A 56,769-nucleotide genomic window follows, 5' to 3' on the forward strand; every position below is an offset into this window, starting at 1 on the left:
ATGCTGGCCTCCGTCTCCAGCCAGCATGTTGAATCAGATTGGCGCCTCCGATGGAATCCTCTTCCGATTCTGCCGAACTTCATCCCGCTCTAGAGCCGGGACCGGCATTGCTGGTCGCCGGCTTTTCGCGTTGCTGCCTCATACTTCCAAACCGACGAAGCGACCTGTCAGTCGCTCCCGGTCCAACAGAAGACTCAAGCGCCGCTCGGGCTGTCCGCCCAAGCGCAAAGTATCGCCCCTACGTTCGCCTGCCTCAGCCGCGATTGCGCGTCGTTAGGAAGTGGATCGCCGGATAGGTCTTCTGCGCGTAGGACAGCTCCCAGCTGTTCCTGGCGAGGAAGACGGGGCGTTCGGATCGATCCAGCGCCATTGCACCCCGGTTCGATTCGATGAAACGCGTCAGGTCCGCCGGATCGTCCGCCGCCACCCAGCGCGCCGTCTCGAAGCCGGCGCTCTCCAGCGCGACGGGAACGTTGTATTCAACGTCGAGGCGCGAGGTGAGAACATCGAGCTGCAAGGCGCCAACGACGCCCACCAGCCAGGCCGAGCCGATCATCGGGCGGAAGACCTGCGTCACGCCCTCCTCGGCAAGGTCGGACAGGGCGCGGGCGAGCTGCTTGGTCTTCATCGTGTCGGGCAGGCGCACGCGGCGGATGAGTTCCGGCGCAAAGCTCGGAATGCCCGTCACCGAGATGTCGGAGCCTTCGGTCAGCGTGTCGCCGACGCTGAGCGTCCCGTGATTGGGAATGCCGACAATGTCTCCGGCCACCGCCTCCTCGATCACCTCGCGTTCGCGGGCAAAGAAGAACATGGGCGCGGCGATCTTCATGTCCTTGCCGGTGCGCACGTTCTTCAGCTTCATGCCCCGCTTGAAGACGCCCGACGTCAGCCGCACGAAGGCGACGCGGTCGCGGTGGTTGGGGTCCATGTTCGCCTGGATCTTCAGGACGAAGCCGGAAACCTCGGAAGCGGCGGGCTCGATCGGCTTGGGCTCCGCCGGCTGGGGCAGGGGAGGCGGCGCGAAGGCGCAGATTGCGTCAAGCAGATCGCGCACGCCCACCTCGCGCATGGCCGAGCCGAAGACCACTGGCGTCATATGGCCTTCGCGGTAGGACTTGAGATCGAAGCTCGGCAGCGAGGAGCGCGCGATCTCCAATGCCTCGATCGCCGGGCCGAGGACTCGGTCCTCGAGGTGGCCCGACCCCATCATGAAGTCATCGAGAGAATCGAACTCCTTGCGCGACCTGGCATTGGTCGTCATCGCCACGGGGCCGTCGCCGCTCACAGAGACGATCCCCTTGAAGTCCGTGCCCATGCCGAGCGGCCAGGTCAGGGGGGCGACGTCGAGGGCCAGCGCCTCGATGATCTCGTCGAGGATCTCCAGCGGGTCGCGGCCCTCGCGATCGATCTTGTTGACGAAGGTGATGATGGGAATGTCGCGCAGGCGGCAGACCTCGAACAGCTTGCGCGTCTGAGCCTCGATGCCCTTGGCCGCGTCGATGACCATGATGGCCGAATCGACTGCGGTCAGCGTCCGATAGGTATCCTCGGAAAAGTCGGCGTGGCCCGGCGTGTCCAGCAGGTTCAGGATGAGCCCGTTGTATTCGAAGGTCATCACCGAGGAGGAGATGGAGATGCCGCGCTTCTGCTCGATCTCCATCCAGTCCGAACGGGTGCGCCGCCGCTCGCCGCGTTCCTTGACCTGACCGGCGAGCCGGATCGCGCCGCTTTCGAGAAGCAGCTTTTCCGTCAGCGTCGTCTTGCCGGCGTCGGGGTGGGAGATGATGGCGAAGGTGCGCCGGCGGCTATGCCCGGTGGCGGCGTCGAACAGCGCGTCCTTCGCGGAGCCGTCCGGGCTGCTGGCGAGGGAGGTGTCGGAAGTGTCCAATGGTCAACCTATGGCAAGTGACAGGCCGTGGTGGCGGCGGAAATGTCTGAAATGGCGTTGCCGGATGCTCTAAGCGTCTTTGCCCGCTCTTTCCAGCATCGCGGGTCTCACGCGAACAGATTGAAGGTGGCGACTGGAGTTTGGCGGAGCGTAATCGAAAACGCCTTATTCTTGCAGCCGTTTGCACCAAAACGTTCCAACAATCAAAGGGAATGGAGAGACAGGGCTACGCAGGCGGGATGATGAGCGCCACCTCGGTGGCGCCAAGGACCCGCAGTTCGCCTGGAGCCAGGCTTTCCGGCAGGACGAGCTGCCCAATCCTGTCGCGATGGAGCGCCTCGACATGATTGCCCACGGCGGCGAACATGCGACGGACCTGATGATACCGGCCTTCGGTGACGGTCACATAAGCTTCCGTTGCCGAGAGCGGCTCCAGGATTGCCGGCAGGAGCGGTTTGTCCTCTCCCTCCAGAAGCAGCTCGCCCGCGGCGAAGATGATGGCCTCGTCACCCCTGAGGGGGCGCGCAAGCGTCGCGCGATAGCGTTTGGCGACATGATGCTTGGGCGAGATGATGCGATGGAGAAGACCGCCGTCGTCGGTCAGCAGAAGCAGACCGGACGTGTCCTTGTCCAGCCGCCCGACCGTCGAGAGCGCGGGTTCGCGCCGTCGCCAACGCGGCGGAAGAAGATCGTAGACGAGCGGCCCGGCCTCTTTGCGCGAGCAGGTGCAGCCGACCGGTTTATGGAGCATGATGGTCATGCCTGGGGGCGGGTCCAGCGGCTCGCCGTCCACCACCATGCGCCCTGCGAGATCGTCGCTGATTGCGATGCGCTCGTCCGCCTTGCTCAACGGTGCGCCGTCGAGGGTGATCAACCCGACGCGGGCAAGATGCTCGATCTCCTTGCGCGAGCCGTAGCCCATGTTCGAGAGCAGCCGGTCCAGCCGCAGACGCTTGGCGGGCGACGTCATTTCACGGCCTCGAAGATTTTGTAGCCGTTCTCCTCGGCCACCGAGCGAACATTGCGGAAGGCCTCTTTCAGAACCGCCTCGTAGGGGAGGTGGCGGTTCGCCGTAAGCCACAGAACGCCTCCTTTCCGCAAGGATCTCGAAGCCTTGCGAATGAAGTTCTGACCCAGGTTGCGGTCCTCCGTGCCCGCGTCGTGGAACGGCGGGTTCATGACCACGAAATCGAGGTCGGTCATGTCCGCGTCAGGCTTCAGGATATCGGCCCAGAAGAAACGAGCGCGATCGTCCTCGATGTTGCGCCGGGCGCAAGCCACCGCTCGCCTGTCGATATCGATCAGGTCGTGGCCCGTGACGGCCGGAGAGGCCAGCACGGCGCGAGAGAGAATGCCGACGCCGCAACCGAAGTCCGCGCCGCTCCCCTTTAGGGGCGGCAGGTGCTCCATAAGCAGGGCGCTCGCGGGGTCTATGCGGTCCCAGGCGAAGATGCCGGGCTGACTGACCAGCCCAAGAGGCTCGACCACACGCGGGCTGCCTTCCGCGATTGCCTCATCGACGCCGTGAAGCAAGTCGGGCCGGCGGCAGGAGGCGATGCGATGGTGACGGCGGGATTCTTCGGCGACCGAACAGCCGAAGCCTTCGAGCTCCTTGCGCAGGCGCGTGCCGCCGCGGTCCTTGGGCGCGGCAACCGTGAAAGCCGCGCCCTCCTTCAGTGCCTTGAGAGCGAGCGCCATCTCGTAGCGCCGCTCCACCGTGCCGCGCGGCGCCAGCATCGTCAGCTCGTCAAGGCTTTGGGGTGCCTCCTGCTCCAGTGCTGCTGCGCCGGGAACAAGCGGGGAAAATTGGTGCGCGCCCATTGTGGTGGAGGCAAGCTCCGGCGGCAGGTCGCCATAGACGCCGGCCATTAGCGCCACGTCACTCATCTGCTGATCAACTTCGCTCATGGCCCTCTATAGCGGGCGCGCCGCGATCACGCGAGAGAGAGCCGGTAAAGTGGAGCCTTCTCTTCGTCCGCTGCGGGCGCCATTGCGTCGCGCCTTGAGCCGGAACCGTCTTTTTCAAGATGATTCATGACCACGGTGGCGAGCTCGACGAGAAGACGGCGATGCATCTCGCTGATCTCCGGCCTAGCCACCTCGTCGACGACGGCGATGGTGCCGATGGCGTGCCCGTCGCTGGATACGATGAGCGGAGCCCCGGCGTAGAACCGGATATGCGGCGCTCCGGCAACGACGGGATTGTTCGAAAACCGGACGTCCTGGCTCGCATCGCCGACCACCATCACCGCGCGGCCCTGGATGGCATAACGGCAGAACGAGATGGCGCGCGGGATGCGATCCGCTGTCACGCCCAGAGCATCAAGGCCGGACGAGCCGATGAAGGTTTGCTCCTGATCGTCCAGCAGCGAAACCATCGCCGACGAGGTCCCGAGAATTCGAGCGGCGATCTCGGCGATCGCGTCGAAAATTGCCGTATCGTTGACCGCGTTGCGGGCCTGTTCGACAGAGGCGAGGCGCTTCTTCTCGTCGAGAAGGTTCACCTCGTCCGGATCGGCGCAAAGGCGCCGTGTCACCACGCTGTTGCGGCCCGCGCGCTTGGCATCGTAAAGCGCGGCATCGGTCGTTGCGACGAGCTCCTCGCTTCGTGCTTCGTCCGGGTTTTCCGAAGGATCGTAGGTGGCGTGGCCGATGCTGACGGTGACGACGCCATAGCCGATATTGGCCTGATGCTCGATCCTGAGCGTCTCTATGGCGGTGCGGATGCGCTCGGCTGCGGTCCTGCCGCCGGTCCGATCCGTGTCGGGAAGCAGGACGACGATTTCCTCGCCGCCATACCTCGCCACGAGATCGCTGCCACGTCCGAGCGTGCCCGCCGTCACCGCCGCGACCCGCCTCAGGCATTCGTCCCCGGCAAGATGGCCATAGAGGTCGTTGAAGCCCTTGAAGCGGTCGAGGTCCATGATGAGCAGCGACAGCGGCTTGCGTGTGCGCCGGGCGCGGCGCCATTCCTGCGTCAGGGCCTCGTCGAAGCGGCGCCGGTTGGAGAGTCCGGTCAGGCCGTCGATGTTTGAGAGTTGCCGGTATCGCTCCTCGCTTTCGCGGCGTAGTGCGAGTTCGCGGATCAATCGGAAACCGACGAAACCCAGAACGGCGTTCAGAACCAGAAACAGCCCGCCGAGCAGAAACGTCGTCTTGTACCAGTCGGCATAGATGTCCTCGAGCGACATACCGACCGCCAGGATCAACGGCAGGTTCTGGAAACGCATGAAGTTGTAGGCGCGCGGATTGCCGTCGATGATGCCGCGTCCGATGAAAAGCCCTGGCTCGGCCGTCGCGAAATGGCGGAAGACGCCGCTGTTGGCGATGGTTTCCCGGCCGGCTCGTTCGGTCTGCGGGAAGCGCGCCAGCACCGCGCCGTCCGAGCGAAGCAGCGCGATCGCCTGGTTCGGGCCGAGGCGCACCGTCTCCATCTCGTCCACCAGATAGGTGACGTAGAGGAGGCCGACGGCAACGCCAACGAATCTCCCATCGGCCTTGTTCAGCCGCCGTGCCACCGCAATGACCGTATTCTGGGTGGCGGGATCGACGAACGGCTCGCTGATGTACGTCACCAGCGCGCGGCTTCGCGACAGCCGGATGAAAAAGTCTTGATCGCTATAAGAGGTTCGGCTGCTCGGTCCGGAGCTTGACTGGTCGACGACGGCGCCGGACGAATCGAGGATGAGCATCCTGCCCGCGATGGACGGCAGGTTCTCAAGAAGCACCGCATGACTTTGCGATAAGGCGCTGAAATCAGAGGTCTGGAGAAGATCCAGCACCCTGTCGATCATGTCGATCTGCCGCTGAAAGTCGCGCCCCAGAGCCGCCATCACGTTGTCGCTCGCCACGGCGGCCTCTTCCCAGGCGTCGCGCCGCAACTCGATCAGCATATATCCAAAAATGGACATCATACCGGCGACGACGAGCAGGATGAGGCCGTTGCGCGCCCGGAGACTTAACCATGCGCGGTTTGAGCTCGTTCTCGCCGTGTGCACCGTCTCTTCCCGCCTCGCCGGACCCTCGTCGCGTCAAGCGCGGAATGGTCCTTTCCTCCTTTCTCATAGTCGATCAGATTTAACGAAGCGTGATCTTGTGGAGGGTACTTAAGCGTTTATCTCTAAGCGTAGCTGACTAGATTTGCAATTTCCGGTACATATCGCTTTCGTCCGTGAGGCGCTGATAGAATATATTTGAGATGTATTATGGTGACGGAGAGGGGCGCGGATGCTCTCCTGAGCACCGACTGGTAATCAGATCGCCTCGACGAAGCTTTCAAGGACCCGCTTCTGTCCGGCCTTGTCGAAATCCACAGTGAGTTTGTTTCCTTCGACAGCGGCGACCGTGCCATTGCCGAACTTGAGGTGGAACACGCGGTCTCCCACCGAGAAAAGGCTTTGCTCGGTCGATACCGATTTGGCGACGAGCTCGCCCGCGATCTCGCGCGGGCCTCCAGCTCTCGCTGACGAGTAGAGGCCGGCCCCCCGGCGCGGCGGCTGGTTGTGTCCCCGGCGGGCGCCCGCGCCATCACCCATGCGGCCGGCAAAGCCGGGTGCCTCGGACTGCCGGCCTGAGCCCAGGCCCGCCCCCCGCGCGTATCGATCCGCCTTCGCCTTTACTCCGTCATCGGTGTAGTCGATGTCTCGCACCCGGCCTCCCGACCAGCCGTCTCCATGGCGCGCGCCGGTTCCCATGCCGCCCGTCGCCGCCTGCGCTCGTCTCCAGCCTGGCGTGTGATAGGCGCCTTCGCTGAAGCCGGCCGAACCATCCCAGCGGCTCGCGCCGTACCCGCCGAAGCCGCTGGCGCCATAGCCGCCATAGGAGGTTGACGGCTCCATCACCTCGACATGGTTCTCGGGCAGCTCGTCGAGAAAGCGCGAGGGGATGGTGGATTGCCAAAGCCCGTGGATGCGCCGGTTCGAGACGAACCAGATCTTGACGCGCTTCTTTCCGCGCGTGATGCCGACATAGGCCAGTCGCCGCTCTTCCTCGAGACCCGAACGCCCGCCCTCGTCCAGCGCGCGTTGGTGCGGGAAGAGCCCTTCCTCCCAGCCGGGGAGGAAGACGACCTCGAACTCCAGACCCTTGGCCGAGTGGAGCGTCATAATCGTGACCGCGTCCAGATCCTCGTTCTGGTCGGTCTCCATGACCAGGGCAACGTGTTCGAGGAAGGCGGGAAGGGATTCGTATTCCTCCATGGAGCGGATCAGCTCCTTGAGGTTCTCGAGACGACCCGGAGCCTCCGCCGAGCGATCGTTCTGCCACATCTCGGTGTAGCCCGATTCCTCGAGGATCTGCTCTGCAAGCTCGGTGTGCTTGACGCGGCCGAGCGCTTCCGACCAGCGGCGCATTCCCGTCACCAGTTCCTTCAGGGCAAGACGCGGCTTGGGCTTCAGCTCCTCCGTCTCCACCACTTCGCCGGCGGCGGCGATGAGCGGTATGGAACGTGATCGGGCATAATCGTGGAGCAGGCGCAACGTCACGTCGCCCAGGCCGCGCTTCGGCGTGTTGACGATGCGCTCGAAGGCGAGATCGTCGGCAGGTTGGCAGACGCAGCGGAAATAGGCGAGGGCATCCCTGATTTCCATGCGCTCGTAGAAGCGCGGGCCGCCGATGACGCGATAGTTGAGGCCGAGCGTGACGAAGCGGTCCTCGAACTCGCGCATCTGGAACGATGCACGCACGAGGATCGCCATGTCATTGAGCGCATGACCCTGGCGCTGGAGCTGCTCGATTTCCTCGCCAATGGCGCGCGCTTCCTCCTCCGAGTCCCAGGCGGCGTGAACCTCGACCCTTGCATCCTCGGGATCCGCGCGCTCGGTGAACAGCGTCTTTCCGAGCCGGTCTTCGTTATGGGCGATGAGGTGGGAGGCGGCGCCGAGAATATGCGCCGTCGATCGATAATTGCGCTCCAGTCGGATGACCGCCGCGCCGGGAAAGTCCTTCTCGAAACGCAGGATGTTGTCCACCTCGGCGCCGCGCCAGCCATAGATCGACTGGTCGTCGTCGCCGACGCAGCAGAGATTGATGAGGGGCGCGGCCTCGCGGGAGTTGGCCACGATCGGAGAATAACCGAGATCGTCCCTTGCCGGCGAGGCCGGGGCGGGCTGGCTCGGCGCCGCATCGCGGCGCTGAGGGCGCTGGGCCAGAAGCCGCAGCCAGAGATACTGCGCGACGTTGGTGTCCTGGTATTCGTCCACCAGCATGTAGCGGAATTTCTTGTGGTATTCGGCGAGGACGTCGGGATGGCCGCGGAAGATCGCGATCGGATGGAGCAGCAGATCGCCGAAATCACAGGCGTTGAGCGCCTTCAGCCGTGCCTGATAATCCTCGTAGAGCTTGCGGCCCTTGCCGTTGCCGAAGGCGCGCGCGTCGCCTTCCGGGATTTCGCGCGGGGTCAGCCCCTTGTTCTTCCAGCCGTCCAGGATGTTGGCGAAGGTGCGCGCTGGCCAGCGCTTGTCGTCCAGGTTCTCGGCCTGGATGAGCTGCTTGATCAGGCGGATCTGGTCGTCGGGATCAAGAACGGTGAAATTCGACTTGAGGCCCACCAATTCGGCATGGCGGCGAAGGATCTTGACGCCGATCGAGTGGAAGGTGCCGAGCCACGGCATGCCCTCCACCTGCTCGCCGACGAGAAGGCCGATTCGCGTCTTCATCTCGCGCGCCGCCTTGTTGGTGAAGGTGACGGCAAGGATCTGCGAGGGATAGGCGCGGCCCGAGGCGAGGATATGAGCGATCCTCGTCGTCAGCACGCGCGTCTTGCCCGTTCCAGCGCCGGCGAGCACCAGCACAGGCCCCTCGGTCGTCTCGACGGCCGCTCGTTGCTCCGGGTTGAGCCCGTCGAGATAACCCGGCGCTGCGGGCGCTCCCCGCGCGGCCAAGGCGCGAGCGGCGATCGAGCCCGGTCGTGGGGCGGGTGCGGACGGCTTTTCGGAATCGGTCATGCCCCACTATCTAATGGATTTCGGGAGGAACACTAGGGGAACAGCTTCCTCATCTTGCGGCGCGACCATTGCCGCGGCGTGGCTCCGCTCCATTGAATCTCTGTGCGTTCTGCCTGGTCAACGGCTGGCGCGCGAGTGCCCGTGGCGTATCGGCGGGGGAGAGGATGACGGACACAGCGCGGGATCTTGCCGCGAGGCGGAGCGAGCTTCGCTCCAAGTTTCTGGTCGGGCTGGCCCGCGCCGCCGGCGGCGCTCTAATTTTCAGTTTGCCGACCATGATGACCCAGGAGATGTGGGACCTGGGCTTCACCATCAATCGGTGGCGTCTGGCGCTTCTCGTGATGATCCATATTCCCCTTCTGGCGCTGCTCGCCGCCCATATCGGCTTTGAGAGGACGTCGGGCTGGATCGCCTGTTTGCGGGACGCTGTCGTCGCTTACGCCCTTGGAATGGCGGTGAGCGCGGCGATACTGGGTGTCTTTGGCATTATCGGCCCCGGCATGCCCGCGCGGGAGATCATCGATAAGATCGCGCTCCAGGCGGTGGGGGCTTCGCTCGGCGCGTTGCTCGCCCGCAGCCAGCTCGGTGGCGACGAGCCCGAGCCGGAGGGGCACGGCTCGATGACCTATGCGAGCGAACTGTTTCTGATGGCGATCGGCGCGCTTTTCCTGGGGCTCAACGTTGCGCCGACGGAGGAGGTGCGGCTCATCTCCTATAGGATGACCGAGTGGCACGCGCTTGCGCTGATCGGGCTGTCGATCCTCGTCATGCACGCCTTCGTCTTTACCGTCGGCTTCCATGGCGAAGAGACCCGCACGCCTCATGCCCCCTGGTGGAGCGACTTTCTCCGCTTCACCATCGCCGGTTACGCGTTGGCCTGTCTCGTCAGCCTCTATGTGCTGTGGACCTTCGGGCAGGTCGATGGCGCTGCCTTTCCCCGTGTCCTCATGAGCACGGTCGTCCTCGGCTTCCCAACCTCGGTGGGCGCGGCAGCCGCGCGGCTGATCCTCTAGGAGCCATTAATGTCCGGCAATGACGACGAACCGCAGGACGATCGCGAGACGGAAGCCGAGCGTCAGGAAGAGCAAGCGCGGCCGAGGAAACTCGAATGGATCGTCGGCGGTCTTTCCGCAGTCTTGGTAGCGGCGATGGTTGGCGCGATTCTGTTCCAGGCGATCATGGTGGCGGACGACAGGCCCGAGCTTGCCGCTGAGATCCTCGCGATGCGCCGCACGGAGGCCGGGCTTCTCGTCGATTTCAAGGTGGTGAACCGGGGAGACGGTACTGCCGCCGAGGTCGACGTGCGAGGCCGCGTGTCAGGCGGCGGGGAAGATTCGCACCTGATGCTCGACTATGTGCCGGCAAGAGGTGAGGCGAAGGCGAGTTTCCTGTTTCCCAAAGCGGGTGAGGACGCAAGGATCACAATCACCCCGACGGGATACTCCATCCCATAGCAGGGCTCAAAACCCTGCGAGCTTGATGGCGCAAAGGCCGAAGCTGGCGATGAAGAGCGAGGCGAGCAGGCCGAGCAGGGCAGGGCGAAGGCCTTGCCTCTTCAGCTTGCCGAGATGGGTCTCCAGCCCCATCGCGGCCAGCGCCATGGAAAGAAGGAACGAGGCGAGAAAGGCTACTCCCTGGTGGATCTCCTCCGAAATGGGTACGAGCGAGTTGACCACGACGAGGGCGAGGAAGCCGAACACGAACCAGGGCATCGGCGCACCGCGCCTCGCGCGGCCTTCCCGTGGACCCTCCGCGCTGCGATCCCAGGCGGCAAAGCCGAGAGCGAGGATCAGCGGGGCCAGCATGAGAACGCGGCTGAGCTTGACGATGGTTCCGAAGTGGCCGGCCGCGTCGCCCCCCTGAAAGGCGGCCGCCACGACCTGTGCCACCTCGTGGATCGTTGCGCCGGTGAAGAGGCCGTAGGCGACAGGGTCGAGGGAGAGCAGGCGGCCGATAAAGGGCGCTGCGATCATCGCGATGGAGCCGAAGACCGTGACGCAGGCGACCGCATAGGCGACGTCCTCGTCCGAGCCCTCTGTCACCGTGTTGGTGGCGATCACCGCCGAGGCGCCGCATACGGACGTTCCCGCCGCGATGAGCTCCGCAAGCTTCCGCTCGACGCCGAGAAGTCGCCCCGCCGCCTTGGTGAAGAGAAAGGTCGCTGCCAGCGTCGCCACAACGACGGCGAGACCTCGCGCGCCGACTTCGCCGATCTGCGACAGGGTGAGCTGAAGGCCCAGAAGGATGATGGCAAAGCGCAGGATTCGCCGCAGCGAGAACGTGATGCCCGGCTTGGCCCATGCGGGGGCGCCGACGGTGTTGGCGATCACCATGCCGAGAACGATCGACAGGATCAGCGGACTGAGGGCCGCGATGCCGATGAGATTGCGCAGAGCGATGGCAATCGCGGCGATGGCGGCCGCCGTCGCCAGCCCCGGCAAGAGAGGCAGAAGAGCGCCGAGCGGCCCGGTGGGTGCGGTGTCGTCGGAGAGGCGGGAATAGGCGGTCGGGACGTCTTCTTCATGGGCCGACATGGCATGGAATCTCTTCATGATGGCGTTCGAGGCTCACATGGCACGGGCAAAACGTTCGATCTATCGAGTAATTTTTGTCAGATCGTTCTATAAAATCGATCGATTATAGATCTCTGTCCTCTAGGGGCCGCCGATGACGCTGGAACAGCTCCGCATCTTTCTGGCTGTCGCCGAAGCCGAACACGTGACGCGGGCGGCCGGCGCGCTGGGCCTGACGCAATCGGCCGTGAGCGCGGCCGTCGCGGCGCTCGAGGCTCGTCACGACGTCAAGCTGTTTCACCGCGTGGGGCGCGGCATTGAGCTAACCGAAGCCGGGCGCGCCTTCGTACCCCAGGCGCGCGCCGTCCTGGCGCGTGTCGATACGGCGACGGAGGTCCTTGCTGAGCTGGGCGGACGGGTGGTCGGACAATTGCGCCTCGCCGCAAGTCAGACCGTTGCGAGCTATTGGCTGCCGCAGCGCCTGGTGCGGCTTCATGAAATCTATCCGGAGCTGGATATCAGGTTGATCGTGACCAACACCGCCCATGCGGCCGAGATGCTGGTGGAGGGGACCGTCGATCTGGCGGTGGTGGAAGGAAACGTGGATGCGCCGGCGCTTGAGGCCCAGGTGGTGGATCGCGACCGGCTGATGCTGGTGGTCGGCCCCGGCCATCCCTGGGCGACGCGCGGGGATATCGTCATCGATGAACTGGGCCGCACCGGTTGGATTTTGCGGGAAGAGGGGTCAGGAACGCGGGCGGCCTTCGAGCACTGGCTTGGGGCATGCGGTCTTCCGCTCGCCGGTTTGAACGTGGTGCTCGAATTGCCGTCGAATGAGGCCGTTCTTGCGGCGGTGGAGGCCTGCGCGGCCGCCACGGTTCTCTCCGAGCGGGCCGCGCGTCTGGCGGTCCGCTCGGGCCTTGTCGTTCCGCTGCGAATGGACCTGCCAGAGCGTCTCTTCTCCGTGATCAGCCATCGCGAGCGCTATCGCACCCGCGCGGCCTCGGCCCTCATCGAACTGCTTCACTCTGGAGGGTGAGGGGCTGAAGGGTGAGGAAGTGTCAGGCTTCGCCCTTGGCGCCGCCGAACTGCTCCCAGGCGTCCAGCGCCTGCGCGGCATACATCAGCGACGGACCGCCGCCCATATAGATCGCCATGCCGAGCATTTCCTCGAATTCCGCGCGCGTCGCGCCCATCTTCACCAACGCCTCGGTGTGGAAGCCGATGCAGCCGTCACAGCGCAGGGCGATGGCGATGCCCATCGCGATCAGCTCCTTGGTCTTCTTGTCCAGCGCGCCCTCGGCGCTGGCAGCGCCGGCCATGGCGGAGAAGCCCTTCATTGTTTCCGGGATATCCTTGCGCAGGTTGCGCACCTGAGCGGAAATCGCCCTCGTGACTTCGGGATAAGGAGTGGTACCCATCGATCTGTCCCAGTTTGATAATATTAGAAACATCTAATCTACAGGGCGGTGAACCGCAAGATGCCTCATGCCGCGTTCGCAAGGTCCCGGGCAAGAGAGGAAACAGTGATGGCGTGGAACGAGCCGGACTTGGAGGAGCCGTTGCGGCTATTGTGGGACTATATGTGCCTGATCCATCGGCCAAAACCGTGCGATGCCATTCTCGTGCTCGGCAGCTTCGACGAAACGGCGGCGGTTTACGCCGCACGGCTTTGGCGAGAAGGATGGGCACCCCGCGTCATTATGTCCGGCGGCCTGGCGCACCGGGGCGGCCTGCTCGACACAGGCTGGGATCGTGCGGAAGCCGAGGTCTTCGCAGAGGTCGCGCGAGAACACGGCGTTCCCGAAAGTGCAATTCTGAAAGAAGGGTACGCCCAAAACACAGGCGAGAATTTTGTTTTGTCGCGAAGGCTGGCTAAGGAGGAGGGGCTTTCCATCTCGGCTCTGATGGTCGTCGCCAAGCCCTACATGACGCGTCGAGGTTATGCCGTGGGGTTGAAGATCTGGCCCGAGGCAGAGCTTGTCATGCAGGCCGAGGCCGTCACGGTTGAAGATTATCTCGCGCGCGATCCGAACCCCGAACGGGTGATTCAGGCGATGGTCGGCGATTTTCACCGCATCCTGGTTTACCCGGCGCTTGGCTTTCAGGCGCCACTGCCGGTTTCACGTGCTGTGGTGGAGGCGGCCCATTCCCTCATCGCCGCGGGCTACGGCGAGCGGCTGCTTTCCGGCTGGCCGCTCCTGCCGGAGGGCGTTCGCCCTACGCTTTGAGGCGACGATCGGTGAAGTTGCGTCTGTCGCCGGCGATGGTTCGCATGAGAGCGGCGAGGTTGTCGTCCCCTCCGGCTATTTCATCGAGTCGATCGACCTGGTTGATGGCGACGAGGCGCAGCAGGTCGTCGCGGACCTGTCCGTTCTCACCGCGCGGCAGGCGCTCGACACATTGCGCGATGTCGGGCCGCGCTTCGCCCGAGCTGAGGATGCGTGCTTCGATGGCCGCCTTGTCTGCCCCCGCCGCCGGCTCGATGAAGGCATAGATGCCGACGCCCTGCTTCTTGGGGTAGGGGAACAGCGACAGCGCGAAGGCGGATATTTCGGCGTCCGTTGACAGCCGCTCGGCGATCTTCCTGCCGTCGCTGTCGATCCGGTCATGGGTGCCCTCGCCATCCGACCAGCGGAAGAGGCCGCGTGTCACCGCGTTGTAGACGGGCTTGCCGGTCTTCAGCCATAGGCGCGCCGGAACGCTCTTTTCCGCCAGGATGCGCTTCTCGCGGGTTGTCAATGCGGCGGAGCAGAAGCTTCTCTTCTGCTTCAGGAGGTGGCGCAGATCCTCCCGCGCCATCAGGCGAAAGAGCGCCGTGCGCTTCTTGAAGATCGTGGCGAGCTGCATGTCGATCAACGCCGCACGCCCGTCCGGCGTAATCAGCCAGTTCTGGGGCTTGGCAAGGTCGTTGTGCGTGACGCCTCGACGATGGAGCGTGCGCAGCAGTCGCTTGGCGTCGCGGAAATAGGCTTCATTGCCCATGGGCTTGGCGACGTGGAGCGGCGTGCCTGCAATCCACGACCGATAGAGCCCGTCACGGTCGACCCCCAGAAGCTCCGGCGTGTTCGGCACCCCGGCCAGCGCCTTGAGCGCCGCGATCTCGCGCCGAGCAAGATGCCAGGCAAGCGGCTTCGTCCAGGTCGCGGCGGCGGAAACGCGCCGAAAGATCACCGTTTCCTCGGGATGATCCGCGAAGGCACCAACGGCGATCTCGCTGAAGAGATCGCGTTTCAGAACGACGCGAACGGAGAAGGGGCCTCTCTGCGTCGGGCTTGGTGGAGTGGCTGCGGTCATTTCATCCGAAAGCGCTTGAATCGGCGCGTCTTCTAGCATGGTCGAGGGGCTCTTGCGAACTATGGAACGGCCGATGCCAAGCCATGATAGCGAGTGGCAAGGCTTGGCATCGGTCGTTCTTCCTTAATCACTTGATACCGACAGCCTCCCCGGCCGACCACAAAAATCGACGACCCGGCAATGGCTTGAGAAAAAGTGATCTGGTGATGGCAACTTTTCGTTAACCATATTCCTTAAGTTTTTGCGCCGCACCATCGCAGCCGCTTCAGGATATCGCCCCTCATGAAGATCACACGGACCCGCCTCTCGCTCGCCGCGACGCTGCTGTTCTTGTTGGGGGGCGCAGGCTGCACCGTCACCAACAAGTACAGCTCGGTGACGATGGCGCGGTCCATGCTGCTCGGCTTCACCAAGGACGACGTCATCATGTGCGCTGGTTTCCCAACGCGCACGCGCGTCAACGGCGACACGGAGATTTGGAGCTACGAATATAAGGATCAGGCGGGCGGCGCGACGCTGACGGCACCATTGGTGCTTGGCATGGCGACGCCGACGCTCAACTATTCGGCCGGCGGCGGCTGCAAGATGCAGGTGCTTTTCGTTGACGACCGGGTGCGTCGTCTAGCCTATGCCGGCGATAACGATTCGGCGGCGGGGCGCGACATGCTGTGTACGCCTATCGTCGATGACTGCATCAACTACGCCAATGAGAACACGCGGATTCTGGCGCATCGACGGGCGCAGATGTCGGCGATCGACCGGCAGACCATGGTCGGGGCCATTGCCAAGCCTGAGAACGCGACAGATGAGGAGGGGGCGCAATCGTCCGAGGGAGCCGCGGCCGCGCGGACGAACGATCGGGAGCCGGCGGACGAAAATCACCAAGACGGCGAGGACCATCCGGGCGCCGACCGTTGATCCGCCGCCGCAATGCCTATCCTACCCGAAGGAGACGAAGCCGAACCGGGGAGATCTGTGGATGCGGATAGAACGTCACCAGCTTTCGCCTGAGAACGACATTCCGAATTCGCCGCTGCCGCTGATCCTGGCGCGCGGCGCGGTCGCGATGCCGACGAGGCCTGAGGCGGTCGAGGAGATGGTTCGCGGCAACGGCTGGACGGGAACCTGGGTCTATACGGTCTACGACTACTGGCACTATCACGTGACCGGACATGAGCTGCTGATCTGCGTGGCGGGAACCGCCGAACTCGGCTTCGGGGGACCGCATGGCATCCGCGTCGAGGTCGCGCCGGGAGACATGGCTGTTTTGCCCGCCGGCACGGGCCATCGCCGGTTTTCGGCCTCGGCGGATTTCGCCATGGTCGGCGCCTACCCGCCTGGACAGGACGGCAGCATCACTCGTGTCGGTGCGATGGATACGGCGGAAGCGGCCGCGCGGATTGCCCGCCTCGCCCTGCCGCAAAACGATCCTCTGACCGGCGAGCGCCCCGGCATATTCGATGCCTGGCGGGGCCGAGGGGAGGCACTTTCCTGACGCCCCGAAAGCGTTTCACCCGAAGCCGCGACCAGAATGCATGGCAGTTTTTCAGGTTGGACGTCTTCCAATTTGATCCGAGAGTGCCATAGAAGGGGCCCCTTCCAACTCGAGAACGAATAGCCGCTTCCGATGTCACAGAGCTCCACCGCCGTTTCCGCTGCGCAGCCCGCACCGGAGGCGGGTGCGCCGCCCCTGCGCGAGGTGAAGCTGCCGATGATGCTGGTGTTGTCGCTGATCGTCGGCATTATCGCCGGGCTTGGAGCAATCGTCTTCAAGTATCTGATCGCGCTGATCTACAATTTCTCGTTCTATGGCGTCGTCAGTCCGTTTCTCGATACCAATTCCTTTGGTCCGCCCAGCCCGTGGGGTGCTGCCATCATCCTCGTGCCGGTGCTCGGCGGATTGATCGTTGTATATCTGGTGGAAACCTATGCGCCCGAGGCGCGGGGGCACGGCGTGCCGGAGGTGATGTACGCCATCTACCACAAGGGCGGAAACGTTCGTGGCGTTGTCGCCGTCATCAAGTCGGTCGCCTCTGCCATCTCGATCGGCACGGGCGCGTCGGTCGGTCGTGAGGGACCGTTCATTCAGATCGGCTCGTCCTTTGGTTCGACATTCGGACGGCTTCTCGGTCTCGTCCAGCACCAGAAGATCACGCTGCTTTCTGCCGGCGCTGGCGCCGGCATGGCCGCAACATTCAACACGCCGCTCGGCGGTATGCTCTTCGCTTCGGAAATCCTTCTGCCGGAAGTCTCGACGCGAACCTTTCTACCCGTCGTCGTGGCCACGGCGACCTCCACCTACACCTACCGCTACGCCATGGGAGCGGCTTCGGCCTTCGTCGTGCCGCTCCAGGACATGGGACTGGAACCGGTTAATTTGGCCGAACTAGTCGTAGCCGGGATTCTTGGCGCCATCATGGGTGTCGCCGCATGGATCTTTATTAGAGCGCTGGCGAAGGCCGAGACGGTTTTCGAGGATTCCAAGCTCAATCCCTATCTCCAGAACGTCATCGGCATGACGATCGTGGGCATCACCGGCTATGTCTTTCTGCTCGCCTCCGGCCAGTATCACGTTCTAAGCGCCGGTTACGCGACGATTCAGGCGGTCCTCAACGGCGAGCACATGGGTGTCGCGCTGCTGCTGTTGCTCTTCGTGGGCAAGCTGGTGGCAACCTGCTTTAGTCTCGGTTCGGGAGCGTCTGGCGGAATTTTCTCGCCTTGCCTGTTCATGGGGGCGACGCTTGGCGGCGCCATCGGCCTTATCGGCAATCAGCTTCTGCCCGGCTTTAACCTCTCGCCGGAGATCTTTGCGATCATCGGCATGGGCGCCATGGTCGGCAGTGCCACCAGCGCGGGCATGACGGCCATCGTCATGATCTTCGAGATGACCCGCGACTATCAGATTATCTTGCCGCTGGTTCTCGCCGTCGCCGTCGCCCTGGGAGTGCGACGTGCGCTGATCGTTGCCGATATCTACACCATCAAGCTTCGTAATCGCGGTAAGCCGATCCCCGTGGACCGCACCACCAACATGTTTCTGGTGCAGCCGGTGACGGATGTCATGGCCCGCGATTTCAAGGTGCTGCCCGCTTCGATGACTGTGGTGGAGGCGCTCAAGGAAGTGGATCCGGAACATACGCGCGTTGTTCTTTCCGATGGCAACCGCATCATCGGTTTCGTCCGCTTCCTGACCATCCCCTATCATGCTGACAGATATGCCGGTCAGACACTGGGCGAGATCGGCGAAACCGAATTCATCATTGCCGGCCAGAACTCGATCCTGAACACCGTGATGACGCGCATGAGCCGGCGACAGCGCTCCTACGCCATCGTCGTCAAGGACGTGCGCGGCGTCCCGCGTCCCGAGGATATCGTCGGCGTCATCGGCCGCGAGGAGATCGCGCGGGCCGTGGTTCGCAACCACTACGGTTGAGCTTGGCCAGCCGTATCGCGCGTCAACGGGAGCAGGGACAACATGGCGCTCGCCGAGATCTTGAATGAAAGGCGGGAACGCCGGCCGGGAATTCCCGCCGCCATCGCCGAGCTGAAATCGTTTTTCGGGGAACGGGTCGTCACCGGCGAGGACGTTCGCCGCGCTCATGCCCACTCGACGACCTATCTGCCGGCCCAGCTTTCGGATGCGGTCGTCTTCGCCGAGACCGAGGCCGAGGTTCAGACGATCGTCGGCATTTGCGGGCGACACGGCTGCCCCATCGTTCCCTTTGGCGCGGGCTCGTCGCTGGAGGGGCATGTGAACGCACCCTTCGGCGGCATCGCTCTGAACCTCTCCCGGATGAACCGCGTGCTGGCGGTTCATGCCGAGGACCTCGATTGCGTGGTGGAAGCCGGCATCACGCGCGAAACGCTCAACAGCCACCTGCGCGACACGGGCCTGTTCTTCCCCATTGATCCCGGCGCCGACGCGACGCTTGGCGGCATGGCCGCAACCCGCGCCTCGGGCACCAACGCGGTGCGCTACGGCACCATGCGCGACAACGTCATCGCGCTCAACGCCGTCATGCCTGACGGAAGCCTCGTGCGAACAGCGCGGCGCGCCAAGAAGACGAGCGCGGGCTATGACCTGACGCGACTGCTTGTCGGCTCCGAGGGAACGCTCGGCATCATCACCAGCCTCAATTTGCGGCTCGCCGGCATTCCGGAGACGATCCTCTCCGGCGTCTGCCCATTCCCGACCGTCAAGGACGCCTGCGACGCCGTCATAATGACGATCCAGAGCGGCATTCCCGTCGCCCGCATCGAGCTTATGGACGAGGCAGCGGTCGGCGCTGCCAACAGCGCGTCGAAGCTCGGCCTCGACCCGTCGCCTTGCCTGTTCCTGGAGTTTCATGGGTCGGCTGCTTCCGTCGACGAGCAGTCGCAGGCGTTTTCCGCCATCGCCGCCGAATTCGGCGGAGGCGAGGTCCAGCGGGCGACGCGGCCGGAGGATCGTGCCCGCCTTTGGAAGGCGCGTCACCACCATTATTGGGATGTTCTGACCCTTCGCCCCGGCTGCAAGGGCATTCCGACAGATGTCTGCGTTCCCGTCTCGGCACTATCCGAGTGCATCGCGGAGACGCAGAAGGACCTTGCCGCGTCGGACCTGATAGGACCGATCATCGGCCATGTCGGCGACGGAAACTTCCACGTTCTGCTCTTGATTGATACGGAACAGCCCGCCGAGATCGCCGCCGCCGAGGGGTTCATGGCGCGTCTCGCGGCCCGTGCGCTGGCTTTCGACGGCACGTGCACCGGCGAACACGGCATCGGCCAGGGCAAGCGGGGATATCTCGACGCCGAGCTCGGACCGGCAGTCGATGTGATGCGGGCGGTCAAGCAGGCGCTCGACCCCCGCGACATCATGAACCCAGGCAAGATATTCTCCTTGTCTTGAGGCGTCTTGCACTCGACAAAGCGTTGGGGTTCTGACCTATCTCGAAATGAGTCCAGCGCTTGCCCGCCGGGCCGGACCGTGAGGGATAGCGGCCGCTTGATCGATCAAGCGGATACGGGGAGAACGGATCGCTGAAGCCGCGCCGGCAAAAAGGCCGAAGAGGTTTCAGCCAAGGAGGGAGATCCTGCTCAGGGCCTTTGTCGCCATCGGCACTCTTTTGGTACTGGCGTTGGTCGCGGCGCTGGTAGCGCCTTTCTTTATCGATTGGTCCGTCTACCGAGCCGATTTCGAGCGCGAGGCCAGCCGCATTCTTGGCCGCCATGTCGTCGTCGAGGGCGAGGCGTCGGCGCGTCTGTTGCCGTTCCCCTCTGTCACGTTCTCCGACGTCGAGGTCAGGAATGACGCTGGAGAGATCGTGATGACGGTCAAGCGCTTCCGCATGGATGCCGAGCTGGCCCCCTATCTTTCCGGCGAAATCCGCATCTTCTCCATGAACCTGGAGGAGCCGAACCTCGTTCTCGGCCTGCCGCGCGAGGGCGCGATGGAGTGGGTCTTCGCCGCCCCCGACATTCCGACATCGGCGACGGTGGTTCTCGAGAACATCACGATCGAGGATGGCACCATCGTCGTGCGCAACGATCGCACGACCCGCATCCATTACCTTCGGAACGTCGAAGCCCATTTGTCCGCCCGCTCACTTCAGGGGCCACTTTCAGGCGAGGGAACGCTGACCGCAGACGGCCATCAGCTGGGTTTCTCCATCAGCACCGGCTCATCGGGGGAAGAGGGGGGATTGCCGCTGAAAGTGCGTCTTGACGCGCCCGAGGTTGATGCTGGCTTTGTCGTCGACGGCCGCGCGACGATGGAGGAGGGTCTTCCCCAAATCAGTGGATCTTTGCGCGTGTCGAGCCCGCTCGCCGCCCCCGCGCCCGCCACCGAAGGCAACGTCTTCGGCGCTGCAGAGCCGGATGAGGCGGCGACGGACCGCAGCGATCGCGTGCGGCCCGGTGGCGCCGTCCTGCCGCCGGTACAGGCCACGAGCACCATCGAAGCGTCGGCCGATGCGGTCGACCTCACCGACCTCCGCGTTTCGGCCGGGCCGCCCAAGGCACCCTATGTTCTGACCGGCGCGGGGCGATTGAACATTGCGCCCAACCCGTCCTTCGTGCTCGACCTTGAAGGCGAGCAGGTGGATGTCGACACGCTTGCGTCCGGTGAGACCGAGAGCACTGCCGGCGCCGTGGGGCTGGACGAGCGGCTGGAGGCGGTGCGCCGCGTCCTGGCGATGGTGCCGCGCCCCGAGATACCGGGAACCATACAGCTGTCGCTGCCGGTGGTCGTCGTTGGCGATACGACGGTGCGCGAGGTGTCCGTTGCCGCTTCGCCGACCGATGCGGGCTGGTCGCTCGCTCGGCTTTCCGCAGAACTTCCGGGCCGCACGCAGCTATCGGCCGACGGGACGCTCGATCTCGGGCCGCGTCTGCGCTTCAAGGGCGATCTCCTTCTGGCCTCGCGCCAGCCGGCGGGCTTCTCATCCTGGCTGTCGGGGGCTGTCGATCCTGCGGTTCGGGGGCTGAACCGTGCAGGCTTTTCAGCCAAGGTCGATCTTTCGGAAGACGCGCAGATCTTCAACGACCTGGAGGTGGACGTCGGCGGAAACACCTTGAAGGGCAGCCTGAAGCGCAGCGGAGCCAGTGGCCAGAGGGCGCTCAACGCGCGCCTTTACGGCGGAGCTGCAAACCTCGACGCCATTCAAGCGTTCTCGAAACTCTTCACCGGGCAGACCGACTCGCTGGCTGAGGCGAGCCGCTACAACGTTGCCTTCTCCGCCGGCCCCGTTTCATACAAGGGAGCCTCCGCGCGCGCCGTCGCGGCGGAATTCTCCTATGACGGCAATCGGCTTTCGGTTTCCAGGCTGTCGGTGGACGATCTTGCCGGAAGCGACCTTTCCGCCTCGGGCGAGCTTTCCGGCCTCAGGGCCAACCCGCAGGGCGATCTCTCCATCTCCGTCGAGAGCGAACGGCCGGAGGCGATCATCGACTTCCTGAGCCAGCGTCTGCCGGAAAGCCCGGTTCTTCCGGTCCTGGCGCGGCGGGCGCCGTCCTTCGGTCCACTGCGCCTCAAGGCTCGGCTGCGAACCGATGAGCATACCTCGAACGGTGTGCCGGCGCTGCGCATCACCGTGGCCGGCTCGGCGGGCGGCACCAGGATCGACAGTTCCATCGCGTTGGAAAATGGCTTTGCCATTGCCACCGAAAGCGGCCGCTACGGCGTCAATCTTGGCCTGACCAACGACGATCCGCCGCAACTGTTGACCCAGCTGGGGTTCGATGCCCTCCCTGTGGACGTGCCCGCGCCGCTCTCGCTCCAGCTTTCCCTCTCCGGCGAAAAGACGGGTCCGGCGATGTTGAGCGCGGCCCTGAGGGCGCCGGGTTCCGAACTCGCGGCCAACGGAACGGTGGAGATTTCAGCGGAGGGCATAGACAGTCTCGAAGCCTCGCTGATCGCCCGAAGCGAGGACTTCGCGTCTTGGCTTCTCGCAGGTGGCGGCTTCTTGGGCCAAACCGCGGACCTGTCGATGCCGGTCGACATGACCGCCGACATCTCCTGGTACAAGGGCGACTGGACGCTTGACGGTTGGCAGGGCTCGCTCGCCGGTGTCACGGTCGCCGGCGCGTTGCGAAAGACCGAGGAAGGTCCTGTCACCGGCGATCTCCGCCTGTCCGAATTGTCGCTGCCGTGGCTCGCCGAACTGGTCTATGGCCGGCCGCCGCTGGATCCGGACGGCGGCTGGTCATCGGCGGGATTCGGCTCGCCCTTTCCGCTTCCCGATGCGGACCTTGATCTTTCCGTGCAGCGTTTCGACCTGGGCGGGGCATCTGCCGTCGCAGGCCTCTCCGCGCATTTGTCCAACGACGCATCACAACTGCTCCTTTCCGATGCCAAAGGAGGAATCGGCACAGCCGAGATCGCGGGAAGCCTCGCGCTGAAGAACGTCAATGGCGTTGGCGGTTTCTCCATGACGGCGAAGGGCTCGGGCATCGCGCTGGACCGCCTGTTCCTGGGGCAGGACGACGGATCGATACCCGGCACGTTCGGCGGAGAAATCGCGCTTGACGCCACCGGCCAATCCTACCGGGCAATGCTCTCGGCCATGACGGGGGCGGGAGAGGTGGAGGTGCGCGATGCAGCGCTGCCGGGCATTGCCCCGACCATGTTCGGCCCCATCGTTGCGGCCGCCGACAAGGAGGGATTCGAGATCAGCCAGCGGACCGTTTCCGCTGTCGTTTCCGGCCTCGATCAGGGGGCTACGGTTCCGGTCCCCTCGGCCAGCTCCCGATTCTCCGTCGCCGGCGGCATCGCGCGCTTCGCGCCCGTGACGCTCCAGACCGACGGCGGTACGCTCACTCTCAGCGGCGAGGTCGACCTCGCCGATGCCGCCTTGCAGGGGCAGGCGCAACTGGCCCTCGACGCGGGCGACGAAAAGGTCGAGGGCGCCGACCCGCTGGTCGATTACACGATTTCTGGCAGCCTGGCGGCGCCCCGGCTTGAGGCGGACGTCAGCTCTCTGGCCAACTATCTTTCCGTTCGAAGGCTCGAGAAGGAGCAGGAGCGGGTGGAGGCGATGCAGGAGGCGCTTCAGGAAAAGCTGCGGCTGCGTCGCGAGGTCCGCTTCTACCGCTGGCGCGCCGGCGAGCGGGACAGGCTGCGCACCGAGGCTGAAGCCGTCGCCGAGCGCGAGCGCCAGGCGCTTGAGCGCCAGAAGGCAGAGGAGGCCGCAAAAGCGGCAGCAGAGGAAGAAGACGTGATCCGCAAGGCGATCGAGGATGCCGAGCGTCGGTCGAGGGAGGCTCCGAGCCAGCCGGACGGCAAAGCCTCCACGCCGAACCCCGACCTCAACTTCGATGTCTCGCCGCCATCCCCCGTCGCGCCGCGGCCGGCACCGCCAGCGCCGGTCGATCCCGCGCTTCCAGGCGTCACCAACCCGCTTCAGTTCTGATCCGTATCAGGCCGCCGTCTTCCATGTGCGGCCAAGGACGCCCAGCCAGTTCTTGTGGGCGATCTTCTCGATCAGGTCGCTGCCATAGCCACGGCTTTCCATCGCCGAGAACAGGGCCGGCAACCCGGCCGCATCCTTAATAGCCCGTGGAATCATGGCGCCGTCGAAGTCGGAGCCGAGGGCTACGCCGTCCTCGCCGAGCCGACCCAGGAGATGGTCGAGATGGCGTAGCATCGTCTCCAGCGGCGTGTTGTCGTCCATCGACCCGTCCTCGCGCAGGAAGGCGGTGGCGAAGTTGAGCCCCACGACGCCCTTCGATGCGGCGATGGCGTCGAGCTGGCTGTCGGTCAGGTTGCGGCTGACGGGACAGAGCGCGTGGGCGTTGGAATGGGTGGCGACGAGCGGCGCGTTCGAAAGCTCGGCGACGTCCCAGAAGCCCTTTTCGTTCAGATGGGAGAGGTCGAGAAGGATGCCGAGCTCGTTGCAGCGCTCTACCAGCCTCTTGCCCGGCTCCTTCAGCCCGCCGCCGACGTCGGGGGAGGAGGGAAAGGCCATGGGCACGCCGTCGGCGAAGATGTTGTTGCGGCTCCACACCATGCCGATGGAGCGAAGGCCCGCCGCATGGAGAACGTCGAGCAGCTTAAGGTCCTCGTCGAGCGCCTCCGCTCCCTCGATGTGCAGCACGGCCGCCATGGCCCCGACGGCCCACGCCGCCTCGATATCAGCCACCGAACGGCAGACCTTGAGTCGCCCCTTCGACATGCGCTCCAGACGGAACAAGATGGAGGCCATATGAACGGTCGACACCTCCGCCACCGCCTTTTCCAATGGCACGGGAAGGGGTAGCGCGTAGCCGCCCTTGGGCATCCGCGAAGTCACGTCCGCCTCGTGCGGCGAGGGCGGAAAGATCGCGAACATGCCGCCGCGCAAACCGCCCGTCTCGGCGCGCTTGAGGTCGATATGGCCGCCGGCGCCGCCGTTGAGGAAGGTCTCGAACGCGCGCGGCGTTCCTTCTTCCATGATGCGCAGGAGAACGTCGTTGTGGCCGTCGAAGACGATGGGCGAGGGCATTTTAGGCAATCCTGGGAGGCGTTAGGGAATCAAGAAATGATCGGGCGAGGATAGACCCTGGCGGCCGGGCCAGGGGAGCCGCGGCACACCGTTTCCGGTGGATCAGCGGACATAGCCCTCGCTCGCCGTCAGAAGCCGCCTCGTATAATCGGAGGCGACGGCGTGGTCCTTCAGTCCCGCCCGGTCCAGCTCCTCCACCGCCTCGCCGCCCTGCATGACCAGCAGGCGATCGCACATGTGGTCGATCACTGCGAGATCGTGGCTGACGAGGAGATAGGTCAGCTTCTTCTCGGCCCTCAGGCGCTGGAGGAGATTGAGCACCTCCGCCTGGATCGACGCGTCGAGCGCCGAGGTCGGCTCATCGAGGAGGAGAACGTCTGGCTCCACGATGAGCGCGCGGGCGATGGCGATCCGCTGGCGCTGACCGCCGGAGAGCTGATGCGGCAGGCGAAACCGAAAGCGCGCGTCGAGACCCACGTCCTTCAGCGCAGCCACCACCCGCTCCTCGCGATCCGCGAAGCGGTGGATGGCGAGCGGCTCCGACAGCACCCGGTCGACCGTGTGGCGCGGATGAAGCGAGCCGTAAGGGTCCTGAAACACCATCTGAACGCGGCGCGCGAAGGTCTTGCTTCTTCTGCCTTCTATCGCTGTGCCGTCCATCGATACGGAGCCGCCGGAAATGGGCGCGAGGCCGCAGATGGCGCGCAGCACCGTCGATTTCCCGGAACCCGACTCGCCGACCAACCCGAAGGACTCCTCGGGGCGAACGTTGAAGGAGATGCCGCGCACCGCGCGCACCTCCTGACGGCCGTGCCCGAACACCACCTGAAGGTTGCTGGCCGAGAGCTTGGGCGTGGGCGCGGCGGGCGCCTCAGCGGGAACGGCGCTCATGCCCATGCCTCGTCGCGTTCGAGAACCGGCAGCGGCTCGCGCGAGCCGCCGATTTCCGGCAGGCAGTTGAGCAGCCCACGCGTATAGGGATGCCTGGCCTCGTGGAGACGGTCGGCTGCGATCTCCTCGACAATGCGGCCGAGATACATCACCAGCACACGGTCGCAGAATGTCGACACCAGCTTCAGGTCATGGCTGATGAAGATCAGCCCCATGCCGCGCTCGCGCACCAGGGCATCGAGAATCTTCAGGACTTCGAGCTGAACCGTGACGTCCAGGGCCGATGTCGGCTCGTCAGCGATCAGAAGGTCGGGGCGCGGGATCAGCATCATCGCGATCATCACCCGTTGGCCCATTCCGCCAGAGAGCTCATGCGGATAGGCCGAGAAAACCCGCTTGGGATCGCGGATCTGCACCTCCTCCAACATGGTCAGCGCCCGCCGCGTCGCCTCGCGCGAAGAGATGCGCTCATGCACCTTCAGCGCCTCGACGAGCTGCCGCCCGACGCGCATCACCGGGTTCAGCGAGTATTTCGGGTCCTGCATGATCATGGCGATGCGTTGACCCCGCACGGCGCGCATCCGGCGCTCCGAGAGGGTCTGCAGCTCCATGCCTTCCAGTGCGAGGCGCTCGGCGGTCGCGCTGCCCGGCGAGCGGACGAGGCGCAGGATCGCCCGGCCCGTCATGGATTTGCCCGAGCCCGATTCGCCGACGATGCCGACGCGCTCTCGGCCCACGGAGAAGGAGATGCCGCGCACCGCCTCGATGGCGCCTCTTCGTGTGGCGAAGCGCACCTTGAGGTCGCGCACGTCGAGAAGCGGCGTTGATGGGGAAGCACTCATTGCCGGTTGCCTCGCGGATCGAGCACGTCGCGCAGTCCGTCACCCAGGAGGTTGAAGCCGAGGCTGACCGTCAGGATGGCGAGGCCGGGGATCGTGGCGACCCACCAGTGGCTGAGGAGATACTGCCGGCCGGTGGAGATCATCGCGCCCCATTCGGCCAGCGGCGGCTGAGCGCCGAGCCCGAGAAAGCCGAGACCGGCAGCCGTCAGGATGATACCCGCCATGTCGAGTGTCACACGGATGATGAGCGATGAGACGCACATCGGCATGATATGCCCGATGATGATGCGCAGCGTGCTCGCCCCTTGCAGCCGCGCCGCGGCGATGTAGTCAGAGCGCCGCACCGTCAGCGTTTCCGCTCGGGCGACGCGCGCATAGGGCGGCCAGGCGGTGAGTGCGATCGCCAACACCGCGTTGACGATGCCGGGGCCGAGAGCCGCGACGAAGGCAAGCGCCAGGATGAGGCGCGGAAACGCCAGGAAGATATCGGTGAGACGCATCAGCAGCCGGTCTGTCCAGCCGCCGATGGTGCCCGCAACGGCGCCGATGATCAGACCGAAGACCGGCGCCGTGACCGCCACCAGCCCGACGATGTAGAGCGTTACCCGCGCGCCAAAGACGATGCGGCTCCAGATATCGCGGCCGAGCTCGTCGGTGCCGAGAAGGTGGCCCTGCCAGCCCGGTGGCTGGAGACGATCGCCGAGGTGCTGGATGTTGGGATTAGCGGTCGCTAGCCACGGCGCGAAGATCGCCATCAGGATCAGGGCGATGATGATGGCGAGACCGACCATGGCGAGGAAGTTGCCGGAAAGGTCCGCCCAGGCGTTCCAGATGCTGATGCAGCGGGCGTGGAAGCGCGAGGTGGGTGTGTCTGTCTTGAGCCACGCCCCGAGGCCACCCTTTGACGTGTTTTCGACGGTCGTCATCGCGCCCTCGGATCGACTGCGACATAAAGAAGGTCGGACAGGAGGTTGAGACAGACGAACACGACGCCGATGACCACCGTGCCGCCAAGGACGGCGTTGAGGTCGGCGGCGAACAGCGCCTTCGTGATGTAGAGGCCAAGCCCCGGCCAGGCGAAGACGGTCTCCGTCAGGACGGAGCCTTCGAGAAGCGCGGCATAGGAAAGGACGATGACGGTGATCAGCGGCACCGCAGCGTTGCCAAGGGCATGCACCCAGACGACGCGCCACTCCGGCACGCCCTTCACCCGCGCCGTCGTCACATATTCCTGTCCCAGCTGCTCCAGCATGAAGGAGCGCGTCATGCGCGAGATGTAGGCGAGGGAGAAATAGCCGAGCACGACGACCGGAAGGACGATGTGGGTGAGAGCGTTGAACAGCACGTCCCAGGCGCCGGAGAGGGCGGAATCGATGAGGATCGAGCCGGTATGGCGCGTCACGTCAAACTCGTAGGACAGCTCGTAGGAGGTATCGAGCCGGCCAGGGCCGCCCACCCATTCCAGCTGGCCATAGAACACGAGAAGCGCGATGAGGCCGAGCCAGAAGACCGGCATCGAATAGCCGAGCAGGCCGACGAAGCGCAGCACCTGATCGGGCCAGCGCCCCTGGTTGACGGCGGAAACGACACCGGCCGGCACTCCGAAAAGGACGCCGAGGATCGTCGCCAGGGTGGCGAGCTCGAGGGTTGCCGGAAAAGCGTCGGCAAGGTCCTCGACGACAGGGCGGGCAGTCAGATTGGAGTGGCCGAAATCGCCATGGGCGACGCTGTTCACGTAGATCGCGAACTGCTCGGGGATCGGCTTGTCGAGGCCCATGGCCCGCGCGGCGGTCTCGTACTGCTCCTGCGTCGCGCGCTCGCCAACCACCGAAAGCACCGGATCGACCGGCACCAGCCGCCCGATGACGAAGGTCACCAGAAGGAGGCCGAAAAGCGTGATGACGAGGCTGAGGCCGGTGTTGCCGATATGCCGGAAGACGCGCGGCAACATGAGCCCGCCGCCGGCGCCAGCCTCCGTCAGATCGCCATGGACGGGCGCGCTCTCGCGTTGCTCACTCATGCGCGAAGCTCCTCGGTGCGCGCGTTATGCAAGCCAAACCCGTATCGTCGGACGCCTGGACCGAAGCCAGGCGCGCGGCGCCGAAGACAAGTTATCACAATCATGAACCGTGCCGCGGGTGGCGCGGCCGGCGGAAAACGCCGGCCGCATTCCTCTCGTTACTGGGCGCTCTTTGTCACCGGCCAATAGAAGGCCGAACTGACCGCGCCGCCCATGCTGAAGTTTTCCACGCCCTTGGCCGCGCCGTCCTGCTCCTGAATCTGGAACATGTAGGCGAAGGGCGACTTCTCCATGTTGATCTTCTGGATGTCGGCGTACATCTGCTTGCGCTTGTCGGTGTCCTTCTCGACCACCGCCGCCTCGACCATCGGCGTGGTCTCCGTCGCCGGATAGGCGATGCGCCAGGAGAGATTGCCCGTCAGCTGCGCCTCTTCCGAGTTGTCGGGGTTGGCGGCGAAGACGGAAGCATTGGTGTTCGGATCCGGATAGTCCGGACCCCAGACCTCCAAGGTCAGCTGCGTCTTCCGGGCGCGGTAGGCGGAAAGGACTTCCGAACCTGTGGCAGTGCGGATGTTCGCCTTGATTCCCGCCTGACCCAGTGTCGCCTGAAGTGCCTGGGCGATATCGGTACGGATCTTCTCGTTGCGCACCAGCAGCTCGACCTCGAAGCCGTCAGGGTAGCCGGCTTCCTTCAGAAGCTCCTTCGCCTTCTCAACGTCGAGCTTGTAGGGTTCGGCATCGATGGCGCCGAGAAAGCCCTTGGGCAGCAGGGTCTGATGGACCGCGACCTGTCCCTTGACGATGGTGTCGGCCATGCCCTGGTAATCGATCAGGTACTTGATGGCCTCAACCACCTTTTCGTTCTTCAGCGGCTCATAGACCTGGGTGGCGGCGAGGTAATAGATGCGGCCGCGCTGCTCGGTCAGGACCTTGAGCTGATCGTTGCTCTCGATCGCGGAGACATCCTCCGGCGTCAGGTTGCGGGCGATGTCGATATCGCCCTTTTCCAGGAGCAGACGCTGGGTCGCGGGTTCGGCGACATGGCGCACGTAGACCCGCTTCATGGCGAGGTCGCCCTTCCAGTTCGGATTGGCGTCCAGCAAGACCGACTCGTTAGGCTTCCAGCCCTTCAGCATGTAGGGGCCGGAGCCGGCGGAATGGGTGGCGAGCCAGCCATTGGCCATATCGCCATTTTCCTCATGCTCCATCGCGGCCTTTTCATCGACGATGGAGCCGACCTCGGCCGTCAGCGCATTGTAGAAGAAAGACGGCGCATAGGGCTTGTCGGTGACGATCTTCACCGCGTCGTCGCCCGCTACCGTGACGGCGGTGTCGATGTTGTCCTTGGTCAGGCCGAACTGGGTGATGATGAAGGAGGGCGTCTTGTCGAGCTTCACCACGCGGCGCAGCGACCAGACGACGTCTTCCGGCCGCACCGGGTTTCCGGACGCGAATTTCAGGCTGGTGTCGATCTTGAAGGTGTAGGTCACGCCGTCGTCGGCGACGCTCCACTCCTTGGCAACGCCCGGCGCGAGCTCCAGCGTCTTCGGGTCCAGGCCGATCAGCTTCTGGTACATGTTGTTGATGCCGTCCTGGCCGGCCCATTCGAAGCTCTGCGCAGGATCGAAGGTCTTGATGTCGTCGATGGAGTTGGCGATGACCAGCGTGTCCGCCGGCGTCTCGGCAAGGGCCGGAGCGGCAAGGCCGGCAAAGGCCACGAGGGCGGCGCCGGCAAGAAGTCCTCGGGAGTGGGCGGCGAGACGTGAAAGCGGTGAACTCACGGATGCGGGCCTTTCCAGCAAGAGCGGACGATGTTTGAGGCGGCGTGGGGCGCGCATGGCGCGCCAACGCCGAACGTTGCGAATGGACAGGCTATTGGACGCGCCAACGCATGGCAAGGAAATCTGCCCTTAAAATCGGCGTGCCCGAACATTTTGCAGTGCAAAAGACGCCTGGAAAATAAGGCTCAGCCGATCAGGAAAACGACGAGCTCTCGCGGGCCATGGGCGCCGATGAGCAAGGTCTGCTCAATGTCGGCCGATCGCGACGGACCGGTGATGAGGTTGACGCTGCGCGGCATCGCGCCCTCGCCGTAGTGCATTCTCAGTCGCTGCCAGAATGGCTCCATCGCCCCTTCCACGTCGTCGGCGGACAGGGCCACCAGATGGTTGTCGGGCAGATAGTTGAGGCTGTTGGGATTGTCCGGGCCGGAGAGGACGACCAGCGTTCCGCTTTCGGCGATGGCGCCCTCCGCATGGGAGAGCCCGGTGAGGTCACTACCGTCGCTCGCGCCATTACGGATGGAGAGCGCGGTTGTCTCGAAAGGGGCAGCGGCGAGACGAGGATCGCCGGACATGATGACTTCCGCCGGCAGGTTCGCCGCGCGCAGCCAGTCGGCGACGGCGCCCGGCAGCGCGTCATAGGTCGCGATGCGCTGAACCCGCGCGCCGGCACGGCCGGCCATCTCCGTGAACAGCGCGACGCGCCCCTCCCGGTCGATCTGGCCGCGCGCCGGCACGATGCCTTTCGGATGTTCCGCCAGCCGCGCCGCGACGGCCTTGCGACGCTCGGCCTGGCTGACGCCGCCGGCAGCGGCTTGGCGGATGCGGGCGAGCATCGTCTCGCGTGGGGAGGTCGCCATGGATTATGCCTTCGCCTTGCCTGCGGCGCTTCGGCGCTCGGCCCATTGCTGCATGAAGGTTTTGCCCTCCGGCGCGGGCAGGTCGCGTCCCTTCGTCCAGCCGCCCGCGAGGGGCAGGGACGAGAACCGCTGTTTCTTCCCGGCCATGCGGGAGAGCAGGGGAGCAACCAGCGACGTTCCCCAGCGGTAGAGCGCGGGCCGGCGCGCCGCGAAGGCCCACAAGCCGAGCCCCCAGCGCATCGGCGCCGGCTGGAGATGGCGCTCGAACTCGCGTTCGCGCCAATGCCGCATCAGCTTTGGCAGCGGGATGCGCACCGGGCACACCTCCTCGCACCGCCCGCAGAAGGTGGAGGCGTTGGGAAGATGCGCGGCATCCTCGACGCCGATGAGCGAGGGCGTCAGAACCGCCCCGATCGGACCGGGATAAACCCATCCATAGGCGTGGCCGCCGATCGTCTGATAGACGGGGCAGTGGTTCATGCATGCGCCGCAGCGGATGCAGCGCAGCGCCTCCTCGAATTCGGTGCCGAGCATGGCCGAGCGCCCGTTGTCGAGAAGGACGACGTGGAATTCCTCCGGCCCGTCGAGATCCTCGGCGCGTTTCGGCCCGGTGACGACGGTGGTGTAGACCGACATGTCCTGGCCGGTCGCCGAGCGCGCGAGAACGCGTAGGAGCTGCGAGGCGTCCTCCAGCGTCGGCACGATCTTCTCGATCGAGGCGATGACGACGTGGCACTTGCCGAGAAGCTGGGTGAGGTCGGCGTTGCCCTCGTTCGTGACGATCACCGCCGAGCCGGTTTCTGCGACCAGGAAGTTCGCCCCCGTTATCCCCATGTCCGCTTCGCCATAGCGCCGGCGCAGAACCTGCCGTGCCTCGGCCAGGAGCGAGCGGGGATCGCTCAAATCGCGTTGCGGATCGAGATCGGCATGGGCGCGGCGGAAATCCGCCTCGACCTGATCGCGGTTGACGTGGATCGCCGGGGCGATGATGTGGCTCGGATGCTCATGCCGGAGCTGGATGATGTATTCGCCAAGGTCGGTCTCGACCGGCTGGATGCCGTTCTGTTCAAGGAAATCGTTGAGCTCGATCTCCTCCGAGATCATCGACTTGGACTTGGTGACGGACTTGGCGCCACGCTTCCGCGCCAAGTCGAGGACGATCGCGCGGGCCGCCTCGGCGTCGGCCGCCCAGTGAACGGTGCCTCCGGCCGCCTCGACCTTTTCGGCGAAGGCTTCGAGATAAAGGTCGAGATGCTTCAGCGCGTGGTTCTTGATCTCCACCGCCTTGTCGCGCAGCGCCTCGAATTCCGGCAGGGCGTCGGCCGCCGCGCGGCGCTTGTCGATGAAGCCGAGCGGCACCTTGGCGAGCGCGCGCTGAAGCGGCGCGTCGGCCAGCGCCCGCGCCGAGTTTTCCTTGAAGGACGGTGAGGTCAGGTGCATGGCGGATCAGAGGCGATGCTTATCGAGGCTGAGGGCGGACTTCATCGTTCGGCGGCCCGCGTCAGGGCCTCGCCGTAGATGGCCGCGTCGCTCTCGGAAAAGCAGCACAGGATGATCCTGGAAAAGTCGCCGCTCTCCGCCGCCGCGAGTGCCGCCGCAGCGGCGATGGCCGCGGCCCGGTCCTTCGGAAAGCGATAGACGCCGGTGGAGATAGCGGGAAAGGCGATGGAGTGAACGTCGTTCTCCCGCGCCCTGGCGAAGGAATTGCGGTAGGCGCTTTCCAGCAGCGCCTCTTCTCCGTGCTTGCCGCCGTGCCAGACCGGCCCCACCGCATGGATCACATGGGCTGCAGGCAGGTCGTAACCCTGGGTAATCTTGGCGTCGCCCGTCGGGCAGCCGTGGAGCGTCTGGCATTCGGCCCGAAGGCCCGGTCCCGCGGCGCGGTGGATGGCGCCATCGACGCCGCCTCCGCCAAGAAGGCTCTCATTGGCGGCGTTGACGATGGCGTCCACCGCCAGCGTCGTGATGTCGCCCGTCATCACCTCGATCGTCGTGTCGTGCCAGGAGAGCGTCGTCATGACTTTCCTCCGATGGGGGGTGTGTCGACCATGCCGGCCAGTACCTCAGCAACATGGCGCACTTCGATGTCGACGCCATCCCGTTTGAGCTTGCCGTCGATGTTCATCAGGCAGCCGAGATCGCCCGAAAGAAGCATGCGCGCGCCCGTTGCCTTCGCATTTGCCGCCTTCTTGGCCACCATTGCGTTGGAGATATCCGGATATTTGACGCAGAACGTTCCGCCAAAGCCGCAGCACACTTCGGTCTCCGGCATCTCGGTGAGCGTCACGCCCTCGACGGAGGAGAGCAGCCTGCGCGGAGCCGCCCTGATGCCGAGGCCTCGCAGGCTGGAACAGGAATCGTGATAGGTCACGTTCGCCTCGACCCGCGCCTCCAGATGGGTGACGCGGCAGATGTCGGCGAGAAAGCTCGTCAGCTCGAAGACCTTGGCCGAGAACGTTACAGCGCGCGCTGCGTAGGCCGGATCGTCCTCGAGCAGGGAGGGGTAATCGTTGCGCATGGTCGCGGCGCAGGAGCCGGAAGGCGCAACGACGTAATCGTAATTTTCAAAGACGTCGATGACCTGGCGCGCAAGCGCGGCGGCGTCAGATCGGTCGCCGGAGTTGAGGGCCGGCTGGCCGCAGCAGGTCTGCGCCTCGGGCACCTCGACGACGCAGCCCGCATCCTCCAGCAGCTTCACCGTGGCAAAACCGACGCTGGGGCGGAAGAGATCGACGAGGCAGGTAACGAAGAGGCCGACGCGAAGTCGCGCCGTCATCCGCTCTCGATCCCCTGCCTCAGGTCCATCGATCGCCATCGTGCCATTCCCTGTCGTATTGCCTGTTCGCCCCGTCGTGTCAGAGAATCGCCAGGGCGTCCAGGCAAAACATGGGTGACGCCGAGGTCAACGCGCGTTCGCCCGTCTATTCGGCCGGCGAGGGATGGGCGTCCGAGCTTTCCGTCCTTGCCTTGTCACGGCGAGTGATGCGGGAAATGACGAGGAAGAGAAGCGGCACGAAGAAGACGCCGAGCAGGGTCGCCGCGATCATGCCGCCCGCGACGCCGATGCCGATGGCGTTCTGCGCGGCCGAGCCGGCGCCGCGCGCCACCGCCAGCGGCAAGACGCCGAGAATGAAGGCGAGGGAGGTCATGACGATCGGGCGAAGGCGCAGGCGGGCTGCCTGAAGAACGGCCTCCACGGCGCTCTTGCCTTCCTCCTGAATCGCCTTGGCGAACTCGACGATGAGGATCGCGTTCTTCGCGGTGAGGCCGATGGTCGTCAGCAATCCGACCTTGAAGTAGACGTCGTTGGACTGACCGAAGAGATAGGCGCCGAGAAGGGCGCCGAACACGCCCACCGGAACGGCAAGGATCACCGAGAACGGGATCGACCAGCTCTCGTAGAGCGCCGCAAGGCAGAGGAAGACCACGAGCAGGGAGATGGCGTAAAGCATGGTCGCCTGCGATCCCGCCAGCTTCTCCTGATAGGAAAGCCCGACCCAGGAAACCGAGTAGCCGCCGTCCATCTGCGAGACGAGCTCGGCCATCCTGTCCATCGCCTCGCCCGAGCTGGTGCCGGGGCCGGCGGCGCCGCTCATGGAGATGGCCGGCGTGCCGTTGAAGCGGGCGAGGGATGGCGATGCCTCGACCCAGGACGAGCTGGCGAAGGCGGACAGCGGCACCATCTCGCCGCCGGAATTGCGGATCGACCAGCGCTCGATGTCGCTCGGCTGCATTCGGAAAGGCGCGTCGGCCTGGACATAGACCGGCTTGATGTCGCCCTGGTAGACGAAATCGTTGACGTCCCGCCCGGAGAAGGCGATCGAGATCAGGTTGTTGATGTCGCTGATGGACACGCCCAACGCCCCGGCCTTCTCCTGGTCGATGTTGACCTTGAGCTGGCCCTCCAGCGTCTTCGTGTTGCCGCGCACGTTCTGGATCATCGGGTCGGCGTTGGCCGTCTCGGCCAGCGTGTTGCCCGCCGCCGTGAGGGCGTTGCGGCCCTGGTTGCCGGTATCCTCGAGATACATGGAAAAGCCGTTGGACTGCCCGAGACCCTGGACCGAGGGCGGCTGCAAGGCGAAGATCTGCGCGTCGCGGATCTTGTTGAAATGGGCCTGGGCGCGTGCGGCGACGGCCGCGGCGGAAAGGCGCGGATCGGTGCGCTGCGAAAAATCCTTGAGGCGGATGAAGCCCATCGCGGCATTCTCGCCCGAGCCGCCGAAAGAGAAGCCGAGGTTCATGAAGACGCTCTGGACGGCATCCTTCTCCTCGTTGAGGTAATAGTCCTCGACCTGCTTGATCACAGCTTCCGTGCGCGTCGCGTTGGCCCCGGCGGGTAGCGAGATCTGCGTCATCAGCACGCCCTGGTCCTCCTGCGGCAGGAACGAGGAGGGCAGTTGAGTGAAGGTCCAGTAGGCGGCGCCGATCAGCGCGGCGAAGAGGACGAGTATCCTGAGGGGCCGCTTCAAAATGCCGGCGACCGTAAAGACGTAGCCGTTGGTGACACGCGCGAAGCCGCGATCGAACCAGCCGAACAGGCGGGCGATGAAGCCGTGCGAGGGCTTCAGCATGAGCGCGCAGAGCGCCGGTGTCAGGATGATGGCGACAAGCACCGAAAGCAGCATCGCGCTCGCCACAGTTACCGAGAACTGGCGGTAGATCACGCCGACGGAACCGGAGAAAAAAGCCATCGGGATGAAGACGGCGGTGAGCACCAGGGCGATGCCGACCAGCGCGCCGGTGATCTCGCCCATGGATTTCTCCGTCGCCTCCCGGGCGGAAAGCCCTTCCTCCGTCATGATGCGCTCGACGTTCTCGACGACGACGATGGCGTCGTCCACCAGGAGGCCGATGGCCAGGACCATGGCGAACATGGTCAGCATGTTGATGGAAAAGCCGAGCGCCGCGAGAACGCCGAACGTGCCCATCAGGACCACGGGAACCGCGATCATCGGGATCAGCGTCGCCCTGATGTTCTGGAGAAAGAGCAGGAGCACGAAGAAGACGAGGACGATGGCCTCGATCAATGTCTCCACCACCTTCTCGATGGAGAGCTCGACGAACGGCGTCGTTTCGTAGGAATAGGCGATCTCCACGCCCTCCGGCAGGCTGCTGGAGAGCCTGTCGAGTTCGGCGTGGACGCCCTCGGCGGTGTCGACGGCGTTGGCCCCGCTGGCGAGCTGCACGCCGAAACCGGCGGCGGGCATTCCGTTGAAGGTCGATTTCTGTCCGTATCTTTCGAGCCCGACCTCGACGCGGGCAACGTCCTCCAGGCGCACGACCGAGCCGTCCGCCGTCGTCTTCAGGATAATTCGGCGGAACTCGTCGGGGGTCGACATCTGGGTCTGGGCGATGATGCTCGCCTTGAGCTGCTGACCCTGGATAACGGGCGAGGCGCCGATGGAGCCCGCCGCCACCTGGACGTTCTGGACCGAAATGGCGGAGGTCACGTCGCTCGGCGTCAGCTGGTATTTGCGCATCGCCGAAGGGTCGAGCCAGATGCGCATGGCGAAGCCGCCGCCGAAGGCCTGCACCGATCCGACGCCGTTCACACGCTCGATGCGGTCCTCGATCTGACTCGTCATGATGTCGGAAAGCTGGGCCGAGGTGTAGCGGCCGTCGCGCGAGATGATGTTTCCGACCATCAGGATGCCGGACGGCGAGCGCGAGACGGTGACGCCGGCATCCTGGACGATGTCGGGCAGCTGCGACTGGACGCGCGACACCTTGTTCTGCACCTCGACCTGGGCAAGTTCCGGGTCGGTGCCGTTGGCGAAGGTCAGCGAGATCGAGGCCGAGCCGGTGGACGACGAGGACTCCATGTAGAGCAGCCCTTCGAGACCGGTCATCGCGCTCTCGATCTTCGTCGTCACGGAGTTCTCGACCGCCTCGGCCGTGGCGCCATTATACGTAGCGTTGACGCGCACGGTCACCGGCGCGATGTCGGGATACTGAGAGATGGCGAGGGTGTAGATGCCCATCACGCCCGAGAGCATCGTCGCGATGGCGAGGACGATGGCGAAGACGGGCCGGCTGATGAAGAAGCTCGCGAGAGCGTTGCGGCGAGGCGCGAGACTCATTTCGCCGCCCCTTCGCCGTTCCCGTCATTCGCGGGCTTGGCGGAAGCCGGCGCTTTTGGGGCGCCGTCCGTCTTGTTCGGCGCCGCTGTGAGGTCTTGGGCGACGACGCCGTCCTCGTCCACGCTCGCCTCAAGCGCCTTCACGGCGCTGCCGTCGGAGAATTTCTGGAATCCGTCGAGAATCAGCTGGTCGCCCGCCGCCACGCCTGCGGTGACGATCCAGTCGTTGTTCGTTGAGCCCGCCGTCGTCAGGATGCGCTTTTCCGCCTTGCCGTCGGCCGAGACGACATAGGCTGTCGCCTCGCCCGAGGCGTCGCGGCTGACCGCGCGCTGGGGCACGAGCAGGGCGTTCTTCATGGTACCGACTTCCACCGTGGCTCGGACGAACATGCCCGGCAGAAGAAGCCGGTGCGGATTGGCGAAGACGGCGCGAAGGGAAAACGTGCCGGTGCTTTCGCTGACCACCGGTTCAGCCAGAGAAAGGCGGCCCTCGACGTGGTACTGCTGACCATTCTCCAGCGTCAGGTGGACCTTGGTCTGCTCAAACGTGGGGCGGCCGATCTCGCCTGCATGGATCTGGCCGCGCAGGCGCAGAAGGTTCACGCTGGTCTCGACGAGATCGACATAGATCGGATCGATTTGTCGAATGGTCGCCATCGCGGCTGACTGATTGGCGGTGACCAGAGAGCCGACACTGACGACCGATGTGCCGATGATGCCGTCGATCGGCGCCTTGATGGTGGTGTTGTCGAGGTTGATTTGCGCGGCCTGGAGTTCCGCCTTTGCCGCTTCTTCCGACGCTTGCGCCTGAAGCAGGGTGGAACGGGCGTCGTCCAAGGCCGAGGCGCTGGCGGCCTTGCTCTGGACCAGGGTTTGGACGCGATCGAACGTTGATTGAGCCGCCGCCGTACTGGCGCCTGCCTTGCTGACGGCGGCCTTGGCGGCGCTGAGCGCCGCCTGGAAGGCTCGATCGTCGAGCTGATAGAGAACGTCGCCTTCGTGGACCGGCCGACCCTCCTCGAAAACGATCTTCCTGACGATGCCGTCGACCTGGGGTCGGATCTCGGCGGTCGCCTTGGCCGCGACGCGGCCCGCTAGCTCGGTGGTGCGCGGCACGTCCTGGGTCTTTAGCGTCTCCACCGCCACCTCGACCGGTCCGCGCGCTCCGCCGCCCCTCGCTCCGCCGGCTCCGGCGGAGGAAGAGGCGCCGCTGTCCTGCTGCGAGCAGGCGGCGAGCATGGCCGTAAGGATGAGCAGGGTGCCCAGGCGGACAGGCCGCTTTGTCATGAAGGAGATTTCCCGAGGTCGGTGGATCGATCGGCTCGCGCCGCTGCCCGTTTGGGCGATATCACCAGAAACGTTTCGTTGCTTCGATATGGCTGCTCGGCCCAGGTGGTCAATCCACGGCGGAGCATTGCTGGGGCGCGGCAACCATTCCTTACCCGCGGCAATGTTCTGAAACATATGACGGTCGCGGGGGCACCGCTCGCTTGCGATGCCCGCTGTCAGGTCCTAGGAGCGGGGCGTCCGCCGGCGATGGCCTGGAAGGGGGAGTGGCTTCATGACGACCATTAAGCTCCGCTCGGTGCATCATCGGTTTGGCGAGCACGAGGTCTTGCGGGGCATTGATCTGACTCTGACGGAGCGGCGCATCGGCGTCGTCGGTGCCAATGGGTCGGGAAAAAGCACCTTCGCTCGCCTGCTCAACGGCCTCGTCGTTCCGAGCGAAGGCGAGGTGCGGATCGACGGGCTAGACACCGCGCGCGAGGCGAGGGCGGTGCGCGCCAAGGTCGGCTTCGTGTTTCAGAATCCCGACAATCAGATCGTCATGCCTATGGTGGAGGAGGATGTGGCCTTCGGTCTCAAGGGGCTGGGGCTTTCGCGCGGTGAGCGCGACCGCCTGGTGGAAAGGGTGCTCGATCACTACGGTCTCGCGAGGCTGCGCTCTCACGCGTCCCACACCCTGTCGGGCGGCGAGAAGCAGCTTCTCGCCCTGGCCGGTGTGCTGGTCAGCGAGCCGCAATGCGTCGTTTTCGACGAGCCGACGACGCTCCTCGACCTCAGGAATGCGCGCAAGGTGAAGGAGATCATCCGCACGCTGGACCAGATGACGATCGTGGTCACTCATGATCTCGCTCTGCTCGACGCGTTCGACCGGGTCCTGGTGATCGACGAGGGAAAGGTGATCGCCGACGATCAGCCGGGGCCGGCGCTCGCGGCTTATGTGGAGCGCATGATTTGACGAAGCCCGACGCGCGCGGCTCCTCGGCCATTCATCGCATGCCCGCCGGCATCAAGCTTCTTGCCTTGGCCGTGGCCGGCAGCGCTGTCGTTCTGGTCGGCGATTGGCGCGTGATGCTGGCTTGCCTCGCTCTTGCCCTTCTCCTCTATCCCGCCGCCGGGCTGACTTTCCGCGATGCCGCGCGCCAGCTCCGCCCCCTCCTTTGGATGCTGGTGATCCTCTTCGCGGCCCAGGCCTGGTTCGAGTCCTTCGCACTGGCGGCGCTCGTCGTTCTGCGGATCGCGGCGTTGGTGGCTCTCGCCGCGCTTGTGACGCTGACGACGCCGATGGCGGCGATGATCGCCGTCGTCGAGCGCGTGGTTTCGCCGTTCCGCCGCCTCGGCGTCGATCCCGAGAAGGTCGGACTCGCCTTCGCACTCGCTTTGCGCTTCATTCCCGTGATAGCCGCTCAGGCGGGCGAGATTCGAGAGGCGCAACGAGCGCGCGGGCTCGATCGGAATCTGGTCGCCCTGGCGCTGCCGCTGATCGTGCGCACGCTGAGGACCGCCGATGCGGTTGCCGATGCCGTCGAGGCGCGCAGCTTCGATGCGGATGCCGCTGGAGAGCGCGTGGCCCGCCTGAAAATGAAAGTCGACAGGAGTTCCGAATGAGCGAAGCCCGAACCTCGACCCGCGACGTTGTCTTCATCGCGCTCTTTGCCGCGCTGACTGCGGCGCTGGCGCTCTTTCCCCCACTCCAGGTGCCGCTGCTGGGTGTGCCCGTGACCGCGCAGTCCATGGGGCCGATGCTCGCGGGCGCCATTCTCGGCGCCCGGCGCGGCGCGCTCTCGATGTTGCTGGTGGTGGCGTTGGTCGCGATAGGCCTGCCCATTCTATCCGGCGGGCGCGGCGGGCTCGGCGTTTTCTTCGGTCCCACCGTCGGCTTCCTCGTCGGCTGGCTTCCCGCCGCCTATGTCACGGGGTTGCTTCACGAAAAGGGCTGGCGCTCGCTCTCGCTCGTCTCCTCCTTCGCCTATTGCGCCATCGGCGGCATTCTCGTTCTCTATGCCGTCGGCATCCCGTTGATGATCCTCAACACCGGTCTGGCGCCCGCGAAGGCGTTCGCAGCGACCGGCGTCTTTGTGCCCGGCGACCTCATCAAGGCGGCAATCACGGCGGTGGTCGCCGTGGCGGTCAAGCGGAGCTATCCGCTGATCGATCGGCCGCGGGCTCGCATCGGCTGATCGCCGGGGTAGGGCTCAGACCAGTCCCGCCAGCAGGATCAGCGCCAATCCCGCCGCCGTTGGCAGTATGGTGCCGCCGCGCCATGCGGCGAGGGCGAAAGCGACGATGACCGCGAGGAGGGCGACGGCCGGCCCCGCCGCCGGAACGCCGGTCAGAAGCGTCTGGCCGGTACGCAGCGCTGATGTTGCGATGATGCCACCGAGAACGCCCGTGCCGGCGCGGTCGAAGAAGCGGCGGATCCCCTCGCTTGCCAAGGCATCGCCGAGAACCAGCGGAACCAGGCGGAGCGCGATCGTCGCGATCCCGCCACCGAGAACTACCGCCCAGAGCTGCCAGTCGGGCAGCGCGCCGTCAGTCATCGCTCCGGCCTCCTCGATGCTCGACCATGGCGTGGATCGCCGCCGCCGCCAGGGGCATCACGAGGAGAGAGACGCTGCCGATGACCGAATAGGCCGGCGGGATCAGCAAGGCGCCCGCCAGGGCGTGGATCATCAGGCCGCGATAAATCCAGAGCCGGGCAAGCAGCGTTGCGAAATAGACCGGAATGATCGCTCCGAGAACCGCGCCGATGGCGGATGGCACCGACGCGGCGAGCTGCTGGCCGGCGATGGCGCCAAGCGTTGCGGCCGTTGCGCAGAACAGGCAGACGAGAGAGGCGTAAAGGGCGGGACGCCGCGGCGCGTTGCCCATCAGCCGCGACAGGATCACCGCAAAAGAGCTCGCCGAAATGAGGCCGATCGCCGAGACATTGCTCCAGCCGCGCCCCGCCGGCAACCTGCCGAGGATCGACGCCGACATGACGATGAACCGCAGGTTGACGACGATCATCGTGACGATCGCGGCCACCCAGAAGCCGCCGTCCGCGAGAATCTGCATGGCCGCTGCCTGAGCGGGGGAGGCGACCGACAGCAGCGTCATGATCGCGGTCTGGGGGGCGTCGAGTCCGGCCTGAGCACTGATCTGCCCAACGCCCATAAAACTTGCGAAGACGGTGATAATGACGAGGCCGATATCGCCAAAGACAAGACGCAACATTTTCATTGACGGGTTCCGAACATGCGGCGACAGCGGTCTGAAGTGGCGCCTTCGGGCACCCGACCGGATTATCGGTGTTTTCGCCACGTCTTCAATGTCGTGCCGTCGCATCAATCCCGTCCAGCGGGAATTTTAACGAAAGGCGCGCTTTAAACGGGCGTTTTAATGTCTCGTTATCGGGGGGCTCCTATCCTCGTCGGCAAAATGAAACGATAAGCTGACAAATGGAACAAGAGGAAGCGACCGAGACAGCGGCAGAGACGGACGAGGAGATTGTGCTCAGGTCCCTTTTCGGGGACCCGATCTGGTTCGCGCTCGGCTTGTCTTGCGTGATGGCCGCCGCGATCCTCTCCGGCATCGAAGCTCGTACGCGCTCTGTCTGGTGGGCCGTCGCCGCGCTTCTCTTCGTCACGATGCTGCGTCTTGCCTGTATGGCGACGTTTCAGCGACGCAGGAGGCTCGGGATCGGCCACGCCGCGCGCCGCTGGATCCGCATCTATACGGTGTCCAGCACGACCCAGGTTTTCGCCATGAGCTGCTGGACGCTCGTCGTCTTCTGGTCATCCAGAAGTCCGGTCGCCGAGCTTCTCTCCTTCGGCGTCTGCGTCGGCTATCTCATTGGTATCCAGGGGCGCAACTTCGCCAATACTACAGTTGTTCGCATCCAGTTGGCCGTCGCGGCCCCGCCGATCATCCTGGCGCTGGTGCTGAAGGAGGAGCTGGCCTACGGAGCGCTCTGCTTCTTCTTCTCGTTCCTGGTCGCGTCGATCCTGAGGACGTCGGCGAAGATGAACGCGATGTTCTTCTCGACACTGGCGGCGGTGCGCAAATCCAGGATGTTGGCCGAAACCGATCCCATGACCGGTCTGCCAAATCGCTCCGCCATGAGTGACATCGTGGCGAGGTCCATCGCGTCCGGGGGCGAGCCGTTCGCTCTCCACTTCATCGATATCGATCGCTTCAAGCACATCAACGATTCGCTCGGCCATGCGGCCGGAGACAGGCTGCTAAGTGAGGTGGGCGCCCGCCTGGTGGCCGAGTTCAAGGACGAGGCCGTTATCTCGCGCTTTGCCGGTGACGAGTTTTTGATCCTCCAGAGGTTCGCCGCCTCCGCTGCCGGAGCGAATGCTTTCGCTCAGCGGGTTCTCAAGGCGCTTGCGCAACCGGTCCATCTCCATGGCCTCTCGGTGGTCGTTGACTGCTGCGTCGGAACGGCGCTGTTTCCGCGTGACGCGGCAGACGCCGCCAGCCTGACGCAACGGGCCGACACCGCGCTCCTCCATGCCAAAAGGGACGGACCGGGGCAGCACCGGATGTTCTCCACTCAGATGGCGACCATGGAGGCGGAACGGCTGGCCATCGAAACCGATCTTCGCACCGCCCTGGAACGGGGTGACGTGACCCTGGCTTTCCAGCCAATTTTCGACCCGTGTGGAGAGCGTGTCCTGGCGTGTGAGGCTCTGGCCCGGTGGAACGATCCTCAGCGCGGCGCGATCTCCCCGGCGAAGTTTCTCCCGGTGGCGGAGGAGGCGGGGCTCATGAACCTTGTCACCGACTACACCTTCGCGCTGGCCTGCCGCACCGCTGCCGACTGGCCGGACGATGTGATCCTCGCCGTCAATCTTTCTCCGGGCCAGCTTCTGCGCGCCGATCTCGTCCAGATGATCGAGCGGGTCTGCGCGGCGGCGAACTTCCCGCTGACCCGCCTCGAGATCGAGATCACCGAGGATACGCTGGTACCCTACGAGGGCCGTTCTTTGGAAAGCCTCCGCCGCCTGAAGGAACAGGGCATCCGCCTCTCTCTCGACGACTTCGGCACGGGCTATTCCAATCTTGGCCGGATCGTCGATCTGCCCATCGACAAGGTCAAGATCGACCGCAGCTTCGTCAGTGCCATCGAAAGCGATGCCCGCGCCCGCGCCCTTCTGGACGGCGCTATCCGCTTCATCGCGTCTTTGGGACTCGACATCGTGGTCGAAGGAGTGGAGACGCTCGGCCAGCTCTCCTACCTCCAGAAGCAGCCGAACGTCTGGGCGATCCAGGGGTTCATCTTCGGTTATCCCCTGCCGGCCGAGGGCATCGCCGAGCTGCTCGACCGCGTCGATGCTTACGCACGTCCCGAGGGTGGCTCCGCCTTCCTTTTTGGCGGCGCAGTCGCCTCTCCTCAGGGCAGCTAAGCCGGCAAAGCGTTAGGCCGACCGGCCGAAGACGCGCTTGAAGATCGTGTCGACGTGCTTGGTGTGGTAGCCGAGGTCGAACTTCTCGCGGATCTCGTCCTCGCCGAGCGCCGCGGTCACGTCCTTGTCGGCGAGCAGTTCCTCAAGGAAATCCTTGCCTTCCTGCCAAACCTTCATGGCGTTGCGCTGTACCAGGCGATAGGCATCCTCGCGGCTGACGCCGGCCTGCGTCAGCGCCAGCAGCACGCGCTGGGAGTGGACGAGTCCTTTGAACTTGTCGAGATTGGCCTGCATGTGCTCGGGATAGACGACGAGCTTGTCGACGACGCTCGTCAGCCGCGCCAGCGCGAAATCGAGCGTTGCCGTCGCATCCGGGCCGATGTAGCGCTCGACGGATGAATGGGAGATGTCCCGCTCGTGCCAGAGGGCGACGTTCTCCATGGCCGGCAGCGCGTACGAGCGCACCATGCGCGCGAGGCCTGTCAGGTTCTCTGTGAGCACCGGGTTGCGCTTGTGGGGCATGGCCGAGGAGCCCTTCTGGCCCGGCGAGAAATACTCCTCCGCCTCCAGAACCTCGGTGCGCTGGAGATGGCGCACCTCGATCGCCAGGCGCTCGATGGACGAGGCGATGACGCCGAGCGTGGCGAAGAACATGGCATGGCGGTCGCGCGGTATGACCTGCGTCGACACCGGCTCGGGCGCGAGGTCCATCGCCTTGGCGACATGTTCTTCCACCGCCGGCTCGATGTTGGCGAAGGTGCCGACGGCCCCCGAGATGGCGCAGGTGGCGATCTCTTCCCGTGCGGCGACGAGACGCTGGCGCGAGCGCTGGAACTCGGCGTGGAAGCCGGCGAGCTTGACGCCGAATGTCGTCGGCTCGGCATGGATGCCGTGGGACCGGCCGATGGTCACGGTGTCCTTATGCTCGAAGGCGCGGCGCTCCAGCGCCTGGAGCAGCGCGTCGAGATCGGCGAGCAGGATGTCCGCCGCCTTGGTCAACTGCACGTTGAAGCAGGTGTCGAGCACGTCCGACGACGTCATGCCCTGGTGAACAAAGCGCGCGTCCGGCCCGACGATCTCGGAAAGATGGGTCAGAAAGGCGATGACGTCGTGCTTCGTCTCGCGTTCGATCTCATCGATCCGCGCGATGTCGAAGGTGGCGTTGCCGCCCTTCTCCCAGATCGTGCGCGCCGCCTCCTTCGGGATCACGCCAAGCTCGGCCAGGGCGTCGCAGGCGTGGGCCTCGATCTCGAACCAGATGCGAAACTTCGTCTCCGGCGACCAGACGGCGGTCATCTCGGGGCGGGAATAGCGGGGGATCATGGCGCTTCCTGGGATCGTGCGACGAGGGCGTGTCGTCGATGTAGCAAAGCGCGCGCGGCACCTCAACGAATGTGAGGGCCGTCAGCGAAGATCCTTCCACGCCGGCAACCGGTCGCCTGGGCGGGCCTCGGCGGCAAACACACCGCGTGCGATGGCCCGCGCCATGGCCGCGCTCGCGGCCGCTGCCAGCTCGATCCGCTGAGGTCCGTCGGCTCTTTGCCCGCTCCCTCCGGTCGCAAGCGAAAAGACCAAGTCGCCATCCATGTCGGTGTGGGCCGGCCAGAGCGCGCGGGCAAACCCGTCATGGGCAGCCACCGCGAGGCGGCGCGCGCCCGCCTTGTCGAGGATGGCATCCGTGGCGATTACGGCGATGGTGGTGTTGCCGCCGGGCGCGGCGGAGAACTTGGTGCGCGGCATTGAGGCGTCGCCGGGCAGGGGGTGCGGCAGCCCCAGACCGCCATATTCGGCGTCCGCCTCGAAGGGCGCCGCCCAGAAATGGCGCGTGTCGCCGACGAGCGGCGATCCCACCGCATTGACGGCGACGAGCGCCGCGACCGTGACGCCCGATTCAAGCGTGAACGACGCCGAGCCGAGGCCGCCCTTGACCTTGGCGGTCAAGGCGCCGGTGCCGGCTCCGACGCTGCCGATCGCGAAATCCACACCGGCCCGCTCGGCCGCCATGGCACCGAGTTTGCGATAGGGCGGGAAGCGACCCCAACTCTTGTCGCCACCGTTCAGAAGATCGAAGAGGATCGCCGCCGGCACGATCGGCACCGCGACGTCGCCGACCTTGAAGCCGCGCCCCGCCTCGCGCAGCACGGCCTGGACGCCGGAGGCCGCGTCGAGACCGAAGGCCGATCCTCCGGAAAGTACGAGAGCGTCGATCCGCTCCACCGTGTTCTCGGGCGCTAGAAGGTCCGTTTCGCGTGTGCCCGGCGCGCCGCCGAGTACCATTACGGAAGCCACCGCGGGTTCGTCGCAGAGGACGGCCGTGACGCCGCTTTTCAACCGCTCATCCTCGGCGTTGCCGACGCGAAGGCCCGCGACGTCCGTCAGAAGGTTGCGATGGCCGATTCGCCAGGCCGCCATCGCTCAGTTCTCCTCTTCCAGGACGAAGCGTGACCCGTCCCAGCGATAGATGCGGGTTAGATCGAGGTCACTGTCGCCGTTGGCGGAGAAACGAACCGTGCCGAGGCTTGTCGAGAAGGCGGTGCCGTTCAGGGCTTGCTCAATAGATTCTCCGGTTTCCGCCACCTGCGCGGCGATCTCGACCGCCGCATAGGACAGGCCAAAATGGCCTTCCGCCTCGACGCTGTCGGGCGCGGCCAGATCAGGAAACCCGATCTGGGGGCCAATGGCGGTGACGCCGGTCGGCAGCGGCGCATCGACGCTCGGCTCGTCGAAAAGCGATTCGCCGCCGACGATGGTCAGATCGAGACCGAGGGACGAGGCGTCGCGCGCGATGATCGCGACATCCGGCCGATCGCCCGCGATGAGGAAGTTGGTAACGCCCGTACGTTGAAGGCGCCGTACGAGACCGAACTGCTTTTCCTCGGCCGGGCGGAACGTGTCGATGGTCGCCGGCTTCATGCCCATCGTTTCCAGACGAAGGCGCACCGCGTCGGAAAGGCCACGGTGATAGATCGTGCCGTCATCGACGAGGCCAAAGGGCGTGTCGCGCCAGCGCTTGGACAGAACGTCGGCAAGCGCCTCGGCCTGCCGGTCTGCGCGGGGCGCCAGCCGCCAGACGAGGTGGCCGGTCTTCTCTCTCTTGTCCGTGATCCCGTTTGCCCGCACTCCGACATCGAGCGTCGGGATGGCCGCTTCCTCGAGCACCGGCAGGGCGGCCTCGATCGATTCGGTGCACAGAAATCCGATCACCGCGACAACCTTTTGGGAGGCCAGTGCCTGTGCGGCATTTCGTCCCCCTTCGGCCGAACATTCCGTGTCAGCGGAGGTGATCGTGATGCTGTCGCCGCCGTCGGAGAGGCGGCTGGCCGCGGCCTTGGCGCCGTCCAGAACCTGCTCTCCCAGCACGGCGGACGGGCCGGAAAGGGGTGCGGCGACCCCAACCGTGACGGATGCGGCCATGGCGGGTGCTGTCGGCGCAGCGGCCGCAAGGATAATGCCGAGCGCGGCCAGGGCGGGGAGGGGAAGGCGAGGGTGGGCCATGGCAGCGTTCTAACCCGCCTCGCCAAGGAATATAAGTGCGCACAAGGGCGAGGTCGTCGCCGCCGCGTGCCTGGTTCGCTTGACCCACCGGGGGCGCCTCGGCAAAGTTGCCCGATCCATAAAGAGCAGGTTGCCTGCCGGACCAACAGGGAAGATCCGTGATGCCTATGAGACTGAAGACCGCGTGTTTGGCCGCGTGCGCGGCAAGCGCCTTGCTGGCGGGGAGCGCCAGTGCAGAAGAGCTGAAGCTCGGCTTCATCGGCGGCATCACCGGACCGATCGAGAGCATGGCGCCGGCCATCCGCGCCGGCTCGCAGCTTGCCGTCGACCAGGTCAATCAGGCGGGCGGCATGATGGACGGCGCCAAGGTTTCGCTCGACGTCGGCGACACCGGCTGCATCGACGCGGCGAAGGCCTCGAGCGTGGCCGATCGTGTCATCAATTCGGATGGCGTTGCCGCGATCGTCGGTGCACTCTGCTCCGGCGCCACCATCGCCGCGGCCAACAGCTCGGCAATTCCCGCCGGCGTCGTCATGGTTTCGCCGGCCTCGACCTCTCCGGCCGTCACCTCGCTGGACGACAAGGATCTCGTCTTCCGCACCGCCGCCTCCGACGCCTATCAGGGCGAGGTGCTGGCGCGCGTCGTCAAGAAGAACGGCATCGAAGAGATCGCCGTGACCTACGTGAACAACGACTACGGCAAGGGCTTTGCCGAGGCGTTCAAGGCGGCCTTCGAGGCCGAGGGCGGCAAGGTCGTGGCGTCCGAGGCTCATGAGGACGGCAAGGCCGACTATCGCGCCGAGCTCGGCTCGCTCGCCTCGACCGGAGCGACGACGCTCGCGGTTCTCGCCTATGTCGACGGTTCGGGCGGGCGCATCGTCCAGCAGGCGCTGGAAGCGGGCGACTTCGACACCATCGTCGGCGGCGACGGCATGGTTGGCCCCGGCTCCGCCGCCGTGCCAGAGGGTGGCGTCAAGCTGATCCTGACTCATCCGGGCAGCACCGACACGCCGGGCACGCCCATCTTCGCCGAGGCGGCAAAGGCGGCCGGCTTCGACCCCGGCGCCGTCTACGCCGCCACCAGCTACGATGCCGCCTTCTCCGTCATGCTGGCGCTTGAAAAGACCGGCGGCAAGCGCGAGGGGCTTTCGGCTGCCTTGCGGGAAGTGACGAGCGCACCCGGAGAGACGATTCTTCCCGGCGAATGGGAGAAGGCGAAGAAGCTCATCGATGCCGGAACCGACATCAACTATGAGGGCGCCTCCGGCTCTCTGGAATTCGATGCCAATGGCGACGTTCCGGGTTCCTACAACGAGATCACCTACAAGGACGGCAAGATCGAGGTGATCGGCCCGGCCAAGTAAGCCGTTCCCCAAACCTGACAGGTCTTGAGCCCCGACCATTCGGCCGGGGCTCGTCTCGCTTTATTGTCTCCAATCCACGCTCTTTGGTGGAGATGATGAGCACTGCGGTTGCATTCGCGCGCAGAACAGACCATATGGAGGGGATCGACCGACGCCCGGATTTGGGCTTTGTGCAGCTCGTTCTGCCTTGTTCTAATCTCTAGCTGAAACTCGATGCCGGCGCCCCGTCACTTCGCGGGGCGTTTCTAACTATCCTTGAGAGGCTCTTCATGACCACTGGAACCGTGAAATGGTTCAATTCTCAGAAAGGCTTCGGCTTCATCGCGCCTGATGACGGCGGTGCCGACGCCTTCGTTCATATCAGCGCTGTCGAACGCGCCGGACTGACCGAGCTGCGCGACGGCCAGCGGGTTTCCTACGAGCTTGTGGCGGACCGCCGCTCGGGCAAGCAGGCAGCTGACAAGCTCGCACTCGTCTCCTGACGAGTGGCGGCAATCGCCGCCTGAGGGTTTTCAAGCCGGCGAGGCGGGCACCAGACGCTCGCTTCGCAACCGAAGTGGATGCGGGCGCATTCCCGCTGAAAACGCGGTTCCCCGTATCAATCAGTGAAGGTCGCTCCACGACGAGCGCCAGTGAGGAGATCAATTGCAGGTCCTCGTAAGAGACAACAACGTTGACCAGGCGCTTCGCGTCCTGAAGAAGAAATTGCAGCGCGAAGGCGTGTTTCGCGAAATGAAGGCGCGTCGCGCCTATGAGAAGCCCTCCGAGCGGCGTACCCGCGAGAAGCAGGAGGCTGTCCGCCGCGCGCGCAAGCTGGCGCGCAAGCAGGCGCAGCGTGAGGGGCTCCTTCCCAGGCCCAAGCGGGCCAACAGCCGCTAAGGCAATCGCATTGGGCCTCGGGCGGGAAAACGGGCGAAGGTCTGTTTTTCCGATTGCCGAGACGTTTCAAGCGAAGGCTCGCGTCGATGCGGCGCCAATTGTGGCGCCCCGCGAGCTTGGCCGGCTGGCTGTGGTGCCAGCCAGTCAAACCCCCGATCAGCCGTGATGCTGGTCGTCTCCGAGCAGATCTGAACCAAAGCGGTTCTGGCGTCGAGCGATGCTCCGCCCTGCTGCCTCAAGTCATCTCAGTGGAATACCGGATCGGCGGAAAAGGCTGCGAAAGCGGCGAGCCAGCCGGCCTTCGTGCGGACCGTGGGGCGCGTTCCTTGCCGGGCGCTTTCTGCCCGCTCCTCGCCGAGCGAGAAAGTGCAGGTGCGCGACGACCGACTCTTCTCGATGCGCGATTCCTCATCGATAAATAGCGGATCGCTTCGGGCGCGTCAGCGCCCCCTGCCGCTCACCCGCCGCTCGGGGAGCACACCAGACGGCGCATAGCGCAGAACCAGCGCGATGGTGAGGCCGATGACGAAGACGCGCATCTGTAAAGCGCGCGCGTCGAGATCGACAGGCGGCTGCCAGCCGAACAGGCTTTGCCCCCAGTCCCTGGCAAGATGGAAAAGGCCGAGCGCCGCCGGTTCGGACATCGCCCAGACGATATAGACGAACACCGCGCCGAAGATCGCGCCGCGATTGTTCCCCGCGCCGCCGAGAATGACCATCACCCAGATCAGGAACGAGTGGTTGAGGTCGATGAACCCGGACGGGTCGAAGATCGAGGTGAAGTGGACCAGGATGGCGCCGCCGATGCCCACAAGCACGCAGCCGACGATGAAGATCTCCAGCCGGCGTCCGGTGACGTCCTTGCCCATGGAGGCCGCCGCCTGCTCATTGTCCCGGATGGCGCGCATCATGCGCCCCCACGGCGCGCGGTAGGCGCGCTCCATCAGCAGATAGACGAGGAGCAGGATGATCGCGGTGATCGAAAGATAGAGGCCTCTGGCCCAGAGGAATCCGATGTCGCTCGCTCCCGGCACCGGCCAGGGCAGGGGCGAGACGGTCAGCGTGCCGCGCGTCAGCCAGTCGGCGTTCTTGAGGAATGTCTTGATGATCTGCGCGATGCCGAGCGTGGCGATCGCGAGATAGTCGCCCGGCAGACCGAGGCAGATGCGCCCGACGAACCAGGCGATGATGCCCGCCACCAATCCGGCAGCGGCCCAGCCAGCGAAGACCGGCAGGCCGAGCCCGCCGATGAAGCCGGCGTCACGCTCGATGGCGACCGTCGCCGGGTCGAACACGCCCACCACCCAGAGATAGGCGATGGCACCCGCGACCACGGTCAGCGCCTGTGAAAGTCCGCGCGGCAGGCCGATCCGCCAGCTCTGCGAAATGAGCCAGACGACGACCACCGCCAGAGCCAGCGCCAAAAGGGCGTGGCCGAGAAGTCCGGCTCCCTCGGAAGCCCAGAAGGCATCGTTCACCGGATAGGTGACGAACATCGAGGCGAAGGCGCCCGCCGCGATGAAGCCCATAAGTCCGACATTGAAGAGCCCGGCGTAGCCCCACTGCACGTTGAGGCCGATGGCGATGATGGCATAGGCTGCCGCCTCGACCATCATGCGGGTGCCGTAGGCGGATCCCTGCGCGATGAAGACGACGAGGATGAGCGCGGCGAGGGTGGCGAAGACCAGAAGATCGCGGCGCGGCGAGGTTGCCGGCGCTTCCAGGGGGCGGGAGGCGGCCATCGTCAGAAAACCCTTCCCTTGAAGATGCCCGTGGGCCGGTAGATCAGCACCACCACCAGGATGAAGAACGGCACGACGAGCCGGTATTCCGTCGGAACGAAGGAGAGATTGGCGGGAATCTCCCAGGAGGCCGGCAGAATCGGCTGCAGCGGGCGCAGCAAAACGGAGAAGTTGAAGACGGCGAGGGTCTCGGAGAGGCCGACCAGATAGCCTCCCGCCACCGCGCCATAGGGTTGGCCGATACCGCCCAGAATCGTGGCGGCGAAGATCGGCAGCAGAATGTTGTAGGCGAGGTCAGGCTTCAGCGTGACGTCCATGGCCAGCATGGTGCCGGCGAGCGCCGCTAGGCTGCCGCCGATGATCCAGGTCGCCTTGGTCACGGTCTTCAGCGAGATGCCGGTGACGCGCGCGAGGTCGGGATTGTCCGAAACGGCGCGCATGGCCTTGCCGAGACGGGATCGCGTGAGGAAGAGATGGAGCGCCACCACCGAGGCGATGGTGAGGGCGATGAGGATCACTTGCGGCTGCGTGATGACGATATCCCGGAAACCGGTCGGAATGCGGTAGATCGCCTTCGGCGCATTGAGATACATATCGCGCGCCCCCGTTCCGCCGATGAGGCGGATCAGCCCCTGGAGCATCAGGGTGACGCCGATGGAGGCCATGACCAGCACCACCGGCCGCGCGCCGCGCGCCCGCAGCGGCTCATAGAAGACGCGGTCGATGCCGATGGCGAACACGGCGGTCGCCGCCATCACGACCGGCAGGAGAAGGATCGCCAGGGGAAGCGGCGCGGAGAAGCCGAACGCCGTCAGCAGCGCGGCCAGCGCATAGGCGAAGAAGGCGCCGGCGGTCATCACGTCGCCATGGGCGAAATGGGCGAAGCGCAGAATGCCGAAGATCAGGGTGACACCGACGGCGCCCAGCGCGTAGATCGAGCCGATGACGAGGCCGCCGACCAGGCCCTTGTTGACGAAGAAGATAAGTTCGTTCAACGCTTTGACTCTGATCTTTTCGGGTTTCGGTTCAGGATGCTCATGGGGGGCTCAACCGCCGAGAAAGCTCTTGGCGACTTCCGGATCGGCGAGCAGCGCGCTGCCGCTGTCGGTGAAGCGGTTGCGCCCCTGCGCCAGCACAAATCCCTTGTGGGCGATGGCGAGCGCCTGACGGGCGTTCTGCTCGACCATGGCCACGGTGACGCCGGTGGCGTTGATGGCGAGGATCCGATCGAAGATTTCGCTCATGAACAGAGGGGAAAGGCCCGCCGTTGGCTCGTCGAGCAGGATCAGGCGCGGCTCGATCATCAGCGCCCGCCCGACCGCCACCATCTGGCGCTGGCCGCCCGAGAGCTCGCCTGCCGGCTGGTTGCGCTTGGCCTTGAGCGGCGGAAAGATGTCGTAGACCCGATCCAGCAGCGCCGAATAGTCGTCCCGGCGCACATAGGCGCCCATCTCGAGATTCTCATGCACCGTCAGCGTGCGGAAAACGTTGTTCTCCTGCGGGACGAAGGCGATGCCGCGACGGCTGAGATTTTCCGGGGCGAGATTGGTGATGTCCTCGCCGTCGAAGATGACCGTGCCCTGGGAAATCTTCACCAGGCCGAACATCGCCTTCAGCATGGTCGATTTGCCGGCGCCGTTCGGCCCGACGATGACGCCGATCTCGCCGGCGTTGAGCTCAAGATCGACGCCGTTCAGAATGCTGGCGCCGCCATAGCCCGCCTCGACCTGGGAAAGGCTGATCAGGCTCATGCATGCGCTCCCGCGCCGTTGGTGGTGGCGTCGCCGGTGGGCGAGCCGCCGAAATAGGCCTCGATGACGGCGGGGTCGGCCTTGATCTCTGCCAGCGTTCCTTTGGTCATGACGCGCCCTGCAGCCATGACGATCACCGGGTCGCAAAGGCGCCCGATCAGGTCCATGTCGTGCTCGATGACGAAGAAGGTGTAGCCGCGTTCCTGGTTCAGACGCTCGATATCGGAGGCGAGGTCCTTCAGGAGCGTTCGGTTGACGCCGGCCGCGATCTCGTCGAGCAGAACGACCGATGGGTCGGCCATCATGGTGCGGCCGAGCTCCAGAAGCTTCTTTTGCCCGCCTGACAGCACTCCCGCCGGTTCGTTGCGCAGATGCCAGATCTTGAGGAACTGCGCCACGTCCTCCGCCTTGTCGCGGATCGCCGCTTCCTCTTGGCGCACGCGCCCGCCGCGAACCCAGGTGGAGAGGAGGGATTCCCCCGTCTGGCGGGCCGGCACCATCATCAGGTTCTCGAGAACCGTCAGATGGGTGAATTCGTGCGCGATCTGGAAGGTGCGCGCCAATCCGCGATGGAACAGTTGGTGAGGCCGCAGCCCGGTGACGTCCTGGCCGTCGAGATCGATCCGTCCCGACGTCGGCGCAAGATTGCCGGCGATCATGTTGAACAGCGTCGATTTACCGGCTCCGTTCGGGCCGATCAGACCGGTGATCGAACCCTTCTCCACCGACAGGGAGCAGTTGTCGACGGCAATGAAGCCACCGAACCGGCATGTGACATTGCTGACTTGGATGACCGGAGCCATGGCGGCCTGATTGACGACGGGACAAAAGGCAGAACAAGGCGCGGGAACGCCTGGGACCGGGCAGTTTCCTTAGCAACCGGTTGAAGATATGGCAATGCTGTTTACCTATTCCAGGCTTGGCGAGCGCTTTCGTCGCGGGGGCCGGGTGCGAACAGGCGAAAGATGCCCTATGTCTGAGCCATGCCGAAGCGGCGATGGATAGGAATGAACCAGCATTCGAACCCTGAAAGCGGCGAGGAGGGCATGCTGCCGGTGAACGGCGGCGTCGATGCCGCGCGCTTTCGTCAGGCGATGGCGCGCTTCGCGGCGTCGGTCAATATCGTCACCACGGACGGGCCCGCCGGCCCGCGCGGCGTGACGGCGACGTCGGTTTGCTCCGTCTCGGACGATCCGCCGATCATTCTGGTCTGCCTCAACGCGCAAGGCCCTCTTAACGAGCGCTTCGTCGAGAACGAGGTCTTCGCTCTGAATGTACTGGGCGCGGAGCAGGAGCCGGTGGCGCGGGCTTTCGCGGGCGAGGGCCGGCTGTCCACGGAAGAGCGCTTCGCCACGGCCCGCTGGACACGGCTCGGCAGCGGCGCGCCCATTCTCGAAGGTGCGCTCGCGAGCTTCGATTGCCGCCTGCGCGAGCGCACCAAGGTCGCGACCCACAACGTGCTTTTCGGCGAGGTGATCGGTGTGCGAACCGGCGGTGACGATGCCTCGCTTCTTTATCTCGGTCGTCGTTACAGATCCCTCGGAAGCTGATGAGCGAGCCCCAGACCCTTTCCCCTCGGCTCGACGCCCTACGCACGGCGGCGGAATGGGCTGAGCAGCGGCGCTCCCTGGCCTTGGCCACGGTGATCGAGACATGGGGCTCGGCGCCGCGTCCCGCCGGCAGCCATCTCGTCATCGATGCCGAGGGCTCCTTCGAGGGCTCGGTATCCGGCGGGTGTGTTGAGGGCGCGGTGGTGACGGAGGCGCTGGACGTCATCGCGTCCGGTGAGCCGCGGCTCCTGGAGTTCGGCGTCGCCGATGAAACCGCCTGGCGCGTCGGCCTGTCGTGCGGCGGGCGCATTCGGGTCCATGTCGGCGCCGTGGGCGAGGGGGACGACGCCCTGCTGGCGGCTCTCAATCATGAGCGCGCTGCGCGCCGCGCCGCCGCTCTGGTGACAGACCTTGCCACGGGCGCGCGCCGGCTGGTCAAAGAAGCGGAGGTCGCGGGCGACGGTCTTGCTGGGCCGATCGCCGAGAGCCTGCGCACCGGGAAGTCGAAACTCGTCGAAAGCGGCTCGGAAAGCCTCTTCGTCAATCCCTATCTGCCGTCGCCTCGGCTCGTTCTGATCGGCGCCGTCCATATCAGCCAGGCTCTTGCGCCGATGGCCGCCATCGCCGGACTGGATGTCGAGATCATCGATCCGCGCACCGCCTTTGCCAGCCCCGAGCGTTTTCCCGGCGTCGTGGTTCATGCCGATTGGCCGGATGCGGTGTTGGAGCAGCGCCCGCTCGATAGCTACACGGCGCTCGCCGCCCTGACTCATGATCCGAAGATCGATGACGCCCCCTTGATGGCCGCGCTTTCCGTCGGCTGCTTCTATGTGGGCGCGCTCGGAAGCCGAAAGACCCATGGCCGCCGCATCGAGCGTCTGGGAGTGGCCGGTATTGCCGAGAATTTGCTCGCGCGCATCGATGCTCCCATCGGCCTCGATATCGGCGCGGCGAACCCGCCCGAGATCGCGGTCGCGGTTTTGGCCGGCGTCATCTCTGCCCTGCGCGGGCGGGCGCTGCGGGACAGCGCGGCTTCGACCGCGCGATCGGCCTGACGCTTCTTTTTTCAGCACCGGTAATCTGAAGGCAGTGGCGCAAGCTTGCGTCAAGCATTGGCGCGCACGATGATGGCGCGTTCAGTCTTCTACCGGAAAACTGAAAGAAGGAGTATCGAATGCCAATCGTCATCGACTCTGATTTCAAGCAAATGCTGGCGGGATTCGGCCTGACGACGGCCGAAGTTCTCTACCGGATGCCGGATCATCCATCGCTGCTCCAGACGTTTCACTGGCAGTTCGAGGACCTATCGCCGGATTATCCTCGCCTCAAACGCTTTCTTGATCATTGGGAGCGCGAGATAGAGGCGATGATCCATTCCGTCCGCATCATGCATCATCGCCTGATCGCGCCTCGAGAGGTGCGTCTCGTGCGCGACGGTGGGCTGCTGCAGTAGCGTCCGAGCGACACTGCTTCTGCCGCCGTTCAGATCAGCTTCAACCCCTTGAAGCTAACCTGGCCATGGCTGCCGACGATGACGTGATCATGGACCTTGATGCCGAGCGGCGCCGCCGTGTCGATGATCGTCTTGGTCATGTCGATATCGGCGCGCGACGGCGTTGGGTCGCCCGACGGGTGGTTGTGGACCAGGATCAACGCGGTTGCCGAAAGCTCCAGGGCACGTTTGACCACTTCGCGGGGATAGACCGGCGTGTGGTCGATGGTGCCCACCTGCTGGACCTCGTCGGCGATGAGGGCGTTCTTCTTGTCGAGGAAGAGAATGCGGAATTGCTCGCGGTCCTCGAAGGCCATGGCGGCCCGGCAATATTCCAGGACAGAGGACCAGGAGGAGAGGACCTCTCGCGCCTTGAGTTCCGAGCGCAGCGAGCGCTGGTTGAGCGCGGCGACAATCTTGAGGTCCAGCGCCGTCGCCTCGCCGACGCCCTCCACCTCCGTCATGAGATGCACGGGCGCGCCGAGGACCTCGGGAAGCGTCTTGAAGCGCTGGAGCAGCGCCTTGGCGATGGGCTTGACGTCGCGCCGCGGGATGGAGCGAAACAGAACGAGTTCCAGAAGCTCGTAATCGGCTAGAGCCTCGCTGCCGCCTTCGGCGAAGCGTTCGCGCAGACGGTCGCGGTGCCCGTCATAGTGCTTCGGAGGGCGCGCTTCCCGCTGGCGGGAGGGTCGCTCCTGCTTTGGATCGCTGCCGCCTGGGCCGCTTGAATCGCCAAACCCGG

49 protein-coding genes (1 of these 49 only partly in view) are annotated in these 56,769 nt (G+C 65.1%); 19 read left to right on the forward strand and 30 right to left on the reverse strand.

Annotated elements, in window-relative coordinates:
- Positions 1-253: 253 nt before the first annotated feature.
- The 5 genes from B5D38_RS00005 to B5D38_RS00025 form a co-directional block, all read right to left on the reverse strand.
- Entirely contained in the window at positions 254-1,831 is a 1,578-nt protein-coding gene (locus B5D38_RS00005; RefSeq protein WP_078706677.1) for a peptide chain release factor 3, read from the reverse strand.
- 283 nt (positions 1,832-2,114) lie between these two features.
- Complete coding sequence (locus tag B5D38_RS00010; RefSeq protein ID WP_078706344.1) at positions 2,115-2,858, reverse strand: pseudouridine synthase; 744 nt, start codon at positions 2,856-2,858, stop codon at positions 2,115-2,117.
- Positions 2,855-3,796, reverse strand: a complete 942-nt coding sequence (locus B5D38_RS00015; RefSeq protein WP_245318681.1) for a class I SAM-dependent methyltransferase — start codon at positions 3,794-3,796, stop codon at positions 2,855-2,857. The genes B5D38_RS00010 and B5D38_RS00015 overlap by 4 nt, the downstream gene beginning before the upstream one ends.
- A gap of 26 nt (positions 3,797-3,822) precedes the next feature.
- Entirely contained in the window at positions 3,823-5,781 is a 1,959-nt protein-coding gene (locus B5D38_RS00020; RefSeq protein ID WP_165690740.1) for a diguanylate cyclase, read from the reverse strand.
- 360 nt (positions 5,782-6,141) lie between these two features.
- Positions 6,142-8,832 (reverse strand): UvrD-helicase domain-containing protein, encoded by a 2,691-nt coding sequence (locus tag B5D38_RS00025; protein WP_078706346.1) that lies wholly within the window; start codon positions 8,830-8,832, stop codon positions 6,142-6,144.
- A gap of 164 nt (positions 8,833-8,996) precedes the next feature.
- Between B5D38_RS00025 and B5D38_RS00030 the strand changes: the two genes are divergently transcribed.
- Entirely contained in the window at positions 8,997-9,845 is an 849-nt protein-coding gene (locus tag B5D38_RS00030) for a TIGR02587 family membrane protein (protein WP_078706347.1), read from the forward strand.
- Between the two features lie 9 nt (positions 9,846-9,854).
- Positions 9,855-10,286: a hypothetical protein gene (locus tag B5D38_RS00035; protein ID WP_078706348.1), complete on the forward strand. Its 432-nt coding sequence runs from the start codon at positions 9,855-9,857 to the stop codon at positions 10,284-10,286.
- 6 nt (positions 10,287-10,292) lie between these two features.
- Here the strand turns inward: B5D38_RS00035 and B5D38_RS00040 are convergent, their stop codons facing one another.
- Positions 10,293-11,384, reverse strand: coding sequence for a YeiH family protein (locus tag B5D38_RS00040; RefSeq protein ID WP_245318683.1), 1,092 nt, complete (start codon positions 11,382-11,384; stop codon positions 10,293-10,295).
- Between the two features lie 115 nt (positions 11,385-11,499).
- On the opposite strand from B5D38_RS00040, the gene B5D38_RS00045 reads away from it, so the two are divergent.
- On the forward strand, positions 11,500-12,384 hold the full coding sequence (locus B5D38_RS00045) for a LysR substrate-binding domain-containing protein (protein ID WP_078706350.1): 885 nt from the start codon (positions 11,500-11,502) through the stop codon (positions 12,382-12,384).
- A gap of 22 nt (positions 12,385-12,406) precedes the next feature.
- Here B5D38_RS00045 and B5D38_RS00050 read toward each other — a convergent pair whose 3' ends face one another.
- Positions 12,407-12,766 carry a carboxymuconolactone decarboxylase family protein gene (locus B5D38_RS00050; RefSeq protein ID WP_078706351.1) on the reverse strand — a complete coding sequence of 120 codons (360 nt, stop codon included), beginning with the start codon at positions 12,764-12,766 and terminating at the stop codon, positions 12,407-12,409.
- Positions 12,767-12,874: 108 nt separating this feature from the next.
- Here B5D38_RS00050 and B5D38_RS00055 point away from each other — a divergent pair, with 108 nt between their 5' ends.
- On the forward strand, positions 12,875-13,576 hold the full coding sequence (locus B5D38_RS00055) for a YdcF family protein (protein WP_165690741.1): 702 nt from the start codon (positions 12,875-12,877) through the stop codon (positions 13,574-13,576).
- Here B5D38_RS00055 and B5D38_RS00060 read toward each other — a convergent pair.
- Positions 13,566-14,642, reverse strand: a complete 1,077-nt coding sequence (locus B5D38_RS00060) for a hypothetical protein (RefSeq protein ID WP_078706679.1) — start codon at positions 14,640-14,642, stop codon at positions 13,566-13,568. The two genes, B5D38_RS00055 and B5D38_RS00060, sit on opposite strands and share 11 nt — an antisense overlap.
- Before the next feature lie 282 nt (positions 14,643-14,924).
- Here B5D38_RS00060 and B5D38_RS00065 point away from each other — a divergent pair, with 282 nt between their 5' ends.
- The 5 genes from B5D38_RS00065 (at position 14,925) to B5D38_RS00085 (ending at position 23,533) form a co-directional block, all read left to right on the forward strand.
- The gene (locus tag B5D38_RS00065) at positions 14,925-15,560 is read left to right on the forward strand and encodes a hypothetical protein (protein ID WP_131829833.1); all 636 of its coding nucleotides are present in this window, start codon (positions 14,925-14,927) and stop codon (positions 15,558-15,560) included.
- A gap of 61 nt (positions 15,561-15,621) precedes the next feature.
- Positions 15,622-16,137 (forward strand): cupin domain-containing protein, encoded by a 516-nt coding sequence (locus B5D38_RS00070; protein ID WP_078706354.1) that lies wholly within the window; start codon positions 15,622-15,624, stop codon positions 16,135-16,137.
- A gap of 132 nt (positions 16,138-16,269) precedes the next feature.
- Positions 16,270-18,075 carry a chloride channel protein gene (locus tag B5D38_RS00075; RefSeq protein ID WP_078706355.1) on the forward strand — a complete coding sequence of 602 codons (1,806 nt, stop codon included), beginning with the start codon at positions 16,270-16,272 and terminating at the stop codon, positions 18,073-18,075.
- Positions 18,076-18,117: 42 nt separating this feature from the next.
- Positions 18,118-19,533, forward strand: a complete 1,416-nt coding sequence (locus B5D38_RS00080) for an FAD-binding oxidoreductase (protein WP_078706356.1) — start codon at positions 18,118-18,120, stop codon at positions 19,531-19,533.
- A 205-nt stretch (positions 19,534-19,738) separates the two neighbouring features.
- A complete protein-coding gene (locus B5D38_RS00085) occupies positions 19,739-23,533 on the forward strand; it encodes an AsmA family protein (protein ID WP_280949360.1) in 3,795 nt (1,264 codons plus the stop codon).
- A 6-nt stretch (positions 23,534-23,539) separates the two neighbouring features.
- Here B5D38_RS00085 and B5D38_RS00090 read toward each other — a convergent pair whose 3' ends face one another.
- From B5D38_RS00090 to B5D38_RS00145, 12 genes are all read right to left on the reverse strand, one after another.
- Entirely contained in the window at positions 23,540-24,604 is a 1,065-nt protein-coding gene (locus B5D38_RS00090) for a dipeptidase (RefSeq protein ID WP_078706358.1), read from the reverse strand.
- 102 nt (positions 24,605-24,706) lie between these two features.
- Positions 24,707-25,495 carry an ABC transporter ATP-binding protein gene (locus B5D38_RS00095; RefSeq protein ID WP_078706680.1) on the reverse strand — a complete coding sequence of 263 codons (789 nt, stop codon included), beginning with the start codon at positions 25,493-25,495 and terminating at the stop codon, positions 24,707-24,709.
- Positions 25,492-26,337, reverse strand: coding sequence for an ABC transporter ATP-binding protein (locus B5D38_RS00100; RefSeq protein WP_078706359.1), 846 nt, complete (start codon positions 26,335-26,337; stop codon positions 25,492-25,494). The genes B5D38_RS00095 and B5D38_RS00100 overlap by 4 nt, the downstream gene beginning before the upstream one ends.
- Positions 26,334-27,263: an ABC transporter permease gene (locus tag B5D38_RS00105; RefSeq protein ID WP_078706360.1), complete on the reverse strand. Its 930-nt coding sequence runs from the start codon at positions 27,261-27,263 to the stop codon at positions 26,334-26,336. Before B5D38_RS00105 ends, B5D38_RS00100 begins: the two co-directional genes overlap by 4 nt.
- Positions 27,260-28,357: an ABC transporter permease gene (locus B5D38_RS00110; RefSeq protein ID WP_425349297.1), complete on the reverse strand. Its 1,098-nt coding sequence runs from the start codon at positions 28,355-28,357 to the stop codon at positions 27,260-27,262. The genes B5D38_RS00105 and B5D38_RS00110 overlap by 4 nt, the downstream gene beginning before the upstream one ends.
- 158 nt (positions 28,358-28,515) lie before the next feature.
- Complete coding sequence (locus B5D38_RS00115) at positions 28,516-30,138, reverse strand: ABC transporter substrate-binding protein (RefSeq protein ID WP_245318685.1); 1,623 nt, start codon at positions 30,136-30,138, stop codon at positions 28,516-28,518.
- 185 nt (positions 30,139-30,323) lie between these two features.
- The gene (locus B5D38_RS00120; protein WP_078706362.1) at positions 30,324-30,998 is read right to left on the reverse strand and encodes a LutC/YkgG family protein; all 675 of its coding nucleotides are present in this window, start codon (positions 30,996-30,998) and stop codon (positions 30,324-30,326) included.
- Positions 30,999-31,001: 3 nt separating this feature from the next.
- Positions 31,002-32,438 carry a LutB/LldF family L-lactate oxidation iron-sulfur protein gene (locus B5D38_RS00125; RefSeq protein ID WP_078706363.1) on the reverse strand — a complete coding sequence of 479 codons (1,437 nt, stop codon included), beginning with the start codon at positions 32,436-32,438 and terminating at the stop codon, positions 31,002-31,004.
- A gap of 41 nt (positions 32,439-32,479) precedes the next feature.
- Positions 32,480-33,016, reverse strand: a complete 537-nt coding sequence (locus tag B5D38_RS00130) for an O-acetyl-ADP-ribose deacetylase (protein WP_078706364.1) — start codon at positions 33,014-33,016, stop codon at positions 32,480-32,482.
- Positions 33,013-33,813 carry a (Fe-S)-binding protein gene (locus B5D38_RS00135; RefSeq protein ID WP_207552859.1) on the reverse strand — a complete coding sequence of 267 codons (801 nt, stop codon included), beginning with the start codon at positions 33,811-33,813 and terminating at the stop codon, positions 33,013-33,015. The genes B5D38_RS00130 and B5D38_RS00135 overlap by 4 nt, the downstream gene beginning before the upstream one ends.
- A gap of 106 nt (positions 33,814-33,919) precedes the next feature.
- A complete protein-coding gene (locus tag B5D38_RS00140; protein WP_078706366.1) occupies positions 33,920-37,078 on the reverse strand; it encodes an efflux RND transporter permease subunit in 3,159 nt (1,052 codons plus the stop codon).
- Positions 37,075-38,364, reverse strand: a complete 1,290-nt coding sequence (locus tag B5D38_RS00145) for an efflux RND transporter periplasmic adaptor subunit (RefSeq protein ID WP_078706367.1) — start codon at positions 38,362-38,364, stop codon at positions 37,075-37,077. Before B5D38_RS00145 ends, B5D38_RS00140 begins: the two co-directional genes overlap by 4 nt.
- A 274-nt stretch (positions 38,365-38,638) precedes the next feature.
- On the opposite strand from B5D38_RS00145, the gene B5D38_RS00150 reads away from it, so the two are divergent.
- Genes B5D38_RS00150 through B5D38_RS00160 form a run of 3 tightly spaced genes read left to right on the forward strand, consistent with a single transcriptional unit; the run spans position 38,639 to position 40,541 of the window.
- Positions 38,639-39,319: an energy-coupling factor ABC transporter ATP-binding protein gene (locus B5D38_RS00150; protein ID WP_078706368.1), complete on the forward strand. Its 681-nt coding sequence runs from the start codon at positions 38,639-38,641 to the stop codon at positions 39,317-39,319.
- Entirely contained in the window at positions 39,316-39,969 is a 654-nt protein-coding gene (locus B5D38_RS00155) for an energy-coupling factor transporter transmembrane component T family protein (RefSeq protein ID WP_245318687.1), read from the forward strand. The genes B5D38_RS00150 and B5D38_RS00155 overlap by 4 nt, the downstream gene beginning before the upstream one ends.
- A complete protein-coding gene (locus B5D38_RS00160; protein WP_078706369.1) occupies positions 39,966-40,541 on the forward strand; it encodes a biotin transporter BioY in 576 nt (191 codons plus the stop codon). Before B5D38_RS00155 ends, B5D38_RS00160 begins: the two co-directional genes overlap by 4 nt.
- Positions 40,542-40,556: 15 nt before the next feature.
- Here B5D38_RS00160 and B5D38_RS00165 read toward each other — a convergent pair whose 3' ends face one another.
- Positions 40,557-40,901, reverse strand: a complete 345-nt coding sequence (locus B5D38_RS00165; RefSeq protein ID WP_078706370.1) for an AzlD domain-containing protein — start codon at positions 40,899-40,901, stop codon at positions 40,557-40,559.
- Positions 40,894-41,583 (reverse strand): AzlC family ABC transporter permease, encoded by a 690-nt coding sequence (locus B5D38_RS00170; RefSeq protein WP_207552860.1) that lies wholly within the window; start codon positions 41,581-41,583, stop codon positions 40,894-40,896. The genes B5D38_RS00165 and B5D38_RS00170 overlap by 8 nt, the downstream gene beginning before the upstream one ends.
- 218 nt (positions 41,584-41,801) lie before the next feature.
- Between B5D38_RS00170 and B5D38_RS00175 the strand changes: the two genes are divergently transcribed.
- A complete protein-coding gene (locus tag B5D38_RS00175; protein ID WP_078706371.1) occupies positions 41,802-43,754 on the forward strand; it encodes a putative bifunctional diguanylate cyclase/phosphodiesterase in 1,953 nt (650 codons plus the stop codon).
- 12 nt (positions 43,755-43,766) lie between these two features.
- Here the strand turns inward: B5D38_RS00175 and purB are convergent, their stop codons facing one another.
- The 3 genes from purB to B5D38_RS00190 all read right to left on the reverse strand — a co-directional run bounded on the left by purB (position 43,767) and on the right by B5D38_RS00190 (position 47,249).
- Entirely contained in the window at positions 43,767-45,077 is a 1,311-nt protein-coding gene (purB, locus tag B5D38_RS00180; protein WP_078706372.1) for an adenylosuccinate lyase, read from the reverse strand.
- An 81-nt stretch (positions 45,078-45,158) separates the two neighbouring features.
- Positions 45,159-46,166 carry a P1 family peptidase gene (locus tag B5D38_RS00185; protein ID WP_078706373.1) on the reverse strand — a complete coding sequence of 336 codons (1,008 nt, stop codon included), beginning with the start codon at positions 46,164-46,166 and terminating at the stop codon, positions 45,159-45,161.
- A 3-nt stretch (positions 46,167-46,169) separates the two neighbouring features.
- Complete coding sequence (locus B5D38_RS00190) at positions 46,170-47,249, reverse strand: branched-chain amino acid ABC transporter substrate-binding protein (protein ID WP_078706374.1); 1,080 nt, start codon at positions 47,247-47,249, stop codon at positions 46,170-46,172.
- 161 nt (positions 47,250-47,410) lie between these two features.
- Here B5D38_RS00190 and B5D38_RS00195 point away from each other — a divergent pair, with 161 nt between their 5' ends.
- From B5D38_RS00195 to rpsU, 3 genes are all read left to right on the forward strand, one after another.
- Complete coding sequence (locus tag B5D38_RS00195) at positions 47,411-48,613, forward strand: ABC transporter substrate-binding protein (RefSeq protein ID WP_207552861.1); 1,203 nt, start codon at positions 47,411-47,413, stop codon at positions 48,611-48,613.
- A gap of 269 nt (positions 48,614-48,882) precedes the next feature.
- The gene (locus tag B5D38_RS00200) at positions 48,883-49,095 is read left to right on the forward strand and encodes a cold-shock protein (RefSeq protein WP_078706376.1); all 213 of its coding nucleotides are present in this window, start codon (positions 48,883-48,885) and stop codon (positions 49,093-49,095) included.
- A 163-nt stretch (positions 49,096-49,258) separates the two neighbouring features.
- On the forward strand, positions 49,259-49,492 hold the full coding sequence (gene rpsU / locus B5D38_RS00205) for a 30S ribosomal protein S21 (RefSeq protein ID WP_078706377.1): 234 nt from the start codon (positions 49,259-49,261) through the stop codon (positions 49,490-49,492).
- A 440-nt stretch (positions 49,493-49,932) separates the two neighbouring features.
- Here rpsU and B5D38_RS00210 read toward each other — a convergent pair whose 3' ends face one another.
- Genes B5D38_RS00210 through B5D38_RS00225 form a run of 4 tightly spaced genes read right to left on the reverse strand, consistent with a single transcriptional unit; the run spans position 49,933 to position 53,788 of the window.
- Complete coding sequence (locus tag B5D38_RS00210; protein ID WP_078706378.1) at positions 49,933-51,234, reverse strand: branched-chain amino acid ABC transporter permease; 1,302 nt, start codon at positions 51,232-51,234, stop codon at positions 49,933-49,935.
- Positions 51,235-51,236: 2 nt separating this feature from the next.
- Positions 51,237-52,229, reverse strand: coding sequence for a branched-chain amino acid ABC transporter permease (locus B5D38_RS00215; protein ID WP_078706379.1), 993 nt, complete (start codon positions 52,227-52,229; stop codon positions 51,237-51,239).
- A 51-nt stretch (positions 52,230-52,280) separates the two neighbouring features.
- Positions 52,281-52,985 carry an ABC transporter ATP-binding protein gene (locus B5D38_RS00220; protein ID WP_078706380.1) on the reverse strand — a complete coding sequence of 235 codons (705 nt, stop codon included), beginning with the start codon at positions 52,983-52,985 and terminating at the stop codon, positions 52,281-52,283.
- The gene (locus tag B5D38_RS00225) at positions 52,982-53,788 is read right to left on the reverse strand and encodes an ABC transporter ATP-binding protein (protein ID WP_078706381.1); all 807 of its coding nucleotides are present in this window, start codon (positions 53,786-53,788) and stop codon (positions 52,982-52,984) included. Before B5D38_RS00225 ends, B5D38_RS00220 begins: the two co-directional genes overlap by 4 nt.
- Positions 53,789-53,992: 204 nt before the next feature.
- Between B5D38_RS00225 and B5D38_RS00230 the strand changes: the two genes are divergently transcribed.
- From B5D38_RS00230 to B5D38_RS00240, 3 genes are all read left to right on the forward strand, one after another.
- Positions 53,993-54,535, forward strand: a complete 543-nt coding sequence (locus B5D38_RS00230) for a flavin reductase (protein ID WP_342587336.1) — start codon at positions 53,993-53,995, stop codon at positions 54,533-54,535.
- Positions 54,535-55,590, forward strand: coding sequence for an XdhC family protein (locus B5D38_RS00235; RefSeq protein WP_078706382.1), 1,056 nt, complete (start codon positions 54,535-54,537; stop codon positions 55,588-55,590). Before B5D38_RS00230 ends, B5D38_RS00235 begins: the two co-directional genes overlap by 1 nt.
- 119 nt (positions 55,591-55,709) lie before the next feature.
- A complete protein-coding gene (locus B5D38_RS00240; protein ID WP_078706383.1) occupies positions 55,710-55,988 on the forward strand; it encodes an usg protein in 279 nt (92 codons plus the stop codon).
- A 29-nt stretch (positions 55,989-56,017) separates the two neighbouring features.
- On the opposite strand, the gene radC is transcribed toward B5D38_RS00240, so the two are convergent.
- A protein-coding gene (gene radC, locus B5D38_RS00245) for a RadC family protein (protein ID WP_078706384.1) crosses the window boundary here: on the reverse strand, positions 56,018-56,769 show its 3' portion. The gene runs 4 nt beyond the window's last position; only the last 752 of its 756 coding nucleotides appear in the window; the start codon falls outside the window, past its right edge — the gene reads right to left on this strand; its stop codon occupies positions 56,018-56,020.

The sequence above is a fragment of the Consotaella salsifontis genome (assembly GCF_900167365.1).
Classification (GTDB): domain Bacteria; phylum Pseudomonadota; class Alphaproteobacteria; order Rhizobiales; family Rhizobiaceae; genus Consotaella; species Consotaella salsifontis.

Excerpts from the sequence above, each read along its gene's own strand:
- B5D38_RS00010 (WP_078706344.1), bottom strand. The coding sequence starts at position 2,858 with ATGACGTCGCCCGCCAAGCGTCTGCGGCTGGACCGGCTGCTCTCGAAC.
- B5D38_RS00015 (WP_245318681.1), bottom strand. The coding sequence starts at position 3,796 with ATGAGCGAAGTTGATCAGCAGATGAGTGACGTGGCGCTAATGGCCGGC.
- B5D38_RS00020 (WP_165690740.1), bottom strand. The coding sequence starts at position 5,781 with ATGCTGATCGAGTTGCGGCGCGACGCCTGGGAAGAGGCCGCCGTGGCG.
- B5D38_RS00025 (WP_078706346.1), bottom strand. The coding sequence starts at position 8,832 with ATGACCGATTCCGAAAAGCCGTCCGCACCCGCCCCACGACCGGGCTCG.
- B5D38_RS00030 (WP_078706347.1), top strand. The coding sequence starts at position 8,997 with ATGACGGACACAGCGCGGGATCTTGCCGCGAGGCGGAGCGAGCTTCGC.
- B5D38_RS00035 (WP_078706348.1), top strand. The coding sequence starts at position 9,855 with ATGTCCGGCAATGACGACGAACCGCAGGACGATCGCGAGACGGAAGCC.
- B5D38_RS00040 (WP_245318683.1), bottom strand. The coding sequence starts at position 11,384 with ATGAAGAGATTCCATGCCATGTCGGCCCATGAAGAAGACGTCCCGACC.
- B5D38_RS00045 (WP_078706350.1), top strand. The coding sequence starts at position 11,500 with ATGACGCTGGAACAGCTCCGCATCTTTCTGGCTGTCGCCGAAGCCGAA.
- B5D38_RS00050 (WP_078706351.1), bottom strand. The coding sequence starts at position 12,766 with ATGGGTACCACTCCTTATCCCGAAGTCACGAGGGCGATTTCCGCTCAG.
- B5D38_RS00055 (WP_165690741.1), top strand. The coding sequence starts at position 12,875 with ATGGCGTGGAACGAGCCGGACTTGGAGGAGCCGTTGCGGCTATTGTGG.
- B5D38_RS00060 (WP_078706679.1), bottom strand. The coding sequence starts at position 14,642 with ATGACCGCAGCCACTCCACCAAGCCCGACGCAGAGAGGCCCCTTCTCC.
- B5D38_RS00065 (WP_131829833.1), top strand. The coding sequence starts at position 14,925 with ATGAAGATCACACGGACCCGCCTCTCGCTCGCCGCGACGCTGCTGTTC.
- B5D38_RS00070 (WP_078706354.1), top strand. The coding sequence starts at position 15,622 with ATGCGGATAGAACGTCACCAGCTTTCGCCTGAGAACGACATTCCGAAT.
- B5D38_RS00075 (WP_078706355.1), top strand. The coding sequence starts at position 16,270 with ATGTCACAGAGCTCCACCGCCGTTTCCGCTGCGCAGCCCGCACCGGAG.
- B5D38_RS00080 (WP_078706356.1), top strand. The coding sequence starts at position 18,118 with ATGGCGCTCGCCGAGATCTTGAATGAAAGGCGGGAACGCCGGCCGGGA.
- B5D38_RS00090 (WP_078706358.1), bottom strand. The coding sequence starts at position 24,604 with ATGCCCTCGCCCATCGTCTTCGACGGCCACAACGACGTTCTCCTGCGC.
- B5D38_RS00095 (WP_078706680.1), bottom strand. The coding sequence starts at position 25,495 with ATGAGCGCCGTTCCCGCTGAGGCGCCCGCCGCGCCCACGCCCAAGCTC.
- B5D38_RS00100 (WP_078706359.1), bottom strand. The coding sequence starts at position 26,337 with ATGAGTGCTTCCCCATCAACGCCGCTTCTCGACGTGCGCGACCTCAAG.
- B5D38_RS00105 (WP_078706360.1), bottom strand. The coding sequence starts at position 27,263 with ATGACGACCGTCGAAAACACGTCAAAGGGTGGCCTCGGGGCGTGGCTC.
- B5D38_RS00110 (WP_425349297.1), bottom strand. The coding sequence starts at position 28,357 with ATGAGTGAGCAACGCGAGAGCGCGCCCGTCCATGGCGATCTGACGGAG.
- B5D38_RS00120 (WP_078706362.1), bottom strand. The coding sequence starts at position 30,998 with ATGGCGACCTCCCCACGCGAGACGATGCTCGCCCGCATCCGCCAAGCC.
- B5D38_RS00125 (WP_078706363.1), bottom strand. The coding sequence starts at position 32,438 with ATGCACCTGACCTCACCGTCCTTCAAGGAAAACTCGGCGCGGGCGCTG.
- B5D38_RS00130 (WP_078706364.1), bottom strand. The coding sequence starts at position 33,016 with ATGACGACGCTCTCCTGGCACGACACGACGATCGAGGTGATGACGGGC.
- B5D38_RS00135 (WP_207552859.1), bottom strand. The coding sequence starts at position 33,813 with ATGGCGATCGATGGACCTGAGGCAGGGGATCGAGAGCGGATGACGGCG.
- B5D38_RS00140 (WP_078706366.1), bottom strand. The coding sequence starts at position 37,078 with ATGAGTCTCGCGCCTCGCCGCAACGCTCTCGCGAGCTTCTTCATCAGC.
- B5D38_RS00145 (WP_078706367.1), bottom strand. The coding sequence starts at position 38,364 with ATGACAAAGCGGCCTGTCCGCCTGGGCACCCTGCTCATCCTTACGGCC.
- B5D38_RS00150 (WP_078706368.1), top strand. The coding sequence starts at position 38,639 with ATGACGACCATTAAGCTCCGCTCGGTGCATCATCGGTTTGGCGAGCAC.
- B5D38_RS00160 (WP_078706369.1), top strand. The coding sequence starts at position 39,966 with ATGAGCGAAGCCCGAACCTCGACCCGCGACGTTGTCTTCATCGCGCTC.
- B5D38_RS00165 (WP_078706370.1), bottom strand. The coding sequence starts at position 40,901 with ATGACTGACGGCGCGCTGCCCGACTGGCAGCTCTGGGCGGTAGTTCTC.
- B5D38_RS00170 (WP_207552860.1), bottom strand. The coding sequence starts at position 41,583 with ATGAAAATGTTGCGTCTTGTCTTTGGCGATATCGGCCTCGTCATTATC.
- B5D38_RS00175 (WP_078706371.1), top strand. The coding sequence starts at position 41,802 with ATGGAACAAGAGGAAGCGACCGAGACAGCGGCAGAGACGGACGAGGAG.
- purB (WP_078706372.1), bottom strand. The coding sequence starts at position 45,077 with ATGATCCCCCGCTATTCCCGCCCCGAGATGACCGCCGTCTGGTCGCCG.
- B5D38_RS00185 (WP_078706373.1), bottom strand. The coding sequence starts at position 46,166 with ATGGCGGCCTGGCGAATCGGCCATCGCAACCTTCTGACGGACGTCGCG.
- B5D38_RS00190 (WP_078706374.1), bottom strand. The coding sequence starts at position 47,249 with ATGGCCCACCCTCGCCTTCCCCTCCCCGCCCTGGCCGCGCTCGGCATT.
- B5D38_RS00195 (WP_207552861.1), top strand. The coding sequence starts at position 47,411 with ATGCCTATGAGACTGAAGACCGCGTGTTTGGCCGCGTGCGCGGCAAGC.
- B5D38_RS00200 (WP_078706376.1), top strand. The coding sequence starts at position 48,883 with ATGACCACTGGAACCGTGAAATGGTTCAATTCTCAGAAAGGCTTCGGC.
- B5D38_RS00210 (WP_078706378.1), bottom strand. The coding sequence starts at position 51,234 with ATGGCCGCCTCCCGCCCCCTGGAAGCGCCGGCAACCTCGCCGCGCCGC.
- B5D38_RS00220 (WP_078706380.1), bottom strand. The coding sequence starts at position 52,985 with ATGAGCCTGATCAGCCTTTCCCAGGTCGAGGCGGGCTATGGCGGCGCC.
- B5D38_RS00225 (WP_078706381.1), bottom strand. The coding sequence starts at position 53,788 with ATGGCTCCGGTCATCCAAGTCAGCAATGTCACATGCCGGTTCGGTGGC.
- B5D38_RS00230 (WP_342587336.1), top strand. The coding sequence starts at position 53,993 with ATGAACCAGCATTCGAACCCTGAAAGCGGCGAGGAGGGCATGCTGCCG.
- B5D38_RS00235 (WP_078706382.1), top strand. The coding sequence starts at position 54,535 with ATGAGCGAGCCCCAGACCCTTTCCCCTCGGCTCGACGCCCTACGCACG.
- B5D38_RS00240 (WP_078706383.1), top strand. The coding sequence starts at position 55,710 with ATGCCAATCGTCATCGACTCTGATTTCAAGCAAATGCTGGCGGGATTC.